The sequence below is a fragment of the Dactylosporangium sp. NPDC048998 genome, assembly GCF_043197855.1.
In the GTDB taxonomy this organism is placed as follows: Bacteria; Actinomycetota; Actinomycetes; order Mycobacteriales; family Micromonosporaceae; genus Dactylosporangium.
In genome coordinates this window covers 341,223-396,321 of the sequence record NZ_JBICTV010000002.1, presented here as the reverse complement: position 1 = coordinate 396,321, position 55,099 = coordinate 341,223, and the positions used below count along the sequence as shown (strand labels likewise).

Here is a 55,099-nt window from a genome sequence, read left to right as displayed (position 1 = left end):
CTGCCCCCGGCGAAGCCCGCCTGGATTCGCTACGGCGGCGACGCGGGCAGCCCGCCGGAGTTCGGCGGCGGATCCGAGTCGCCGATGGCCGGCCCGGTCTACCACTACGACGCGAACAACCCGTCGACCACGAAGTTTCCGCAGGCGCTGGACGGCATGTTCTTCGCCGGCGAGTTCGGCCGCGGCTGGATCAAGCCGATCAAGATCAACGCGGACGGGTCGCCGGGCGCGATCGACAACTTCGCGTGGAACGGCAAGCAGGTCATGGACATGCAGTTCGGCCCCGACGGGTCGCTGTACGTCCTGGACTACGGCACCGGCTACTTCAACGGCGACGTCAACTCGGCGCTGTACCGCTACGACTACGTCGGCGCCGGCGGCAATCGCGCCCCGACCGCCGTGGCCGGCGCCAACGTGACCTCGGGCGTGGCGCCCCTGGCCGTGAACTTCTCCTCGGCCGGCTCGTCCGACCCGGAGGGCGGCCTGCTGACGTACTCGTGGACGTTCGGCGACGGCGGCACGTCGACCGCCGCCAACCCGTCGCACACGTTCACGACCAACGGCAACTACGCGGTGACCCTGACCGTGAAGGACAACCAGAACGCGATCGGCACCGCCAACGTGCTCATCAGCGTCGGCAACACCGCGCCGACGGTCACGATCCAGGGCCCGGCCCCGGGCCAGCTGGTGTCCTTCGGCGACTCGGTGCCGTGGAGCGTCACGGTGACCGACCCCGAGGACGGCCCGATCGACTGCGGCAAGGTCACGATGACCTACGTGCTCGGCCACGACCAGCACGCGCACCAGATCACCTCGCAGACCGGCTGCGCGGGCACGATCACGATCCCGGTCGACGGCGAGCACGACTCGGCGTCGAACATCTTCCCGATCTTCGACGCGCAGTACACCGACAAGGGCGGGCTGACAACCCACGCGCAGAGCATCATGGCGCCGCGGTACCGCCAGGCCGAGTTCTACAAGACCTCCTCCGGCGTCGACCCGATCGTCAAGCCGGCGGCCGAGGGCGGCAAGACCGTCGGCAACATCAACAACGGTGACTGGATCGGGTTCGAACCGTACAAGCTCAACAACGCCACCTCGTTCACCGCCCGGGTCTCCTCCGGCGGCGCGGGAGGCACGCTGCAGCTGCGCACCGGCTCGCCGACCGGCACGATCATCGGCTCGGCGACGGTCCCGGTGACCGGCTCGTGGGAGACGTTCACCACGGTCGGCGGGCCGATCAGCAACGCGCCGGCCGGCACCACCTCGCTGTACCTCACCTTCTCCGGCAACACGACGGCCGCGCTGTTCGACGTGGACAGCTTCACGTTCACCACCGGCCCGACCGGCAACGGTGTCGGCCCGGTCAAGGGCCTCGCGGGCAAGTGCCTGGACGTGCGCAACGCGGCCACCGCCGACGGCACGCAGATGCAGCTGTACACCTGCAACGGCACCGGGGCGCAGGTCTTCGTGGTTTCTGGCCCAATAGCCGGCCAGCAGCTCAAGGTGCTGGGCAAGTGCCTGGACATCTCCGGCGGCGGCACCGCGGACGGCACGAAGGTGCAGCTGTGGACGTGCAACGGCACCGGTGCGCAGAACTGGGTGGCGCAGGCCGACGGCTCGCTGCGCAACCCGCAGTCCGGCAAGTGCCTCGACGTGGCCGGCGCGAACACCGCCGACAGCACGCCGGTTCAGCTGTACACCTGCAACGGGACCAGCGCCCAGAAGTGGACTCTGCCGTGAGGACAGTCATGCGGATGCGCACCGCCCTCGCCGCGGCCGCCCTGGTCGCGGGCACCCTCGTCGCCACGCCGGCCCTCGCCGCCGACGCGCCGTACGACGTCCTGGTCTTCTCCAAGACCGCGGGCTTCCGGCACGACTCGATCCCGGCCGGGATTCAGGCGACCCGGGACCTGGGTGCGGCGAACAACTTCACCGTGACCGCCACCGAGGACGCCGCCGCGTTCACGACCGCCAACCTCGCGCAGTACGAGGCCGTCGTGTTCCTCAGCACCACCGGCGACGTGCTCAACGACGCCCAGCAGACCGCGTTCGAGTCCTACATCCGTGCCGGCGGCGGGTATGTCGGCGTCCACGCGGCCGCCGACACCGAGTACGGCTGGCCCTTCTACGGCCAGCTGGTCGGCGCCTGGTTCGCCAGCCATCCGGCGATCCAGCAGGTCAACTCGAAGACGGAGGACCGGGCCAACCCGGCGACGTCACACCTGCCGCAGACCTGGACCCGCACCGACGAGCTGTACAACTACCAGTCCAACCCGCGTGCCACCGCGCACGTGCTGGCCACCCTCGACGAGTCGTCGTACTCCGGCGGCACGATGGGCGCCGACCACCCGATCACCTGGTGCAAGACCATCGACGCCGGGCGCTCCTTCTACACCGGTTTCGGGCACACCCAGGAGTCGTACGCCGACGCCAACTTCCGCACCGAGCTGCTCGGCGGTATCCGGTACGCGGCCCGGCGGGCCCAGGCCGACTGCCGGCCCGAGACCGGCTACGCCGCGCTCTACAACGGCTCCACCGCCGGCTGGTCCCAGTCGGGCCCGGGCGGCTTCACCAACGCGGACGCCACGCTGAGCTCGACCGGCGGCATGGGGCTGTTCTGGTACAGCGCGAAGCAGTACACCGACTACTCGCTCAAGGCCGACTTCCGCATCACCGGCGACAGTAACTCCGGGGTGTACGTCGGCTTCCCGAACCCGGGCAACGACCCCAACGTCGCGGTCAACCAGGGGTACGAGATCCAGATCGACGCCACCGACACGCCCGACCGCACCACGGGCGCGATCTACGGCTTTCAGTCCGCCGACCTGGCGGCGCGCGACGCGGCGCTCAACCCGCCCGGCGCGTGGAACACCTACGAGATCCTGGTCGAGGGGCAGCGGATCCGGGTGTTCCTCAACGGGTCGCTGATCAACGACTTCACGAACAGCGATCCGAACCGCAATTTGGACGGGTATGTCGGCATCCAGAACCACGGTGCCGGCGACCAGGTCTCGTTCCGCAACATCCGGATCAAGGAGCTGACCGGTTTCACCGTCGAGGCTGAGTCCTACACCTCGGCCAGCGGCGTCCAGCCCTACACCAAGGCCGGGGCCAGCAACGGCCAGACGCTGGGCTTCATCGACCCGGGCGACTGGGCCGGCTATTCCGGCGTCGCCGTGGGCGGGGCCACGTCGTTGCGGGCGCGCGTCGTCTCCGGCGGTCCGGGCGGGCAGATCCAGGTCCGCACCGGCTCCGCGACCGGCCCGATCCTCGGCTCGGTCACCGTGCCCAACACCGGCGGCTGGGAGACCTTCGCCGACGTGACCACGCCGCTCACCGGCGTCCCAGCGGGCACCGCCAACGTGTTCCTGACCTTCACCGGCACGGGCTCCGGCCTGTTCGACGTCGACAACTTCACCTTCGTCAAGCCCCCGGCCGGACCCGTCAGCGGGCCGGTGAAGGGCCTCGCGGGCAAGTGCCTGGACGTGCGCAACGCGGGCACCGCCGACGGCACGCAGATCCAGCTGTACACCTGTAACGGCACCGGCGCCCAGAGCTGGACGGTCACCGGGCAGACGCTGCGGGCGCTGGGCAAGTGCCTGGACGTCTCCGGCGGCGGCTCCGCGGACGGCACGAAGATCCAGCTGTGGACGTGCAACGGCACCGGCGCGCAGAACTGGGCCGCCCAGGCCGACGGCTCGCTGCGCAACCCGCAGTCGGGCAAGTGCCTGGACGTGGCCGGGGGCAATTCGGCCGACAGTACGGTGGTCCAGCTGTACACCTGTAACGGCAGCGCCGCGCAGAAGTGGACCCTGCCGGCGTAGGCGCGCAAGATCCGGTGCGGCGGGGGCTCTACGAAGACGTAGGCCCCCGCCATCCGGTTGCCCGCCAGTGAGCAATGCCATCGGGGGCAGCGTCGGTTGCGACTTTCGTTTAGGCTCGGCCGAGTGCTGGGGACACGTGTGGGGAAGATGATCCTGGTCGGCGCGCTGCTGGCCAATCTGGTCGGCTGCGGCACACAACCGGAGTCGTCGTCGCCGGGGGGCGACGTGACGGTCGACGCGATGTCGAGCACCGACCCGTTCCCGACCGCCCAGCTCGAGGGCGACAGCGAGCTCGCCCCGGCGCCGTCCCCGTCGAAGAAGCCCAGCGCCAAGCCGTCGGCGTCGCTGAAGCGGGTCAACCCGGGCGGCGACACCGGCGGCGCCAAGCCGGTGAACTCCAACGACGGCGTGCCCAGCCTCGGCAGCGGCACGTTCACCGCGGCCGGCGGGAGCACCGACGTGGTCGGGTCGGCCGACGCGGCGACGCTGGTGAAGTACCGCGTCGAGATGGAGAACGGCATCCAGTGGGGCAACAACCAGGTCTGGACGACCTCGTCGCTCGCCGCCGAGGTCGACCGGGCGATCGCCTCGCCGCAGGGCTGGACGATGTCCGGCGAGCACCCGGTCACCTACTCGCCCAACAAGATCAGCGGTGCGACCTGGAAGTTCCAGCGTGTCAGCGGCGACGACTACAACGTGGTGCTGCGCCTGGCCACCCCCGGGACCGTCGACAAGCTGTGCAAGTCGGTCGGGGTCAACACCCAGGGCATCTACTCCTGCCGGTACGGCAAGACGATCCTGCTCAACCTGCGCCGCTGGCTCAAGGGCATCGACGGCTTCCCCGCCGGCATCGACTTCCACTCGATGACCGTCCTGCACGAGATGGGCCACTTCCTCGGCTTCGACCACATGAAGTGCCCCGGCTCGGGCCGGGTCGCGCCGCTCATGCAGACGCAGACGATCGCCCTGAACGGCTGCAAGCCCAACGCCTACGCGTTCACGTCCGACGGCACGTTCGTGCAGGGCCCCTGGGCGCCGAGCTGACGCTCAGCCCTTCAGGCGGCGCAGGAGGTCGATCACGTCGGCCTCGTATTCGCGCCACTCGCGGTCGGGCTTGAACCCCAGCTCCGCGTTGACCTGCAGCAGCGGCTCGTTCTCCAGCGCGTTCCAGGTCTGCACGTCCAGCAGGTCCGGCTCGGCGGCGCGCAGCTCGAACAGCATCCGCGCCTTGATCGCCCGGCTGATGCCGTAGCCGCGGTGGCTGGGCACCTCGATCGTGTCGTACTGGTCGGCGCGGGTCGGCCGCTGCGCGGGCACGACGACCTCGGTGAGCCCGGCGATCGTCTCCGACTGCTCGTGCACGGCGAGCACGATGTAGGGCTTGAGGCCGCGCGCGTGCAGCGTGCGCAGGCTCGCCGCGAGTCGCTCGGAGTCGTAGGAGCTCGGCCGCAGCTCGAGGTCCTCGACCACGGCGGCGCGGGCGGCCTCCTTCGCCGCCGCGTAGCCCGCGTAGAGCTCGGGCGGCGGGCCGCCCGGGTAGTACTCGATGCGGTATCCGGCGCTGATGCCGGCGGCCATCTCGCCCAGCCGCAGCCAGTCCACGCCGGCCAGGTCGAGCCGGTTGCGCATCTCGATGAACGCGCACTCGAAGCCGTGCGTCTCGAAGAACTTCACGCTCGGGGTGCCGCCGATGACCTCGACCCCGACGGACTCGAAGCCCTCCTCGGCGGCCCGGCGGGCGACGGCGGCCAGCAGCGCGGTGCCGACGCGGCCGTGCCGGGCGCCCGGGACGACCGACAGCTCGAGCACGCCGATCTCCTCCAGCGCCAGCAGGCTGGCGTGGCCGAGGATCTCACCCGACTCGGAGGTTGCCAGCCACGACGTGCGCTGCTCGCCCGGCATGGTGACGGCGAGGTACTCCCGGAACATGTTCTCGCGCCACGGCGGGTCCTCGGGCACATCGACAACGACGATGTCGTTGAGCGCCCGCAGCACCGCCTCGATCTCGGCCGCGGGCGCGGTCCCCGGGTCCCACTCGCGCACCTTCACGCCCTAAGCCTGCCCCTGTTTGTGGCTGAGCGGAAGTACCAGGGCGCAGAGCGTGGCATTGATCTACTCGCGGGTGGTTTGCGCTCAGCCCTGGCGGTCCCGGCGGCCGTACTCGTTGGTGGCGTTGAACACGGCGGCGCGGTACTCCTCGGGCACGTTGTAGGCGTGGATGGCCGCGTTCCAGCCGTCCAACGTGGACAGGTCGCGGTTGTTGGCGCACAGGAACGCGGCGGCGGTCAGGGCGGCGTCGTTGATGTTGTTGATGTCGATCACGCCGTCGTTGTCGGCATCCAGGCCATACGCCCGCCAGGTGGACGGCAGGAACTGCATCGGCCCGACGGCGCGGTCCCAGGTGCGGTCGTTGTCCAGCGCGCCCTGGTCGGTGTCGGCGATCGCCTGGCGGCCGTTCTGCCCGTCCAGCGGCGGGCCGATGATCGGCGGCACGGAGCGGCCGTCGTCCTGCAGGACCGAGCCGTTGGCGCGCCCGTGGTCCGACTCGACCTTGGCGATGCCGGCCAGGGTGGTCCACGTCAGGTGGCACTTCGGGTAGCTGCGGACGGTGACCGCCTCGGCGTACGCATACGCCTGCAGCGCCACCACCGGGATGTCCAGCCGGACCGAGCGGGAGCCGGCCCACGCCCCGTACACGTCGGCGGGGCGCTCGTGGGTGCCGGGCGGCGGGCTGAAGGTGGACGAGCCCGACGGCGTCTCCGGCTGTGGCGCCTCGCCGGTGGCGGGTGCGCCGGTGAGCCCCGGCGCACCGTTGGTGCCCGCGGGCGCCTGGACGGACCGCGAGGGGTCGGCCTGAGTCTTGGACGCGCCGGGGATCACGACGGCGCCGGCCACGCCGACCACGCCGGCCGCGGCCAGCACGACCGCGACGAGCACGCCGGGCAGCAGGAACCGGATCCCCGGGCGGGCGCGCATGTGCGCGAACCGCTCCCGTCGCGCGTCCAGCGGCCGCTGCCGTGACTCGATCACGTCCCCGAGCGGCGGTCGCGGCGGCCCGGACGCGTCGCCGACCGGCGGCCGTCCGACCGTGCCGCCGACTGCCGGCCGTGGCCCGAACGCGTTGCTCGGCTCCGGCGCGGCGTGGCGCGGCTTGTGCGGCGATTTTGGTCCTTTGTCCGGCTCCGGCGCAGTGATCTCCACCGGGATCCAGCGGTCGGCGGCCTGCCCGGGGACCGGGGGCCGGACGGCGGGTGCCGGCGGAGTGTCCACTGTGGTCGCTCGCTCCGCCTCCGGCGACTCGTCGTTGCTTGCCACGGGTCGAGTATTCCTGAATTCCCGGGCGCGTGTCACCGTGGCATAGCCTGTGAGAATGCCACGCTACGAGTACCGCTGCCGCGCCTGCGGTGACACCTTCGAGATGCAACGCCCGATGAGTGAAGCCAATGTGAAGACCGCCTGTCCGGCGGGCCACGACGACACCGTCAAACTGCTGTCCACGATCGCCGTCGGCGGCTCCGCGCTGAATGCCCCGCGGGGTGATGCCCCGGGTGGTGCCGGGGGTGGTTGCTGCGGCGGCGCGTGCGGCTGCTGAAACATTGTTACCGATCGGTTTCAAGTTACATTGGCAAAACGGCTTTGATGTTGTGGCTTGTTGTGCCACAACCGCTACCGGAGTGTTGTCGTTACGTCACGCGAAACCCACTCAAGCTTCGCCCTCCATCGTTGCTGACCAGCACGGATCGCCCCGGACGACGGTCCGGGGTCGACCTTGAGGGTTGCCGGTGGGGACCGTTTCTACGATGTGCGCGCCACCGGGGTGGGGAAATATGGGGCACGCCTGAAAAAGGAGGCGGAGGTTTCACGTGTCGGGGCGGACGCACCTGCCCAGCGGGCTGGTGACTTTCCTCTTCACTGACATCGAGGGCTCGACCCGCTTGGCCCAGATGCTCGGTGCGGGATACCGGCCGGTGCTCCACGAGCACCGGGAGGTGATTCGCCGCGCACTGTCCAAAGCGGACGGTGTAGAGCTTTTCACCGAGGGTGATTCGCTCTTCGTGGCCTTCGCCGACGCGGCCGCCGCCCTCAACGCGTGTGCCGAGGCCCAGCGCGAGCTCGCCGCCCACAACTGGCCCAGCCCCGAGGCGCGCCCCAGGGTCCGGATGGGCCTGCACACCGGCTTCGCCGAGCCCTACGGGGGCGAGTACACCTCACCCGAGGTGCACCGCGCCGCCCGCGTCGCCGCCGCCGCCCACGGCGGGCAGGTGCTCTGCTCCGCCGCCACCGCCGCCCGCGCCGGCGTGGCGGGGGCGCCGCTCGACGACGACGCGTGGCTGCTCGACCTCGGCCTGCACCGGCTGCGCGGGTTCGACGGCTTCGAGCGGATCTTCCAGCTCGTCGCCCCCGGGCTCGACCGGCAGTTCCCGCGCCCGCGCACGATCGACGCGCCGGCCCACAACCTGCCCGTGCAGACGACCCGCTTCATCGGCCGCGCCGCGGAGCGCGCCGCCGTGCGCGACCTGATCGGCCGGCACCGCCTGGTCACCGTCGTCGGCGCGGGCGGCGCCGGGAAGACCCGGGTCGCCGTCGAGGCCGCCGGCGAGATCGTCGAGCAGTTCCGCGACGGCGTCTGGTTCGCCGACCTCAGCGCCGTCGCGACCGGTGACCTCGTCGACGTCAGCGTCGCCGCCGCCCTCGGCCTGCGCCCCGAGCCGGGCCGCCCGGTCGGGCAGACCATCGCCGACCACGTCCGCGACCGCCGCCTGCTCGTCCTGCTCGACACCTCCGACGCCCAGCTGCCCGCGGCGCGCCGGCTCGTCGCCCGGCTGCTCGCCGCCGGCCCCGAGGTCGCCGTGCTCGCCACCAGCCGCGAGCCGCTCGGCCTCGCCGGCGAGGTCGTCTGGCGCATCCCGCCGCTGTCGGTCGAGGCGGCCAGCGGCGGCGGCTTCAGCGACGCCGTGGCCCTGCTCGTCGACCGCGCCTCCGCCGCCCGCGGCGGCCGCCCCGCCGAGCCCGGCGACATCGCCCACCTCACCCGGGTCGCCTCGGCGCTCGAGGGCCTGCCGCTGGCCCTGGAGCTGGCCGCGGCCCGCCTGCGCCTGCTGTCCGCCGCGCAGCTGGCCGACCGCATCGGCGACGTCCTGGGCACGCTGGACGCCGGCTCGCCGGTCGTCTCACCGGACCTGAAGGACCTGTCCGACTCCTCGGACCGGCACCGCACGATGCAGGCCGCGGTCGGCTGGTCGTATCGCACCCTCGACCCGCGCTCCGCCCGCCTCCTTCGCTGGCTGTCGGTCTTCGCCAGCCCGGTCGACCTGCCCGCGATCGAGTGGCTGCACGACGGCGACCCCCTCGACCCGCTGGCCACCCTGGTCGACAAGTCCCTGCTGCAGGCCGAGGCCGGCGCCACCAGCGCCACCTACCGCATGCTCGACCCGATCCGCGCCTACGCCGCCCGCCTGCTGCTCGAGGCCGGCGAGGAGGAGTCGGCCCGCGAGCGGCACGTCGCCTGGTGCCTGCAGGCCGCCCACGACGCCTACCTCGACCCCGAGGGCCGCCCGGTCACGCTGTCCCTCTACACCCTCGACCCGCTCGCCGACGAGCTGCGCGCCGCCCTGCACTGGACGGTGACCCGGGGCAGCGCCCGCCAGGGCCTGGCGCTGGCCGGCTCCCTGGACCAGTGGTGGCGCGAGCGCGGCCTGGTGCGGGAGGGCCGGATGTGGCTTTTCCGCCTGTACGAGCGGATCAGCGCCACGGGCGAGCCGGTCCCCGACGCCGAGCTGGCCGCGGCGTACCACATGCACTCCCTGCACGCCGGCGCGGACGGCGAGACGGTCGAGGAGCTCCGTTTCTCCCAGCGCGCCGAGTCCGCTGCCCGCCGCGCGGGCGACCCGGGCCTCATCGCGCGCATCCTCTCCGCCCGTGGCGCCCCCCTCCTCGAGATGGGCCGCACCGAGGAGGCCGAACGCCTCTGCCGCGACGTCATCGCCTGGTCCGAGGACCAGGGCGTCGCCGGCGAGGCCGTCTTCGCCGTCTACGCGCTGGCCCAGCTCCTCTGGCGCCGCGGCGCCCTGGACGAGGCCGCCGGCCTGCTGGCCAGCGCCCGCCCCCTGGAGAACAGCCGCCCGATGGACCGCGGCCGCCGCACCGTGGACATGCTGCTGGGCATGGTCGCCCTCTCGAGGGGCGACCTGGTGGCCGCGCACGACCACCTCATCGTGGCCCTGCGCTCCCGCATGACCCACGGCTTCCACCTGCGCGTGTGCGAGTCCCTCAACGCCATGGCCGTGCGCTGCGCGCTGGCCGAGGACGCGGAGACGGCCGCCCGCCTGTTCGGCGCCGCCCAGGCCACGAGGATCCGCCTGCGCTGCTCGACGGGCGCCTTCGGCGCGTACTGGACGGAGCAGCAGGCAACCCTGCGCACCGCGATGGGCGACGCCGCCTTCGACACCGCCTACGCCGCGGGCGGCACCCTGAGCCTGGAGGAGTCGGTGGCTCTGGCCCTGACGATCGAGCACCCGGACCTCATCGCCGGCTCGATCCGCTTCTCAACGGTCGAGTAGCCCAGCCGCCGGCCCCGTCAGTCCTCCTCCGGGTCCTGATTGGCCTCGGCCCCCAGCACGTACGCCTGCATGGCCAGTTCGTCCCCCGCCGGCCACACGAAGGCGGGCAGTTCGGCCGGCCCGAGCTCCCGCACGTAGCTCCAGAACGCCCGGACCGCCTCCCCGGGCGAGGCGGCCTCGATGGGCATGTCGACGCTGACCAGCCACGTCCGCTTCGCGCCGCCCCGCGGCGAGTCGGCGGAGGCCCTCCGCGCGACGTCGAGGAAGGCATCCTCATCGAGCCGCCGGGCCCCGACCTCACCCGAAAGACCACCCGCGGGCAGCGGCCGGTCGAGCAGGTTCACCGTGTACTGCAGCCGGCCCTCGGCATCGACCCGGCCCAGCCCGAAGACAACGGGCGATTCGCCGGCGGCAACGAGCAGCGCTTCATCCCCGACGGTGAGCCCATCCTCCGGAACCGAAATCCCCCCGGCCCCGTACAGCCGCTCAGCTTCGTACTGCTTCTCGGAGACAACCACCACCCACTTCGCCATGCCTTCATTGCATCACGCAGCCAGAAGGGGATTTGTCGACGTGTCGCTCAGATGTCCACGAAGCACCCCACAACATGGTCATTGACCATGCCGGTCGCCTGCATCAACGCATAAGCCGTGGTAGGCCCGACGAACCGAAACCCGCGCCGCTTCAGGTCCTTCGCCATCGCCTTCGACTCCGCCGTCACCGCCGGCACCACCGAGAAGTCCACCGGCCGGGGCCGCACCTCCGGCGCGAACGACCACAGCAGCGCCGCGATCCCGCCGGGCAACTCCGCCGCCGCCCGGGCATTCGCGATCGCCGCCTCGATCTTCGCCCGATTGCGGACAATCCCGGCATCCCCGAGTAACCGCTCGATGTCGGCCTCCCCGAAGGCCGCCACCTTCTCGATCTCGAACCCGGCGAACGCGGCGCGGAAGGAAGGACGCTTGCGCAGGATCGTGATCCAGGACAATCCGGACTGGAACGCCTCCAGCGTCATGCGCTCATACAGCCCGTTGTCGTCGCGGACCGGCCGGCCCCACTCGTTGTCGTGATACTCCAGGTAATCGGGTGTCGACGCGGCCCACCCGCACCGGGCCAGCCCGTCTTCTCCCACCACCACGTCGACCATGCCTCGGAACCTACTCCGGGGGTACGACAAAAATCGCTACGCCAGCCGCCCCGACTCCACCAGCCGGGCGAACCGCCGCAACGCCCCGGTCAGGCCGGCCTTCGAGCCCGGCCAGAGCAGCGGCCACGCGAGCCGGCCCGCGGGGCCGGCCGGCAGGTGGAACCACTCGTGCCACACGACCTGGGTGCGGTCGGTGCCCAGCTGGGTGCAGCGCATCACACCCGGGCCCCGCAGGACCTTGCCGTAGTGCACGACCCGCACCTCGAAGGGCGGGTCGACCTTCACCACCCGCATGAGGTCGCGCAGCATCGCCGGGCCCATCTGGGTCACCGCCTCGATCTGGCTGCCCTCGCCGCCGTCGCCGTCGAGCACCCGGACCTTCGTGAACGGGATCCACTCGCCCTGCCGCTCCCAGTCGGTGAGCGCCGCGAACACCCGTGCGGCCGGGGCGGCCACGATCGTCGTTGCCGTGACCTCGCCCGGACCGGGTCGTGCCGCCTCGGTGAAGTCCTCGGCGGTCACTTCACCACCGGAGAGGGGCGGCCCCATGAGTCATCGGCGGAGGCGTCCCAGTTGTTGTCGGAGTTGTTGTCGGAGGACGGCTTCTCGTCCAGGTCGACGTCCGGCTCCTCGGCGTCGTCCGAGGTCTCCGCGGCGGGCTCGGCCGGCGCGTCCGACGGCGTGCCGGTGGTCGTCGACGCCCCGGCCGCGGCGGCTTGGCGCGCGTCGCGCAGCGCGTCCGCGTCCTCCTGCCGTCCCTCGCGGAGAGCCTTGATCTCGGCCTCGAGGACCTGGATCAGCTCCTCCTTGTAGCCGATGTCGTAGCCGGCCCGCCGCAGCGCGGCGTCGACCTGGTTCATTCGGTAGCCCCGGAGGACTGTGTCGAACCGCAGCTGGTTCACGTCGCCCTCGACGAGCGGTCGCGACGACGGCAGCGGTACGGAGCGTCCGTCCGGTTCATGTCCTTCGATCCCCGGGTCGTCACCGGTGATCAACAGCGACACGCCGAACCCGATGGCCCCGACGACCACAGCGGCAATCAACACCAGGAGGAACTCAGCCATAGGGGGAATCGTGGCACGCTGAGTACGCCTGGGCGAGCCCGGCACACCCTTCTGAAGAAACATGGAGGTCATGCAATGTTCCGTCTGGGCGCCCGGCACTTCGCCGACGGCGAGTATGCGGTGATGGCGATCGTCAACCGGACTCCGGATTCCTTCTTCGACCGGGGTGCAACTTTCGCCGAGGATGCCGCGCTGCGGGCCGTCGAGGGCGCGGTGGCGGAGGGCGCCGACATCATCGACATCGGCGGCGTCAAGGCCGGTCCGGGCGAGACGGTCGACGCGGCCGAGGAGCTGCGCCGCACGCTGCCCACGATCGAGAAGATCCGGACGATGTTCCCCGAGGTCGTGATCTCGATCGACACCTGGCGGGCCGAGGTGGCCCGGGAGGTCGTCGCGGCCGGCGCCGACCTCATCAACGACACGTGGGCGGGCGCCGATCCCGGCCTGGCCGAGGTCGCCGCCGAAACGGGGGCCGGCCTGGTCTGCTCGCACGCCGGGGGCCTCACGCCGCGCACCCGGCCGCACCGGGCCGCGTTCCAGGATCCGGTGACCGATGTGGTACGCACGGTCACCGCACTGGCGGAGCGGGCCGTCGCGCTCGGCGTGCGCCGCGACGGCATCCTCATCGACCCGGCCCACGATTTCGGCAAGAACACCCGCCACTCCCTGGCCATCACCAACCGCCTCGGCGAGCTGGTCGGGACGGGCTGGCCGGTGCTGGTCGCGCTGTCGAACAAGGACTTCATCGGCGAGACGCTCGACCTGCCGGTGGGGGAGCGGCTGGAGGGCACGCTGGCGGCGACGGCGGTCTCGGCGTGGCTGGGGGCTCGGGTGTTCCGCGCCCACCAGGTGCGCGCCACCCGCCGCGTCCTTGACACCGTCGCGGCGATCCGGGGCGAGCGGCAGCCGACCGTGTCCCGCCGCGGCCTTGCCTAGCCCCCGGCGTCGCAGACATAGGCCGAACGGCTGTTGCACCGTGCATATACGAAATGTCGGATAAATCCGGCCATGGCGTGGCTGGATTTATCCGCCGGCAAATGCGAAAGGTCTCAGGTCCAGCGCAGAATGTTCTTCCGCCACGCGTAGAGGATGCCGAGGAACAGCACGGCCACGAAGATCGCCATCTCGACGATCACCGCCCCGCCGTACCCCGGCGTGTCGAACACGACCGCCCAGGGGAACAGGAACACGCTCTCCACGGCGAACAGTGTGTAGAGGTAGGCGTACACGTAGTAGCGGATCTGTGCCTGCGCCCAGTCGCCGCCGACCGGGTCCAGCCCGCATTCGTACGTCTCGTACTTCGAGTCACCAGCCGTCGTCCGGTCGGCCGAACGGCGCGGTCCGAGGAGCCGGTTGGCCGTGAACGCGGCGAGGAAGACCGCGGCTCCGACCAGGAGGAGGAGTCCGAGCGTTGCATATCCACCCAGATATCCGCTCATCGTACGCACCGTACCCGCATCATCACGATCTCCGATATGCCCAAAGCGCGAGTGTCGCCGCCGGCGGCCCGCTCAGACCAGACTAGAAGGACGGCGAACCGGGTGGCGGCTCCAGGCCGGCTCCGTCTCGATGAGTCGGATTTGCGACCCGCGCACAGCGACGCGCGCGGCGCAATGACGAAAGTCGCAGCTTCGGTGCTACGGAAGGGATATGCGCCGCAGGCGCGCCGTTCATGCCGACGTACCCTCAGGGTGTAGGACAACACGATCGCCGCAATAGGAGGTCAGCTCACGTGACCAAGCAGGTCCGCCAGCTGGATCGAGTGGTCATCAGGTTCGCTGGCGATTCCGGCGACGGTATGCAGCTCACCGGTGACCGCTTCACTTCCGAGACCGCACAGCTCGGAAACGACATATCCACGCTGCCGAACTTCCCCGCCGAGATCCGCGCCCCCGCCGGCACCCTCCCGGGCGTGTCGAGCTTCCAGGTGCACTTCGCCGACTTCGACATCCTCACGCCGGGTGACGCCCCCAACGTGCTTGTCGCCATGAATCCGGCGGCCCTGAAGGCCAACCTCGCCGACCTGCCCAAGGGTGCAGCGATCATCGTCAACACCGACGAGTTCACCAGCCGCAACCTGGCCAAGGTGGGGTATTCGTCCAACCCCCTCGACGACGGCTCGCTGGAGGGCTGGAACGTCGCCCCGGTCGGCCTGACCTCGATGACGGTCAAGGCGCTCGAGTCGTTCGAGATCTCCAAGAAGGACGCCGAGCGCGCGAAGAACATGTTCGCGCTCGGCCTGTTGTCGTGGATGTACTCCCGCCCGTACGAATCCACGATCTCCTTCCTCGAGCGCAAGTTCGCCTCCCGCCCGGAGCTCGTCGCCGCGAACATCGCCGCGTTCAAGGCCGGCTGGAACTTCGGCGAGACGACCGAGAACTTCGCCGTGCGCTACGAGGTCAAGCCGGCCCGCATGGACGCCGGCAACTACCGCAACATCACCGGCAACGCGGCGCTCGCGCTGGGCATCGTCGCCGCGGGCGTGCGCTCCGAGCTGCCCGTCTTCCTCGGCGCGTATCCGATCACCCCGGCCTCCGACATCCTGCACGAGCTGAGCAAGCACAAGAAGTTCGGCGTGACCACGGTGCAGGCCGAGGACGAGATCGCCGCGATCGGCGTGGCCCTAGGCGCCTCCTACGGCGGCGCGCTCGGCGTGACCACCACGTCCGGCCCCGGCGTCGCGCTCAAGGGCGAGACGATCTCGCTCGCGGTCGCCCTGGAGCTGCCGCTGGTGATCATCGACGTGCAGCGGGCCGGCCCGTCCACCGGCCTGCCGACCAAGACCGAGCAGGCCGACCTCAACATGGCGCTGTTCGGCCGGCACGGCGAGGCCCCGGTCGCCGTGCTCGCGCCCCGCTCGCCCGCGGACTGCTTCACCACCGCCCTGGAGGCGGCACGCATCGCGCTGACCTACCGCACGCCGGTGATCCTGCTCTCGGACGGGTACATCGCCAACGGCTCCGAGCCCTGGCGCCTGCCGGAGATCGCCGACCTGCCCGACCTGCGGGTGCGGTTCGCCACCGAGCCCAACGGCGAGGACGGCAAGACGTTCCTGCCGTACCTGCGCGACCCGCAGACCCTGGCCCGGCCCTGGGCCGTCCCGGGCACCCCCGGCCTGGAGCACCGAATCGGCGGCCTGGAGAAGGCCGACCGCACCGGCGACATCTCCTACGACCCGGCCAACCACGACTTCATGGTGCGGACCCGGGCCGCGCGCATCGAGGGCATCGACGTCCCCGACGTGGAGGTCGAGGACCCGGACGGCACCGCGCGCGTCCTGGTGCTCGGCTGGGGCTCGACGTACGGGCCGATCGGCGCCGCCGCCCGCGCCCTGCGCCAGCGCGGCCTGTCGATCGCCCAGGCGCACCTGCGCCACCTCTCGCCCATGCCGAAGAACCTGGGCGAGGTGCTCAAGAACTACGACAAGGTCGTCATCCCGGAGATGAACCTCGGCCAGCTCGCCGGGGTCATCCGGTCGCGCTACCTGGTCGACGCCATCGCCTACAACCAGGTCCGCGGCCTGCCGTTCACCGCGGCCGAGCTGGAGGGCGTGCTCGAGGAAGTGGTCAAGAATGCCTGAGCAGTTGAAGCTGACGACCAAGGACTTCAAGTCCGACCAGGAGGTGCGCTGGTGCCCCGGCTGCGGGGACTACGCGATCCTGGCCGCGGTCCAGTCTTTCATGCCCGAGCTCAACATTCCGCGCGAGCGGATCGTCTTCGTCTCCGGCATCGGCTGCTCCTCGCGGTTCCCGTATTACATGAACACCTACGGCATGCACTCGATCCACGGCCGTGCGCCGGCGATCGCGTCCGGCCTGTCGGTGTCCCGCCCCGACCTGTCGGTCTGGGTCGTCACGGGCGATGGTGACGCGCTGTCCATCGGCGGCAACCACCTGATCCACGCGCTGCGCCGCAACGTCAACCTCAAGATCCTGCTGTTCAACAACAAGATCTACGGGCTGACCAAGGGTCAGTACTCGCCGACGTCGGAGATTGGCAAGATCACGAAGTCGACGCCGGCCGGGTCCGCCGACTCGCCGTTCAACCCGATCTCGCTCGCGCTGGGCGCGGAGGCGAGCTTCGTCGCCCGCACCATCGACTCCGACCGCAAGCACCTGCAGTCGGTCCTGCGCGCGGCCGCCGAGCACCGCGGCTCCGCGTTCGTCGAGATCTACCAGAACTGCAACATCTTCAACGACGGCGCGTTCGACGCCCTCAAGGAGCCCGCCACCCGCGACGACTTCCTGATCCGGCTGGAGCACGGGCGGCCGATCACGTTCGGCAAGGACGGCGAGTGGGCGGTCACGCACCCGCCCGGCGGCTTCGGTCTCTCCGTCGTGCCGACCGCGTCGGTGGGCGCCGACGAGATCGTCGTGCACGACCAGACGGTCGCCGAGCCGGCGTACGCGTTCGCCCTGTCCCGGCTGCCGGGCCTCGACCTGCGCAACACCCCGATCGGCGTGTTCCGCTCGGTCGACCGGGCGGCCTACGACGACATCGTCCGCGACCAGCTGGCCACCGCGAAGGCCAAGGCGAAGGGCACCCCGGAGGAGGAGCTCGCCGCCCTGCTCAACAGCGGCGACACCTGGACGATCCTCTAGCCCCTCACGCGCATGTGCGGTGGCGGCCCCGGCGGGCCGTCACCGCATTCGCGTCTCAGGAGGCCGTTTCCAGCCAGCGGGTCAGGGTACGCACGCCCCAGCCGGTGGCGCCCTTCGCCAGCTCGCCGTCGTTGGAGTCCGACCAGGCGGGCGAGGACATGTCGAAGTGGGCCCACCGATCCCGTAGCGGGCCGGTGAACTCGCGCAGGTAGAGCGCCGCGAGCAGCGAGCCCGCGCCGATGTCCGTCGAGTTGACCAGGTCGGCGACGTCGCCGTCGAGCTCATCGGCGTAGTCGTCGCTCAGCGGCATGCGCCACACCGACTCGCCCGACGCGGCCGCCGCGGTGGCGAGGGCGCCCGCCAGGGTGTCGCTGTAGCTGTACATCGCGGCCGTGCGCTTGCCGAGGGCGACGCCCTGCGCGCCGGTGAGCGTGGCGAGGTCGATCATGACGTCGGGGCGCAGGCGGCGCACCGCGTACGCCATCGCGTCGCCGAGCACCAGCCGGCCCTCGGCGTCGGTGTTGAGGATCTCCGAGGTGAGCCCGCCGTAGTGGGTGACGACGTCGCCGGGGCGCATGGCGTCGGCGCCGAGCGCGTTCTCGGCCAGTGGGGCCAGCGCGGTCACCCGCACCGGCAGGCGCATCGCGGCGGCGGCCAGTGTCGCGCCGATCACCGCGGCGGCGCCGCCCATGTCCTTGCGCATCAGCCTCATGTTGCTCGTCGGCTTGATGCAGATGCCGCCGGTGTCGAACGTGATGCCCTTGCCGACCAGGACCACGTGCCGCTTCGCGCCGCGCGGGCGCCAGGACATCTCGACCAGGCGCGGGCCGCGCTCGGTGGCCGCGCCCCGCCCGACGGCCAGGATCGCGTTGAAGCCCTGCGCCGCGAGGTAGGAGGGCTCCCGCACCTCGACCGTCAGGCCGGGCACCCCGGCGGCCGCCTTGACCACCTGCCGGGCGAACCAGGCCGGCGTCTTGCGATCGCTGGGCATGTTGGTCAGGTCGCGCGCCAGCACCGTGGCGGTGACGACCGCCCGGGCCTGTTCGAGCGCGCCGGTCGTCTCGCCGGTGGCGGGCAGCGCCACCGTCACGCGCCGGAGCGGGTCGGGCTCGGTGTCGGCGAGGCTGAACCGGTATGACGCCAGCCACAGGCCCTCGGCCAGGCCGCGGACGGCCTCGGGGGGCGTGTCGTGCGCGGCCAGGACGCGCAGGGACGTCTCGGTGCGCGCCTTGCGGGCCAGGGCCGCGCCCGCGGACCGCCAGCCGGCCTCGTCCCCGTCGCCGATGCCGGCGAACAGCAGCCGCGACGGCTTGCGCCCCGGCCGGGGGAGGGTGTGCACGGTGCCGGCCGACCCCGAGTGCTCGACGTCCTCCAGGAACGCCGCACATTCCGCCAGGTCGGCCGGACCGAGCTTGAGCAGGTCGAGTGCGGCGTCGGGAGAGCCGGACGGCACGACGACAGCGACCGCACCGGAGGCGCTGCGGGCTGTGGCGAACCTGATGTCCAGCACTGGGACCCTCCATTCACCGGGCGATTCTCGCCCGGGGATTGCGCGCACACCGATGGGAGCGACCACCAGGGCCACCCAGTCAGAACCCCGAAAGCAGAGCCGTATGCAGGAAGACTCAGCCTGTGGCGGTCTTCAGCGCCTCGCTGAGCTCGTTGGCCTCGTCCTTGGTCATCTCGACGACGAGCCGCCCACCACCCTCGAGCGGGACGCGCATGACGATGCCCCGGCCCTCCTTGGTGACCTCCAGCGGACCGTCGCCTGTCCGCGGCTTCATGGCCGCCATGTTGTCTCCCTTCGCTCCCTGATGTCCCAGACACCAGGTGGCACAGCCGTCCCCGCATGCCCGGCACGCCTGCTCACGGGGCCGTGACCGGACCCGACGACTCCGTGATGTACGCGCCAACCGTTGATTTTCCCTGATGATGGCCCCAAGACCCAAACTGGGACGCGAACCCTGTGACAATCTGTGGCGGAAAATGCCGGTCAACTGTCACAATAAGCGGCCATGCAGGCCCGGTCCGCCCTCTTTGATCTCTATGGCGACCATCTTCGCCCGCGCGGTGGTCGGGCCGCGGTCGCGGCTCTCGTGCGCCTGCTCGCTCCCCTCGGCATCGCCGCCCCGGCCGTCCGTACCGCGGTGTCGCGGATGGTCCGACAGGGATGGCTCCATCCTCTACGGTTGCCGACCGGCCCGGGCTACTGCATCACCCCGAAGGCGGCACAACGCCTCGACGCCGCCGGCGCCCGTATCTACCGCACCCAGCGCCCGGGCGGCCCCGCGAGCGCGTGGACGGGCCGGTTTGATCTCATCACGCTCGAACCGCCCGCGCACCGCGGCGCGCGGGCGAGACTGGTGGCGAACCTCGGATTCCTCGGGTACGGATCGATCGACGGCTCGACGTGGGTCGCCCCGCGGCCGGGGGAGGGCGTCGACGCCCTGCTGACGGAGGCCGGTGTCCGCTATGACCGATTCACGGCGGAGCATTCCGGCGGTACCGAAGGAGCGATCAAGATGGTGGCGAGGGCCTGGGACCTCGACGGGATCGCCGCGGCGTACGGCGAGTTCGTCGAGCGCCTCACCCCGCTCGTGGCCGGCGTCGGCCCCACCACCCCCGACGAGCAGGCCTACGCGGTGCGGTTCACGCTGGTGCACGCCTGGCGCGCGTTCCTGTTCCGCGACCCGCAGCTGCCGCCCGAGCTGCTGCCCGAGCGCTGGGCCGGCACCGCGGCCGCCGCGTTCTTCGACCACCACGCCGTCCGGCTCCGCCCCGCCGCGGACCGTTTCGTGGACGCATGTCTGACCCTCTGATTAGGAGTACCGATGGAGCTGCTCGTCGAACGCACCGATAACGGCGTCGCGATCCTCACCCTCAACCGGCCCGATGCCCTCAACTCGCTGGACGTGGCGCTGAAGGTGGCCCTGCGGGACACGCTGGAAGAGCTTCAAGACGATGATTCGGTACGCGCACTGGTGCTCGCCGGCGCGGGGCGCGCCTTCTGCGGCGGCCAGGACCTGCGCGAGCACGTCGCCTCGCTCGAGGCCGGGACCGGTTCGTCGCTGTCGACCGTGACCGAGCACTACAACCCGATCGCCACGCTGCTCGGCGGCATGCCGAAGCCCGTCGTGGCGGCCGTGCGGGGCATGGCGGCCGGCGCCGGCGCGTCGCTCGCCCTGCTCGCCGACTTCCGCGTCGGCGGCCCGAAGACCGCGTTCCTCATGGCGTTCGCGAACGTCGGCTTGGCCGGCGACACCGGCATCTCCTGGGCCCTGCCCCGCATCGTCGGCCACGCCAAGGCCGTGGAGCTGCTCCTGCTCGCCGAGCCCGTGACCGCGCAGACCGCGTACGACCTGGGCATGCTCACCCGCCTCACCGACTCCGACGACGACGTGCTGCCGGCCGCCCTCGAGCTCGCCGACCGCCTCGCCGCCGGCCCGACGGTCGCCTACGGCCAGATCAAGCGCGAGCTCGCCACCGGCGGCTCCGGCTCGCTCGCCGACGCCCTCGCCGTCGAGGCCGAGGCCCAGGCGACCTGCGGCCACACCGCCGACCACCACAACGCGACCGCCGCGTTCGTGCAGAAGCAGCGGCCGGTCTTCAAGGGAGCCTGAGGTCTGCTTTACGAGGTTCGAACAATCGGCGCATAGGCTGAGTTCCATGGCCGATCGTGAGAAGGTCGCGCATCTGCTGCGCCGGGCGACGTTCGGGCCCACGGCCGAGGAGGTGGACGCCGCCGAGTCCAAGGGCCCGGCGGCGACCCTCGACGCGCTGTTCAGCCCCGCCGCCCCCGACGCCGGCGCGGCCCGCACTCCGTTGCCCAAGCTCGGCCCGGTCGTCAACGAGAAGACCGACCGCGTCGAGCAGATCCGCGTCATCGGCGCGTGGTGGCTGGACCGGATGGTGCAGGCCGACCATCAGGTGCACGAGAAGCTGACCTTCTTCTGGCACGGCCACTGGGCCACCTCCGCCGACAAGGTCAAGTCCGGCCCGCTCATGCTCGCCCAGCAGCAGACCCTGTTCCGCACCGCCCTGGGCGACTTCGCGACGCAGGTCCACGCGATGCTGCGCGACCCCGCCCTGATCGTCTGGCTGGACGGCCAGAAGAACACCGACAAGGCCCCGAACGAAAACCTCGCCCGCGAGCTCATGGAGCTGTTCACCCTCGGCGTGGGGCACTACACCGAGCAGGACGTCCGCGCCGGCGCCCGGGCCCTCACGGGCTGGGTCGTCGACACCAAGACCGGCAAGGCGACCCTCAACCCCAAGCGCCACGACGACCAGCCCAAGACCATCCTGGGCAAGACCGGCAACTTCGACGCCGACGGCTTCGCGGACATCCTGCTGTCCCAGCCCGCCGGCCCGGAGTTCATCGTCCAGAGGCTCTGGCTGCGGTACTGCAGCGACGCCCCCGTCCCGCAGCCCGTCCTCGACCGCGCCAAGACCCAGCCCACGACGGCCGCCATGCTGCGCGAGCTGCTGTCCGCCGACGGCCACACCGAGCTCGTCAAGCAGCCCGTCGAGTGGCTCGCCGGGGCCCTCCGCCAGCTGCAGATCCGCCCCGGCGAGCTCAACGACAACCAGCGCAAGCAGCTCGCCTCCGGCCTCACCCAGCTGGGCCAGGTCCCCCTGCGCCCCCCGAGCGTCGGCGGCTGGCCCGCGGGCGCCGCGTGGCTGACCACGTCGGCGACCCAGGCCCGCATCAAGCTCGCCCAGACCCTGGCCGCGAGGGCACCCCAGCCGGTCCTGGACCGCCTGAAGGCGGTGCCCCCACCCCAGCGCCCGGCGGCCCTGGCCCGACTGCTGGTGGTGGACAGGTTCACCGACCGGACCGTGGCCGCCCTGACCCCGGCCGCGAACGACACCCGCCGCCTGCTGACCCTCGGCCTGGCCAGCCCCGAGTACGCGGTCTGCTGATCCCATGCCCCGCCCACACCTCGGCCAGAGCCCCGGCCCGCCCGACCACGGCCCGCCTCGCGCCGGGCCAGCTCGTGTCCGCCCGCCTCGCGGTGGCCCGGCGCGCATCGGCTTGTTCGGTTTCACGTTGCTCGCACCGTTGAAGGAGGCGGCATGGACGCCCTCACCCGCAGGAAGTTCCTGATCGCCAGCGGCGTCGTCGGTGGCGCGGCGATCGCCGCCGGTAGCGCCTGGACGCTGCGCGACGTCTTCGACACCGCCGGCTGGGACGACCGGCCCGGCGACGCCAAGACGCTCGTCCTCGTCACCCTCTACGGCGGCAACGACGGGCTGGCCAACGTCATCCCGTACGCCGACAAGGCCTACGCCCCGGCCCGCAACAAGCTCGCCTACAAGCCCGAAGAGGTCCTCAAGCTCGACGACACCCTGGGTCTCAACCCGGGCCTCGCCGGCCTCAAGCGCATGTTCGACGCCAAGAAGCTGGCCATCGTCCGCGGCGTCGGCTACCCGAAGCCTGACCACAGTCACTTCCGTTCGATGGACATCTGGCAGACCGCCCAGCCCGACCGGCCCGGCCACACCGGCTGGCTCGGCCGGTGGCTGGACGCCTTCGGCGGCGACCCGCGCCACGCCGTCTCCTTCGAACCCGTTCTCCCTCCGCTCCTGGCCGGCGCGACCACGGCCGGCGCCGCGATCCCCGTCAGCGGCCTCACCTTGCCCGCCAGCGTCAAGCCCGACGTGCTGACCGCCTTCGGCAACCCCGCCGACGGCGAGCCCCCGCTGCAGGCCCGCGCCGCCCGCGCCTTCGCCGACCTCGTCGAGGTCGACGCCCTCATGCACAGCGTCGACGAGGCCGACACCGACGGGGACGCCTCCTCCTCGTCCGGCACCGCCACCGGCGGCCGCTCCGACCTCAAGACCCAGCTCGACCTCGTCGCCCGCTGTGTCGAGGCCCGCGTGGCGACCCGCGTCTTCTCCGTCTCGCTCGGCGGCTTCGACCTGCACGCCGAGGAGCGCAACTCCCAGGAGGTGCTGCTGACGCTCCTGGACGGCGCGCTCACCGCGTTCGCCGACCGCATGGCGAAGACCGACGCGGGCCGCAGGGTCATCGTGGCCGTCTACTCCGAGTTTGGCCGCCGCGTCGCCGCGAACGGCTCCGACGGCACCGACCACGGCACGGCGTCGAACATGTTCATCCTCGGCAGCCCCGTGAAGGGCGGCCTGTACGGCGAACAGCCCAGCCTCTCCGACCTCGACAACGGCGACCTGAAGTTCACCACCGACTTCCGCTCCGTATACGCCACCCTCCTGCGGGACGTCCTCGACGCCGACCCCGAGCAGGTCCTGGGCTACAAGACGCCGCTGGAAGGCATCCTGTAGCCCGGGACCGGACCGCGCCCGCCGGTCAGCCCTCGCCCACCGGATCGAGGGCCGGGCCGTCGGCGGCGAGGACCGCGCCTTCGGCCGCCCGACCCGGATCGGACGGGCTCCACGGCGCCGGATGACGGCCGCGCCCGGCGGCGACCCGCGGGCGGCTGCTGCCCGTCGGCGTCCGCGGCCGGCGGACCGCCGGGCCCCGCGACCGGCCGGCCCGCTCCCGGGCCTTCTTCTCCTCCTCCAGCCAGGTCAGCGCGGTGCGACAGGTATACGCCCACCAGCCGACCCCCGGGCCATACCGCTCCCGCAGCTCGGCCGGCGACGGGGGCGGGTCACCGTACACAACGGTGGCGGTGTTGACGAACTGCTCCATCTCCAGCGGCACCGCGTCGGGCCGGCCGAGGACCCGCAGGAGCAGGGCGTGCGCCGTGTAGGCCCCGATGCCCCGCACCGACAGCAGCGCCGCCCTCGCCTCCTCATACGGCCCGGTGCGCAGCAGCTCCTCGTCGAGCGCGGCCACGCCGCCGATCACCTCGGCCAGGCGCACGGCCTTGTGCCCGGCGCCGGCGTAGGGAAGCAGGTGCGTGGGCGTCAGCCGGGTCAGGAGAGCGAAGTCGGGGAAGGCGGTGTAGTCCTCGCCCGCCGCCGAGACGGTCGTGCCCAGGTGGACGGTCAGCCGGCGCTTGCGAAGGGACGCATACCACTGGGCCGAGTTCTGCACCAGCGTGAAATACACGACCCCCTCGGCCAGGCTCGAGAACCGCACCTGATGCAGGCCGGCCGCGATGGCGAGCAGCGGGCGGACGTGCTCGTCGCTCTCGGCGACGCGCAGGAATCCCGCGCGGTCGTCGTCGAGGCCGAGCCAGGCGGTCACCCGCGCGCCGACCGTGTCCAGCTCCGGCCCGGTGAGCGGCGCCGCGCTGAACACGGTGAGCGTGACGCCCGGCTCGCCGTCGTCGCGCTCGGTGACCTGGGTCACGATCGCGGACGACGGGTCGGTTGGGTGGGTGAAAGCCCGGCGGACGGTGCCCTCGCTGAGCCCGACGTCGCGGATGCAGGGCTGGAAGCCGGCGATCGCGCGCAGGGAGCACTCGAGGTCGAAGGGGGTGGTGGCTGGCAGGACGGTCTTGGTGATGATGCCGAGTTCGGTCATGGGGGAATCTTCGAACGCGGGTACGACAGTTTTTGGCGGGGGCCGCCGGGTTGCTACTGTGCGCGAGCTGCTAGTAGCAGACCGTCGCCGAGGGGGAGAAGGGCCGGGATCCAGGCGTCGCTGTCGCGGAGCGATTTGACCGCCTCGCGAAGAAGTACCGTCTCCGCGTCCCGCATCGTGGGATCGCTGACCCGTCCGCCGGCCAGGGCGTCCGCCAGCGCCAGCGTGCCGCCGGGCCGCAGGAGCCGCTCCGCGGCCGCCACCACCGGCCCGTACTCGCTCGGGTCGTGATCGACGAAGACCAGGTCGTACGCCCGGTCGGCCAGCCGCGGCAGCACGTCGAGCGCGCGGCCCGTGATGATCCGGGTGCGCGAGGGCGGGTTGCCGGCGGCCGAGAACACGCGGCGCGCGATGCGCTGGTGCTCCGCCTCGAAATCGATCGTGGTGAGTACCCCGTCGCGGCGCATCCCGCGCAGCAACCACCCGCCGCTCACCCCGGTGCCGGTGCCGACCTCGACCACCGCCTTGGCGTTGCTCACCGCGGCGATCACCCGCAGTGCCGCCCCGCAGCCCCGGCTCACCGCGCTGATGCCCAGCTCGAAGGCCTGCTCGCGAGCGGCCGTGAGCACCGGGTCCTCGGACACGTACCCGTCGATGAAGTCAGCGGTCCGAGCGGAAGCGGTAATGGGACACCCCTCAGATGAGTTGATTGACCGCAAGCCTAGGAGACCTCGCCCCCGCATGCGTGATGCCGGGGCGTGTAATGCTGGATGCGAAACGGACGGAGGAGCCGATCGTGACAGACGGTTCGGCCTGGCGTCAGCCGGGCCCCGGCGCGCCGGCCAGCGGTAGCGGCTGGGGGTCGCGCCCCGGTTGGGCTGCGCCCAACTCCCCTCAGGGGACAGGGCCGCAGCCGGCGCCCGACAGCTGGTGGTCCGACGCGCTGGCCGACCCGTGGCGCGATCCCGACGCGCCGGTCGTCGTGGTCAAGACCCCGCCGGACGAGGCCCCGGAGCTCGAGAAGCCGCCGCCGCCCTCGGCCGGGCCGCGGGTCGGCATCGGTCTTGTACTCGTCGTGTCGATCGTGACGGCGCTGCTGGCCGGTGCGCTCGGTGGCACGCTCGGGTACGTCTTCGCGGTCGGCGGCGGCGGCGCGACGCTCGGCGGCACCCAGCTCGGCAACCCGCCGCTGAACAACCGCGCCCCCGAGTCGATCGCCGCGCTGGTCAAGAAGGTGCTCCCCAGCGTCGTCACGATCAGTATCCGCGTGGGCAACGGTACGTCACTCGGCTCCGGGTTCGTCGTGTCCGCCGACGGCCACGTGATCACGAACAATCACGTCGTCGAAGGCGGCAGCGGCCCGGCGACGATCCGCTTCAGCGACGCCACGGTCGCCACGGCGAGCGTGGTCGGCAGCGACCCGGAGTCCGACATCGCCGTGCTCAAGATCGACTCCAAGGGCCTGCCGGACGGCAAGCTCGTCCCCGTCGAGTTCGGCAACTCCGACCAGGTGCAGGTCGGCGACCCGGTCGTCGCCGTCGGCGCGCCGCTGGGGCTGACCAGCACGGTGACGTACGGCGTGGTCAGCTACCTCGACCGCCCCATTCGCACGAGCGAGGGCGGCGCCGCCCGGTACTACTCGGCCATTCAGACCGACGCCGCCGTCAACCAGGGCAACTCGGGCGGCCCGCTCTTCGACGCCGCCGGCCGTGTGATCGGGATCAACTCCGTGATCGGGACCCTCTCCGAGGACCAGGCCAGCGCGGGCAACGTGGGCCTCGCCTTCGCCATCCCGATCAACCACGCCCGGCGCATCGCGACCGACATCATCAATACCGGCAAGGCCCGCCGCACGGTGATGGGCGTGCAGGTCGACGCCGCGTACCTGAACCCGCTCGGCGGCGCCCGGCTGTCCACGGTCGAGCCCGGCGGTCCGGCCGAGGCCGCCGGCCTGAAGGCCGGCGACGTGGTCATGACTGTGAACGGCAAGCCGGTCGAGGAGTCGTGGGACCTCACGGCGCTCGTGCGCAGATACGCGCCGGGAGACACGGTGGAAATGCAATATCTCCGCGGTGCGTCGAGAGCCAAGACATCCGTGACGCTCGTCGCCGACGCGAAGTGACCTGACGGCTCTCCCGGACCGCCCCGGGAGTGCGTACTCTTGCGCGTGAGAGCAGGGGAGGGCCGGCACATGGGCTTGGAGAACATCGGGGGCCCGGAGTTCATCGTGATCATCCTGGTCGGGCTGTTCATCTTCGGCCCCGACCGGCTGCCGAAGGCGATCAGCGATGGCGTGAAGATGGTGCGCCAGCTCCGCCAGATGGCCCGCAACGCGACCGGCGACCTGAGCAAGGAACTGGGCACCGACATCCAGCTCGAGGACCTGCACCCGAAGACCTTCCTGCGCAAGCACCTGCTGAGCGAGGAGGACGAGGCCGCGCTGCGCAAGCCGCTGCAGGGCATCTACGACGACGTGCGAGGCGTGGCCGACCAGGTCAGGCGCGATGCCGAGTCGGCCGCGAAGTCGGCCACCACCCCGGCGACCCCGGCACCGACACCCGCGCCCGCCCAGCAGCCCGCCATCCGCGCGTCCTGGGAAGACGTCACCTGAGCGGTCCGGCCGCAATCCGTCAGACGAGCCTGATCCGTCACGCGAGCCCACTGAGCGTCCCCGCCCAAACCCACCTCCGCGTCGAAGGTCTCATGCCGGAAATTTCACCCGCCGGGGGATATTTCGGGCAGATTCGCGCTCCGCAGTCGCCGGTCACCGCCACGAGTCAACGTAGAGCGGACCGTCAACTGGCTGGAAGCTTGCGCATTTCCGTGATCATGCCCTTGGCGCGCAGGGTATTGCATGGTCACGGAGTGAACGTGCTGCTCCTTGTACATGGGCACTCCGCGATCATGGCGAACCGGGCGTTCGGCCGGCGGCGGCTGCATGATCGCGGAAACGTTGTGTTGGCCGTCCATGGCGAGGTCGGTCGACAGAGAACCGGAGGCAGTCCGGCCCTCGCGTCACTCGCTCGGGTCGGCGACCAACGTGCCGTTCTCGCCACGCCGGCCGATGGCCCGCGGTCGCGACGATCCGACCCGCGGGCGAGCCGCCGGTCGGCGGTCGGGTGACCGCCGGTCGGCGTTGGACCGTTGGTCAGCGGCCGGCGGGCTTCAGGCCCAGCGGCTTGCCGACCAGGCTCTCACGGCGCAGGGCCAGCTTGTCGGCCACCGACGACAGGGCCGCGGCGGCCGGGGCGTCCGGGGTGGCCAGGACCAGCGGCAGGCCGACGTCGCCGGCCTCGCGGAGGCGGGTGTCGAGGGGGATCTGGCCGAGGAGCGGTACCTTCGCGCCGACCATGCGGGTCAGCGAGTCCGCGACCGTCTGGCCGCCGCCGGCGCCGAAGACCTCCATGCGCTGGCCGTCGGGCAGTTCGAGCCACGACATGTTCTCGACCACGCCGACGATGCGCTGGTGGGTCTGCAGGGCGATGGAGCCCGCGCGCTCGGCCACCTCGGCCGCGGCGGCCTGCGGGGTGGTCACGACCAGGATCTCGGCCGAGGGCAGGAGCTGGGCCAGGGAGATGGCCACGTCGCCGGTGCCCGGGGGGAGATCGAGGAGGAGCACGTCGAGGTCGCCCCAGTACACGTCGGCGAGGAACTGCTGCAGGGCGCGGTGCAGCATCGGGCCGCGCCAGACGACGGCGGTGTTGCCGGGGGTGAACATGCCGATCGAGATGACCTTCACGCCGTGCGCGGAGGGCGGCATGATCATGGACTCGACCTGGGTGGGGCGGCCGTCCGCGCCGAGCATGCGGGGGATTGAGTGGCCGTAGATGTCGGCGTCGACCACGCCCACGGACAGGCCGCGCGCGGCGAGGGCGGCGGCGAGGTTGACCGTGACGCTGGACTTGCCGACGCCGCCCTTGCCGCTGGCGACCGCGTAGACGCGGGTGCGCGAGCCGGGCTGCGAGAACGGGATGACCGGCTCCTGCGCGTCGCCGCGCAGGCTGGTCTGCAGGTTTTTGCGCTGCTCGGGCGTCATCACGCCGAAGTCGATCTCGACGCCGGCGACGCCCTGGACGGCGCCGACCGCGCGGGTGATGTCCGTGCGAAGCTTGTCTTTCAGGGGGCAGCCGGCCACCGTGAGCAGGATGCCGATCGCGGCGACCCCGTCGGGGCGGAGAATGACGTCGCGGACCATGCCCAGCTCGGTGATGGGCCGGCGGATCTCAGGGTCGTCGACGGTCGCGAGCGCGGCGGCGATCGCGTCCTCGACGGTGGTGGCCGGGGCTGACATGGGTGCCATGTTACGTCGGACGGCGCGTTCACCCTGCCGGGTAAGGACTGCGCGAGGAACGCATCACACGCCCGATTAGTGAATCATGTCGCCCTCGGGGGCTTGTCCGCGTGCCAAACCCGGTGCGACCATCGTTTACACGCCGCGCGCCTAGCCCCTTGAGGCGCGCGGCGTGTTGCGTCCTTGGGTTAGCGGCGGCGGCGTGGAGGGTCGTCCGAGCTGTCCGAGTCGACCGAATCGTCCGGTTCGTCCCCAGGGTTTAGAGGGTCGGACAGCGAGCCGAGGGCCTTGCGGACCTTCTTGCGCTCCGCCTTGGCCCGGCGGTCGGCGGCCTCGTCGAGTTCCTCCGCGACCCGGGCCAGCTCCGAGCGCAGGAAGTCGCGCGTCGCCACCTCGCCCAGTGCGATGCGCAGCGCGGCGATCTCGCGCGCCAAGTATTCCGTGTCCGCCTTCTGTGCCGCGGCCCGGCGGCGGTCCTCCTCGGAGGCCAGGCGGTCGCGGTCCGCCTGGCGGTTCTGGGCGAGCAGGATGAGGGGTGCCGCGTAGGAGGCCTGCAGCGACAGGATCAGCGTGAGGAAGGTGAACGTGTACGGGTCGAACTGCCAGCTCCGGGGAGTGAGCGTGTTCCACGCGATCCACGCCAGGATCACGATCGTCATGTAGACGAGGAACTTCGCCGTCCCCATGAAGCGGGCGATGCCTTCGGACCACTGGCCGAAGGCCTCCGGATCGAACCGCGGCAGCGTGATCCGGGACTCCCGCGGCTGGTCGAGCCGCCGGCGCTCAGCCATGGCCGCCGCTGGCGGTGCCGGACGCGCTCCCCGGAATGGCGATGCTCAACGGCTCGGCATGGTCGCGGTCGCGCCAGTCCTCGGGCAGCAGATGGTCGAGCACGTCGTCGACGGTGACGGCGCCGACCAGCTTGTCGTTGTCGTCGATCACGGGCATCACCACCAGGTTGTAGGTCGCCATCCGGCGAGTGATCTCGGCCAGCGTGGTGTCCGGGGCGAGCGGGTCGATGCCGTTGTCGACCACCCCGCCCAGCAGCGCCGACGGGGCCTCGCGCAGCAGCCGCTGGAAGTGCACGACGCCGAGGTACCGGCCGGTGGGCGTGGCCATCGGCGGGCGTGTGACGAAGACCCCGGCGGCGACGGCGGGGGACAGCTGCGGCTCGCGGATGCGCGCGAGGGCCTCGGCGACCGTCGCGTCGGGCGCCATGACGATCGGCTCAGAGGTCATGACGGCGCCGGCGGTGCCGGGCGCGTATTCCAGCAGGGCCCGCACGGGGGAGGCCTCGTCGGGCTCCATCAGGTCGAGCAGCACCTCCTGCTCCGGCTTGGGCATCTCGGCGAGCAGGTCGGCGGCGTCGTCGGGGTCCATCTCCTCGAGGATGTCGGCGGCGCGCTGCGGCTCCAGGGCCGTGATGATCTCCAGCTGGTCGTGCTCGGGCAGCTCCTCGAGCACATCGGCGAGGCGCTCGTCGTCGAGGGCGGCGGCGACCTCGACGCGGCGGGACTCGGAAAGGTCCTGCAGCACGTTGGCGAGGTCGGCTGGGCGCATGTTGTCCAGCACGGCGAGCAGCCCGGCGGTGCCCTGCGTCTGCGGCTCGCCGGCCAGCCCGGAGACCTCGCCCCACTCGAGCTGGTTGAGGTGGCCGCGGCGGGTGAGCCGGCCGGTGAATTCGCGCACGGCGACCCTCGACAGCGACCACCCGCCGGTGCGATCGGCGTCCATGGCCACATCGACGACGGCGCCGGTGCGGCCGGTCGCCGCCACGGTGACGTGCCGGTCCATGAAGTCCTCCAGCACCAGCAGCTCGCCCGGGCGCTTCTCGAAGCGGCGGAGATTGAGCGTGCCGGTGTTGAGCACCACGGCGTCGGGCTCGATGGCGGTGATCCGGCCGATCGGCAGGAAGATGCGCCGGCGCATCGGCATCTCGGCCACCAGCCCGACCACGCGGGGCGGCTGGTTGCCGGTGCGGGCCCGCGCGACGGCATCACGCACCCGCCCGACCTGGTCGCCGTTCGGATCGAACACGCTCAGGCCCGCGAGGCGCGCGATGTAGACCCGCGGCGCACTGCTCACGAGGCTCAAGCCTACTTAAGGAATCCACCGCGTTGCCGTTGGACCGATCGTGGCGGGCCGTCGCCACCTAGGCTGCCGATATGAGCATGGTGCGGTATTCCGTCGTCGACGTCTTCACCGATCGGCCCTTCACCGGCAACCCTCTGGCGATCGTCTACGACGCCGAAACCCTGGCCGGTGAGCAGATGCAGGCGATCGCGCGCGAGTTCAACCTCAGCGAGACGATCTTCGTGCTGCCGCCGACGAGCGCGGAGGCGACGTACCGTGTGCGGATCTTCACACCGAGCACCGAACTGCCCTTCGCCGGGCACCCGAGCGTCGGCTGCGCGGTGACGCTGCTGCGCAACGGGGCGATCAAGGGCCCCGAAGTGGTGCAGGAGTGCGGGGCGGGGCTGCTGCCGATCCACATCGACGAGGTGCACGGCACGGCGACGGTCACCGGGGGCGTGCCGACCGTCGGCCCGGCGCTCGACCCGCTGCCGCTGCTGGAGTCGATCGGGCTGACCGAGGCGGACTACGTGGGCCCGGCGCCGCGGCTCGCCGGCTGCGGGCTGGAGTTCGTGTTCCTGTCGGTGACGGACGACGCGGTCGGGCGGGTGCGCCTGTGGCGGCCCGTCGACAACCTCAGCGTCTTCCACTGGAACGCCGAGCAGAACCTCGCGCACGTGCGCGTGCTCGTGCCCGAGGTGGGCGTGGCCGAGGACCCGGCCACGGGATCGGCGGCGATGGGGCTCGGCGTCTGGCTGGTGAGCAGCGGTCTGCTGCCGGGCGACGGCCTCTCGCGGTACGAGATCGCCCAGGGTTTGGAGATGCACCGCCCCTCGGCCCTGCACTGCACGGTGACCGCGAGCGGCGGGAAGGCCGTGTCCGCGTCCGTGGGCGGTCACGTCGTGCCGATCGCCTCCGGCGAGATGATCGTGCCGCCGTTCGTGGGCTGACGCCGCCGGCCGTCGAGCACGACCACCGCCACGCCGGCGAGCAGCACGGCGATGCCGGGCAGCGTGCGCGCCGCCGGCAGCTGCCCGAGCAGCAGCCAGGCGATGACGAGCGCGCCCGGCACCTCCAGCAGCAGGAGCACGGCGATCGTCGTGGCGCTGACCCGGTGCAGCGCGTAGTTGACCAGTGTGTGACCGAGCAGCTGAGGCCCCAGCGTCATGGCCGCGATCGCCAGCACGGTCCGGCCGTCGTACCCCCACAGCCCCGCCCCCGTCACGACGCACGCGACCAGCAGCAGGGCCGCGCAGACCGAGTAGCAGACCGAGGCGTACACGGTCGTCGCGAGGCTGGCCCGGGCGCGCTCGCCGAGCAGCGTATACGCGGCCGAGGCGATCCCGCCGATCAGCGCCAGCGCGTCGCCGAGCAGCGCGCGGCCGGACAGGTCCGGGTCGGCGCCGGTGGCCAGCGCCACGCCGGCGACCGCGATCCCGATCCCGGCCCAGGTGCCGGCCGAGACCCGGATCCCGCGGGCCGCCGCGATCAGCGCGGTCCAGACGGGGGCCGTGCTGACCAGCGCCACCGACATCGCCACGCTGGTCAGCTTCGCGCTGGGCACCCACGTGCCGAAGTGCACCGCCAGGCACACCCCGGACAGCACCGTCACCGCCAGCGTCCGCGACCCGTCGCCGGGCCGCAGCAGGTCGCGCAGCTGCACGCGGCGCCGCGTGAGCGCGGCCGGGGCCAGCGCGGCGGCGCCGATCGCGTTGCGCCAGAAGGCGATCGCGAGGGCGGGGGCGGCGGCGAACGCGATGAGCGGCGCCGAGGCGGAGACCGCGACGATCGCGATCGCCAGCGCGGCGATGGTGGAGAGCCCGACCTGGCGCATGGTGCGAATTGTCGTTGATCCGACACTGAGCCCTTCCGGCGCCAGGCAGACCGTTCGGATGATTTGAGGGAGGCCGAACGGTGATCGAAGCCGTCTGTTTTAACTACTTCAACACGTGTACCCGTGCCGTTCACCGTGGTGGCGGCCATCGCCGCACCGCCGAGGTGCTCGGCGTCGACCCGGCCGAATGGCTCGCGCTGCTGGACCGGACCTACGACGAGCGCATCCGCGGCGCATACGGCGGCCACTTCGCGGGCTTACGCCGGCTCGGCGCCGAGCTCGGCGTCGAGCCGACCACCGCCCAGCTGCGCGAGGCCGTCGGGCTCACCGCCGTCCAGCTGCGCGCCCCCGACCTGGGCGGTCACCTGACCTTCCACGCCGAGCCGGACTGGCGGGGCGCGTCGATCGAATCGCTCGAGCGGGTACCGGAGCTGGTCGGGGCGCCTATCCTGGTGGCGTGACCGTGACGGCGACGCTGTCGCTGACGGATGGCCGCTTGCTCGCCCGCCTGGCGGCGGACGCGGTCCACGCACGGCTCACCTGTGGACGTCTCGCCGCGCGGATCCCGCCCGGCAGCCCGCTGCACGACGACGGCGCCTCGTTCGTGACCCTCGAGTGCGGCGGCGCGCTGCGCGGCTGCGTCGGCAGCCTGGAGCCGGTCCGGGCGCTGCACCACGACGTGGTCCACAACGCGCTGCGCGCGATGAACGACCCGCGGCTGCCCCCGGTCACCATCGCCGACTGGCCGGCGTTGGACGTGAAGGTGTCGGTGCTCGGTGCGCCGGAGCCGATCCCGGCGGCGAGCCGCGAGGAACTGCTGGCCGCGTTACGCCCGGGCGTCGACGGGCTCATCATCACCGACGACGGGCGGCGGGCGACGTTCCTGCCGTCGGTCTGGGTCAAGCTGCCCGACCCCGAGCAGTTCCTCGCCGCGCTGCTGCGCAAGGGCGGCTGGGCGGCGCCGGAGTGGCCCGCCGGGCTGATCGCGCAGCGGTACGGCTCGACCGAGTTCCACGACCACGCGCCCCGCGCGGCCCTGCCGCCGTGATCGGAGGCGTGATTGGATGGTGGTATGGACGCGCTGGTCGAGGAGGCGGCGAAGAAGGCCGCCGTCGCCTGGGTCGCCGCCGGCGGGCGCCCGGCGACCCTGGTGTGGTGCGCGTGGCTCGGCGGCGCGCTGCTGGTCGTCAGCGGCGAGGGGGAGCAGGCCGTCCCCGGACTGGCCGAGGCGGCCGCCGTCGAGGTGAGCCTGCGCGGCGACCACGGCGGGCGGATCGTCACCTTCCCCGCCGACGTGAGCCGGATCACCCCGGCGGACGAGGCGTGGGCCGAGCTCGTGCCGCAGCTGGCCGGCAAGCGGCTCAACGGCGCCGGCGGGGCCGAGGACCTGGCCCGGGCGTGGGCCGAGCGGTGCGTGGTGAGCCGGCTGACCCCGGCCGGCGGCGGCGCCGAGCTGCCCGACGACGCCCAGGCCGCGCCGCCGCGGCCGACCCCGGCGACGCGCATCCCGCGCCGCCCGTTCCGGCTGCACAAGGTCCGTGGCGCTACGCGAGACCCACGGCGCTGAGGCTCTCGTCCCACAGCCGGGCGGCCAGGGCCGGATCCGCGGTCTCCTTCGTTGGCCGCGCGAGCTTGCGGTCGATGTAGTACCCGCCCGAGGTGAGCTGCACCCGTGGCGTCGCCGCCAGCCAGACCAGCGTGTCGGCGCCGCGCTCGGGGGAGCGCGCGAACGGCGCGAGCCGGGCCATCACGTTGATGCCGATCGTCGAGCCGAAGCGGCTGCGGACGAACCCCGGGTGGTACGACGCCGACATGATGTCCGGCCAGCGGCGCGCCGCCTCCGCCGCGAACAGGATGTTTGCCTGCTTGGCCGAGCCGTACTGCCGCCACATCCCGCGCCTGCGGGCGCCGCGCAGGTCGCCGGGGTCGAGCGCGCCCATCGCGTGCGCGCCGGAGGCGGTGTTGATGATGCGGCCGCCCCGCAGCTGCTCGCGCAGGAGGTTGCTGAGCAGGAACGCGGCCAGGTGGTTGGTCTGCAGGGTCGCCTCGAACCCGTCGGCGGTCACGACGTGGCCGCGCACCACCCCGCCGGCGTTGTTGGCCAGCACGTCGATGCGCTCGTACCGCTGGCGCAGGTGATCGACCAGCACGTGCACGTCGTCGAGCTTCGCGAAGTCGCTGCGGTACGCCGGGACCGTGCGCCCGCCCGCCTCCCGCACAGCCGCGGCGGCGGTCTCTAGGCGGGCCGGATCGCGGCCCACGAGGACCGTGTTGGCGCCGCGGCGGGCCATGTCAATGGCGGCGGCGAGGCCGATTCCGGAACTCGCCCCGGTGATCACCACCGTACGGCCGGTGAGATCTCCCACAGGGGCATTCTGCGTACTCACGCGACGAGGTTACCGTGAGGTAGCCGCCTGAACCTTCGCTAAGGAGCCCCGCCATGGCCGCCCTCGGACGACCGCGCCGCTCGTGCCTCGCCGTTCCCGGGTCGAGCGTGAAGATGCTCGGCAAGGCTCAGGGCCTGCCCGCCGACCAGGTCTTCCTCGATCTGGAGGACGCGGTCGCGCCGCTGGCCAAGCCGGACGCCCGCAAGAACATCGTGGCCGCGCTCAACGACGGCGGCTGGGCCGGCAAGACCCGCGTCGTGCGGGTCAACGACCTGACGACGCCGTGGACGTACCGCGACGTCATCGAGGTCGTCGAGGGCGCCGGCGACAACCTCGACTGCATCATGCTGCCCAAGGTGCAGGGCGCCGGCCAGATCGAGTGGCTGGACCTGACGCTGACCCAGATCGAGAAGACCATCGGCCTGCCGGTCGGGAAGATCGGCATCGAGGCGCAGATCGAGAACGCAGCCGGCCTGGTCAACGTCGACGCGATCGCCGCCGCCAGCAAGCGGATCGAGACGATCATCTTCGGCCCGGCCGACTTCATGGCCTCCATCAACATGAAGTCGCTGGTCGTCGGCGCGCTGATCCCCGACTACCCGGGCGACCCCTACCACTACATCCTCATGCGCATCCTCATGGCCGCCCGCATGCATGACCTGCAGGCGATCGACGGACCGTTCCTGCAGATCCGCGACGTCGACGCGTTCCGCGAGGTCGCCCGGCGCAGCGCCGCGCTCGGCTTCGACGGCAAGTGGGTGCTGCACCCGGGCCAGATCGACGCGGCCAACGAGGTGTATTCACCCGGGCAGGAGGACTACGACCACGCCGAGCTCATCCTCGACGCGTACGACTACGCCACCTCCGAGGCCGGCGGCAAGCTCGGCGCGGTCATGCTCGGCGACGAGATGATCGACGAGGCGTCCCGCAAGATGGCGCTGGTCATCTCGGCGAAGGGCCGGGCCGCAGGGATGAAACGCACCACCGCGTTCACCCCGGCGAACTGAGAAAACGCGCGTCGCATTGCCCGCCGGTGGATCCGGAAGGCAGGATTTGCCCTATGGCACCCGACCTACGTTCCAGCGGCCCCGCGGGTAAGAGCGGCCGGCGCGATGCGAGCCGGCCCACCTCCGCGCGGCGCACCTTGCGGGCCGTACCCTCCAGCGGTCCCGAGCTCGCCGGCGACCCCGCCGGCGAGGAGGCCCCGACCGCCGTCGACCGGCTCGACGGGCGGGTCGCCCTGGTCACCGGCGCGGGCAGCCCCGACGGCATCGGCTATGCGTCCGCCCGCCGGCTCAAGCAGATGGGTGCCGCGGTCGCGATCGTCTCGACCACCCGGCGCATCCACGACCGGGCCAGCGAGCTCGGCGTCATCGGGTTCGTCGCCGACCTCACCGTCGAGGCCGAGGTCGGCGCCCTGGCCGACGCGATCAACGACCAGCTCGGCGCGGTGGACATCCTGGTCAACAACGCCGGCCTGGCCAGCAAGGCGAGCCCCGAGGTGCTGCGCCCGGTGGCGCAGCTGACCTACGACGAGTGGCGCGCCGAGATCGACCGCAACCTCACCACGGCGTTCCTGGTCAGCCGGGCCTTCGTGGGCGGCATGGCCGAGCACGGCTGGGGCCGGATCGTCAACCTCGCCGCCACCGCCGGCCCGGTCAACGCGCTGCCCGCCGAGGCCGGTTACGCGGCCGCGAAGGCCGGCGTGGTCGGGCTCACCCGGGCGCTGGCGATGGAGCTCGTCGCCGACGGCATCACGGTCAACGCGGTCGCGCCCGGCATCATCCACACCGGCGCGTCGACGCTCGTGGAGCTCAAGCAGGGCTTCGGCACGCCGATGGGGCGCCCCGGCACGCCGGAGGAGGTCGCGGCCACCATCGCGTTCCTTTGCTCGCCCGGCGCCTCGTACATCACCGGCCAGATGCTTGTCGTCGACGGCGGCAACAGCGTGCGGGAGGCCCAGTACCGTTAGCGCCGAGGTAATCCACAGCAGCTCCGACGGCACAGTCAGCCAATCATCAGGTTGGCTGGCTAGGCTCGGCGGTATGGGGCGAACCGGTGACTATGCGGTCCTACTCGGGCCGCCGGTCGTCGTCGGGTCGGCCGTCGGCTTCGTGCTGCTCGCCGACGAGCCCGAGGCGTTCCTGCCGCTGCTGCTGGTCCTGCAGCCGCTGACCACCCTGGGCATCGTCGTCGGGCTCGTCCAGCTCACCCGGTCCACGCGCGGGCCCTCGACGTTCCGGCTGGTGGTCTTCGACGGGCACGCGGCCTTCGCGGCCCGGCCCACGTTTCGCCGGCAGTGCGTCTTCAACGGGCTGCTCAGCGCCGCGCTGCTGCTCATGGCGATCAACGGCCTGCGGGTGCCGGGCCGGATCGTGCCGACGCTGGCCTGGGCGATCCTGGTGCTCAACGCCTTCGCCGTGGCCCTGCTGCTGTTCCGCATGATCCGCAGCGGGCCGCTGGTGATCACACCGGCCGGGGTCGCGATCGACGGCGGGCGCACGTTCGTGCCGTGGGCCGCGCTCGAGGGCGGGCCGGAGAGTCCCCAGTGGACGCTCGCCCACCCGGAGCTGGTGCGCGGGCGGCCGATCAGGCGCTTTCAGCCGGGCCAGGTGGTCCCGCTCGACGTGTCGCTGTGGTTCCTCTTCCGCTCGATCCACTCGTACCTCGACCACCCGGAGCGCCGGCCCGCGATCGGCACGCCCGAGGAGCTCGACCGGCTGCGCGGCGCCCTGGCCCGCCAGCCCACCTGATCGCCCGACGCGACGGGTGGCGCGCCTCCCGTAACATCGGACCATGCGCTGGCACTGGGTCGTCGTGCCGTCGCTGATCGTCCTCGGCGCCGTCACGCTGGCGCAGGCGCTCAGCCCCGGCGGCTACTTCTACGGCGGCGCGGCCGCGCTCGCCCTCTCCGGCGCATACCGGGTGCTCGCCTACCGGCGTCGGCGCGGGGAGCCGCCGGCCCGGCCCGGCTGGGAGTTCCACCCGTGGCCCGGGCTCGCCCCGGCGCGCGCCGGGCAGGCCTTCGCCTTCACGACGCTGATCATCCTCATAGTGCTGTTCGGTACGGCCACGCCCGACCCGTTCATGATCGGCGCCACCGCCGTCGTCGCGCTCATACCGCTCGGCGTCGGCGTGCGGTTGGTCACACGGCTGGTCCGGCGCACGCCCGCGCTGCGGCTGAGCGCGACCGGGATCGAGGTGCACGGCAAGCGGTACGCCTGGGAGCGGATCGGCGGCGTCGAGCTCAACGGCGAGCCGGCGAATCCGCGGCTGGACGTGCTGATCGCGGGCCGTCGCCGCCCGGTGACACTGCGCCCGGCCGACGTCGACGCGAACCTGCTCTTCCTCATGGATCTGCTCGGGTACTGCCAGTCGCACCCGGAGCATCGCGCCGCGATCGGCCAGGCCGAGGAGGCCCAGCGCGTGCACGGGCTGCTGCTGAGCGCCCGGCTCGCGGCCGGGCTGCGCGGTGGCCCGCGACCCATCGTCGTGGGGCCGCAGCGCCTCGCGGCCGGCTGACATCGCCGCGCGCTAACGTCGACACATGCGCACCGCTGAACAGATCCTGCGCGAGGCCCGGACCATCGCCGTCGTGGGCGCCTCCCGGGACCGCATGAAGACCGCACATTCGGTACCGCTGCAGATCCAGCGGCACGGATGGCGCATCGTGCCCGTCAACCCGTTCGCCGACGAGATCTTCGGCGAGCGCTGCTACCGGACGCTCGCCGACATCCCGTTCCCGGTCGACCTGGTCAACGTGTTCCGGCCGTCCGAGGACGCCACCGGAGTGGTCAAGGAGGCGCTCGCCATCGGGGCGCCGGCGGTCTGGCTGCAGCAGGACATCTCTTCGCCGGAGGGCCGCGCGCTGGCCGAGGCCGCGGGCGTGGACTTCGTGGAGAACAGCTGCATCGCGGTCGTCCGCGCGGTGCACGCGATCACGCTCGTCTAGCGGATCCCGTATTCCCGCAGCAGACCCCGGCTGATGATGGTCTTCTGGATCTCCGAGGTGCCCTCGCCGATGAGCAGGAACGGCGCCTCGCGCATCAGCCGCTCGATCTCGTACTCCTTCGAGTAGCCGTAGCCGCCGTGGATGCGGAACGCCTCCTGGACGACCTCGGCGCAGTACTCGCTCGCCAGCAGCTTCGCCATGCCGGCCTCGACGTCGTTGCGGTGCCCGGCGTCCTTCAGCCGCGCGGCGCTGACCATCAGCCCGTGCGCCGCCTCGATCTTCGTGGCCATCTCGGCCAGCTTGAAGGCGATCGCCTGGTGCTTGACCAGCGGTGCGCCGAAGGTCTGGCGCTGCTGGGCGTACGCGATGGCCAGCTCGAACGCGCGGATCGAGATCCCGCAGGCCCGCGCGGCCACGTTGACCCGCCCGACCTCGATGCCGTCCATCATCTGATAGAAGCCGCGCCCCACCTTCTCGGCGCCGCCCAACACGGCCGAGCCGGGCACCCGGACCCCGTCGAGCACCATCTCGGTGGTCTCGACGCCCTTGTACCCCATCTTCTCGATCTTCCCGGGGATGTTCAGCCCCGGTAGCCGCTCGTTGAGCCCGAACCCGGGGTCCTTCTCGAGCAGGAACGTGGTCATGTTGCCGTACACCGACTCGGCGCCGAGGTCGGTCTTGACCAGGGTGGCCACGACGGACGAGTACGCGCCGTTGGTCAGCCACATCTTCTGCCCGTCGAGCACCCAGTCGTCGCCGTCCGGGACGGCCTTGGTGCGGATCGCGGCGACGTCGGACCCGGTGCCGGGCTCGGACATCGAGAATGCGCCGCGCACCTCGCCGGTCGCCATCCGGGGCAGCAGCCGCCGCTGCTGCTCCTCGGAGCCGTGCTGGGAGACGAGGTAGGCCACGATGAAGTGCGTGTTGACGATGCCGGACACGGACATCCAGCCGCGCGAGAGCTCCTCGACGACCAGCGCGTAGGTCAGCAGGGACTCGCCGAGCCCGCCGAACTCCTCGGCGATCGTGAGCCCGAACAGCCCCATCTCCCGCATGCCCGCCACGATGTCGGCCGGGTAGACGTCCTCGTGTTCGAGCCGCTGCGCGTGCGGAATGATCTCCTTGTCGACGAACTCACGGACGGTCTCGAGCATCGACTGCTGTACATCGGTAAGCCCGGGTGTCCGAGCAAGACGAGCCATGTCGGAAAGACCTCCGTTGGTCAGCCAAGTTACCGGCGGGTATCCCCGAAGTATCGGAGTTTTCCGCCCCCAGGCCAATGTGACCGGTCCACATCACCCTGTGAAATGGTTCTCAGGTGCGCGTGAACGGCATGTCGGTGGCAGCGTTGGCCTGCGCCGTATTGTTACCCCCTTTCGGCATCCTCATGGGCCACATCGCGTGGTCTCAGTGCCGCCGAGAACGCCGCCCCGGCGCCGGCCTGGCCCTGGCGGCGATGGTCATCGGCTATACGGAGCTGCTGATCCTCTGCGGCGTCCCGATCGTCATGGCTGGCTTCTGACGTCCGGCGGGCCGGCCGAGACCCGCGCGAGGAGCTCGTCGTAGGTCATCCGCCGCCCGTGGACGTGCTCGAGCCATCAGGTGACGCCGGCCTCTTCGTAGGCCGCGAACACGCTGTCATCCGGCCCGCGCGAAGCCCCGACCAGGGCCACCGCGAACGCTCCGCCATCGCCGCCACGGTGCCGCGAGAGCTGCCCGACGGACTCACGCACGGCCTCGGGCGACATGGTCATCGCCCCGCTCTCGTCGTCCCCGGCCGCGATCCAACCGTCGTAACGCGCCGCCCGTCGCAACGCCGCCCGGCTGTGCCCCCCGACCCAGATGGGCACCCGAGGCCGCTGCACGGGCGGCGGCGCGAGCACCACCCCGTCGACGGTGTAGTGCACCCCGGCGTGCGTGACCCGGTCCCCGCTGAGCAGCCCCGCCACGACGGAGAGCCCTTCATCGAGCCGCTCGGCGCGGGAGCGCTCGCCGGCGTCCTCCCCGAAGGCCGCATACTCGACGGCCACGCCCCCGATCCCCACCCCGAGCACAACGCGGCCGTTGCTGAGCCGGTCAAGCGTGGCCACGGCGCTGGCCACGACGGCGGGCCGCCGGCGAGGCAGGGGAGTGACCGCGGTGCCGAGCAGCAGCCGATCGGTAGCCTGCGCGACGGCCGCGAGCACCACCCAGGGATCGGCGGAGGGAACGCCCCAGGCAAAGGCGAGATGGTCCCAGACGAACAACGCCTCCCACCCGGCCGCCTCGGCCGCACGCGCGACCTCGACGACCCGCCGGGGCTCGGCAAACTCCCCGAGCGTGCAGACGTCAATCCCGTAACGCACGCGGACCTTCTTTCAAACGGCCGCCCAGGGCTCCTTGGGCGCCGCGGACGCCCCGTCCGGACAAACCTTCCGATAGTCGCACCAGGAGCAGCGCGGGCCGGCGAGGGCGGGAAACGCGTCGTCCGGAGCCGCTCCTCCCGAGGCCAACGCCGACTCCGCGGCCACGATGTCCGCCGCGGTCTCCTCGGCCCGCCGCAGGTGCCGCGCCAGCGACTCGGCCGTGTGCTCGTGCGCCGCCACCGTCCCGCTGGGCAGATGGTGCAGCTCCACCCGATGGCACTCCCGCCGGAACACCCGCGCCGTCGCGATCGCATACAGCGCCAGCGCCCGCGACCCCCGGGCGTCGTCGGGCGTCGCCCCGGCCCGCCCCGTCTTGTAGTCAACGATCACCAGCTCGTCACCGCGCTGGTCGATGCGGTCCACCCGCCCCGACAGCGCCAGCGTCTCGGTGCGGGCCGCCACCGTGCGCTCCACGCCCACCGGATCGTCGGCCGGATCGAGATCCTCCACATAGGACTCCAGCCAGTCGAGGGCGCGCCGGTAGACCTCCCGCTCCTGTTCCTCGTCGCGGTAGCCCTCGCGGACCCAGGTGGCCTTGAGCAGGGTGGGCAGCGCGTTCGGGGTGCGGCGCTCGGCGGGCAGGGCATACCAGTTTTTCAGCGCCGTGTGCACCGACGCGCCCAGCGAGTTGTGCGCCCAGGGCGGGCCCTTCTGCGGGGCCGGGCGGTCGACGTAGGAATACCGATAGCGGCGCGGACAGTCCTCGTAGCTGCCGAGCTTGCTGGGCGTGCAGGTGAACAGTCTCCGAGGTGCCGCGAATAGACCCAACTGCTCCACGCCCAGCATCCTGCCACCCGGGTACGACAAAAAGAAAAGCGTCGATGCTAATGGGGCGAGTGCAGGTACGTCGTCACGAAGGCACCGATCGCGTCGGCGAGCAGCTGCACCGCGATCGCCGCGACCAGCAGGCCGGCGATCCGGGTGAGCACCTCGATGCCGCTCGGCCGCAGGACGCGCACCAGCAGACCGGAGAAGCGGAGCACGAGGTACACGATGATCATGACGGCGACGATGCCCACCGCGATCGCCGAGTACCCGGTGAAGTCGTGGGCGCGCCGCACGAACAGCATGGTCGCCACGATCGCGCCCGGCCCGGCCAGCAGCGGCGTGCCGAGCGGCACCAGCGCGACGTTCGAGGTGACCTCGTTGCGCGAGTCGTCGGTCTTGCCGGTCAGCAGCTCGAGGGCGACCAGCAACAGCAGCAGGCCGCCCGCGCCCTGCAGCGCCGGCAGCTCGATGTGCAGATAGCCGAGGATCTGTCGGCCCAGCACCGCAAACGCCACAATCACGCCGAAGGCCAGCGCCACCGCCTGCAGCGCCGCCCGGTGGCGGGTGCGGCGCTCCATCTGGCCGGTGAGCGCGAGGAAGATCGGCACCGCCCCGGGCGGGTCCAGAATGACCAGGAGCGTCACGAACACTTCCCCGAACAGCTTCAAATCCACGACCGGATTGTCGTGGGCGCCCCGTATCGAGCGGAAACCAGGGTCTTGACGCGGTCGAACGGCACCCCTACGTTGCCTGAATAACAGCAAACTTTCCTTACAGATGGAGGGTTTATGGGCAAACGCAGAGTCCTGACGGGGCTGTCTGCGGGGCTCGCGGCCACGCTGGCGGCGACGTCGCTGGCCCTCGTTCCCGGGACCGCGGCGGGCGCCCACGGCGCCGCGCACCAGGACCAGTTCAAGCGCGTCGGGTACTTCATCCAGTGGGGCATCTACGGCCGCCAGTACTACGTCAAGAACCTCGAGACGAGCGGGCAGGCCGCGCGGCTGACCCACATCAACTACGCCTTCGGCAACGTCGACGCCTCCGGCAAGTGCGCCTCCGCCGACCCCTGGGCGGACTACCAGCGCCCGGTCTCCGCCGAGGAGAGCGTGGACGGCGTCGCCGACGCGCCGGGCCAGGCGCTCAACGGCAACTTCAACCAGCTCCGCAAGCTCAAGCAGAAGCACCCGGGCCTCAAGGTCCTGCTGTCGCTCGGCGGCTGGACGCTGTCGGCGAACTTCTCCGACGCCGCGCTGACCGACGAGTCGCGCAAGGCGCTGGTCAAGTCGTGCATCGACACGTTCATGTCCACCGGGGTCTTCGACGGCTTCGACTTCGACTGGGAGTGGCCGGGCTCGGAGGGCAACCCGGGCAACGTGATCCGGCCCGAGGACAAGAAGAACTTCACGCTGCTCGTCGCCGAGTTCCGCAAGCAGCTGGGCAAGAACGCGACGCTGACGGCGTTCCTGCCGGCCGCGCCCGCCAAGATCGACGCCGGCTTCGAGGCGAACAAGATTTTCAAGTACCTCGACTTCGGCTCCGTCCAGGGCTACGACTTCCACGGCACCTGGGAGACCACGACCAACCAGCAGTCCGCGCTGTTCGTGCCGCGGGGCGCTCCGACCACGCCGGACTTCAGCGGGGCCAGCGCGCTCAAGGCGTGGACCCAACGCGGCGCGCCGAAGCAGCAGCTCGTGCTGGGCGTGCCGTACTACGGCCAGGGCTGGACCGGCGTGACCAACGCCAACCGCGGCCTGTTCCAGCCGGCGACCGGCCCGGCGCCGGCCACGTGGGCGGCCGGCAACGAGGACTACAAGACCCTCGCGACGCTGCCGCAGCAGGGCTACAAGGTGTACCACGATCTGCAGTCCGGCCATGCGTGGCTGTTCAACGGCAGCACGTTCTGGACCTTCGACGACCCGGTCGTTGTGGCCCAGAAGGGCCTGTTCATCCGCGCGTCCGGCTACGGCGGCGCGATGGTCTGGTCGCTCGACGGTGACGACGCCAACGGCACGCTCACCAAGACGATCTACACGACGCTGCACTGATCCTGTGTGGGCCGCCCCGGCGACTATTCGGGGCGGCCCACGAACAGCGCGATCCCGTCGAGCACCCGCCGGAGCCCGAAGTCGAAGGCGCGCCCGGGGTCGCCCGCACCGTACTCCTCGCCGGCCGCCTGCCCGATCCGCGCCGCGGTGGGGAAGCGGGCCGGGTCGAGCACCTCGCCGAGCAGCGGCGCGTAGGCGGCCCACCACTCGGCCTCGCTGCGGCCGGTGCGCTGCTCGGCCTGATCGGCCAGCACGGCGGCGCGCACCGCGCCGGTGACGTAGTCCAGCACCAGGCTCAGCAGCTGGTCGGTCTCGACGTCGGACACCCCGGTGCCCTCGAAGGCTCGCAGCTCGAAGTCGTACTTCGCGATGCTGTTCGGCCCGAGCACCGGCCGGCTGGTGGCGACCTGCAGCAGCCACGGATGCCGGCGGTACAGCTCCCAGTTGCCCCGCGCGACCTCGGCCAGCCGCTCGCGCCATCCGGTGCCGGCGTAGGCGTCCCGGACGGCCTCCCCGCTCACCGCGTCGACCATGACGTCCAGCAGCTCGGCCTTGCTCGGCACGTACGTGTACAGCGACATCGCCGTGACGCCGAGCCGCTCCGCGACCCGGCGCATCGACACGGCGGCCAGCCCCTCGGCGTCGGCCAGCGCGACCGCGACCGCGACGATCCCCGGCACGGTGAACTTCGGCCGCGGGCCGCGGCGCGCCGCGGCGGCCGGCACCTGTCCCCATAGCAGGTCGATGCTCCGGCGCGGGTCGCCGGCGCCGCTGTACTCGGTGGTCACCCCACCACGCTGCTTCCCCGGCCGGCCGCGGCGATGCGCTCGAGGACCTCCGGGGCCGTGGTCCGCGCGCCGAGCCGCACCGTCTTGTTGGTGCCGTGGTAGTCGCTGCTGCCCGTGGTGACCAGGCCGAGCATGCCGGCGAGCGCACGCACGTGCTCGCGCTCCGCCGGGCTGTGGTCGGTGTGGTCGGCCTCCAGGCCGAACAGCCCGGCGCCGGCCATCTCGACGATGAGCTCGTCCGGGACGATCGGACCGCGGACGCTGGCCCGCGGGTGGGCGAAGACCGGCACCCCGCCGGCGTCCAGGACCAGGCGGAGCGCCACGAAGACGTCGAGGTCCTCCTTCGGCACCCGGTACCGGTGCCCGAGCCACTGCGGTTCGAACGCCTCGGAGACCGTGCCGACCAGGCCCCGCCGGATGAGCGCCTGGGCCAGGTGCGGGCGGCCGACGGTGCCGCCGGCCGCGTCCTGCAGCACCTCGTCCCAGGTGACGTCGATGCCGTCGGCGTGCATCAGCTCGACCATCCGCTCGGCCCGGGTCTCCCGCGACAGGCGGATCCGCGCCAGCTCCGTGGCCAGCGCGACCTCGCTCGGATCGAACAGGTACGCCAGCAGGTGCAGCGAGATCGGCCAGGCGCCCCCGCGCCACCGGCAGGACAGCTCTGCCCCCGGCACGAGCGCCAGGCCGGGCGGGCGGGCGGCGATCGCGGCCGGCCAGCCCGCCGTGGTGTCGTGGTCGGTCAGCGCGACGACGTCGAGCCCGGCCGCGGCCGCCTCGGCGACCAGCTCCGCCGGCGTCGAGGTGCCGTCGCTCGCGGTGGAGTGGGCGTGAAGATCGATCCGCACGCTCCCAGCCTATAGAGGCGCTACTGGTCGGCGAGGGGCTCGATGAGCACGGCCCCGTCGCTCTCCTGGTCCAGCTCCTGGTACTCGCTCGTCTTGGCGCCCGGGTTGAGCTTGAGGAACTTCTTGCCGTTGTCGACCACGAACGTCGTCGGGTTGAGCCAGACGTTCTTCGGGGTGACCGAGAGGTTCCACACCTTCGCCTTGCCGCCCGTGAAGACCGTGGTCAGGTCGAGGATCGCCACCTGTTTGAGGCCCTCGACGGGGTAGGCGAGCCAGCGCCCGTCGGGGGAGATCCGTCCGCCGCCCTTGGCCGCCATCGGCAGCCCGCAGACCCTGTACTTGGTCTTGAACGGCTGGTCGAACTCCAGCAGCGCCAGGCACATCGGCGCGTCCGGGGCCGCGGCGAGCTCCGCGTAGACGCCCTTGTTGTCCGTGGTGCCGCCGAACACGCGGACCACGGTGCTGTCCCAGGTCTGGTCATACGTGCGCTCGGTGTGCCAGACGTCGTAGCCCTTGACGTCGTTGCTGATCACCAAGTTGGTGCCGACGAACGTGACCGGCTCGGTGTCCGCCGGGACGGGGACCGAGTTCTTGGCGGTCACCTTGTCGCTGTCGTCGCCGCTACGGGAGCCGACGTTCATCCGGCCCTGCGACGCCCACGCCACCGTCTTGCCGTCCTTGGCCACGGTGATGTTGCTCGCGTCGTCGACCAGGACCTGCTGCTGGTCCTTGTCGTCCTGCAGGACGAGCTGCTTGTCGCCGTCGGGCTGGCTGTTGACCACCAGGTAGCCGTCCTTGGCCTGGTAGGCCGCGGTGACCGTGCTTCTGGCCGGCAGCTGCAGCCGGACCCGGGTGGCCGCCTGCGCGCTCGGCCCGACCGCCTCCACCTCGCGCATCTCGGCCGGCCCCGCCGGCAGGCTCCGGGATTTCCCGGGCGACGGGCGATGCTCGGTGGTGGGCTGGCCGACGGGGCCCTGCGCGTACGGGACGCCGCCCGGGGTGCCCGCCGCCATCGTGTGCACGAAGGCGGTCGAGGCCACCGCTACGGCGACGAAACCGGACAGGCCGGTCACCGCGGTGCGCCGCCGCCGACGGACCCGCGCGGCGCCGTGGATGGCGGCGTCGGCGGCCCCGGTCAGCGACGCGAGCGACCCGGGCGGGGGACTGCCCGCCTTGGCCGCGAACGTCTCGCGGAGTTCGTCTTCCAGCATGATCGTCACGTCCCCAGTCAGACTTCCACCGGCTCTTCGACGGCGGTCTCCGTGGGCAGCACCACGGTCTCCGCGGTTAGAAGCGCCTCAGCCTCGATGAAAGGTTGTTCCGGCCCTTCGAGAGCCGGAACACTCGCCGGAACCTTGGCCGGTTTGGGGACGGTCGGCGGACGGGCGGGCTGGGATTGGGTGGCGGGACGGACACCCTCGGCGCTGAGTCGCTCGCGCAGCGTTGCGAGGGCGCGGGAGGTCTGGCTCTTCACGGTGCCGACCGACACGCCGAGCAGGCGCGCTGTCTCGGCCTCGGACTGATCCTCGTAGTACCGCAGCACGAGCACGGCCCGCTGCCGGTTCGGCAGGGCGCGCACGTGCCGCCACATGGCGTCGCGCTCCAGGCTCTCCTCGAGCTGGTCGGCGGCCGCGCTTTCGGGGAGCACCTCGGTCGGGCGCTCGCCGTGCCAGCGGCGCCGCCACCAGCTGGTCGAGGTGTTGACGAGCACGCGGCGGGCGTACGGCTCGACGGCCTCGATGTGCCCGAGCCGCTTCCACGCCAGGAAGGTCTTCGTCAGCGCGATCTGCAGCAGATCTTCGGCGGTCGCCCAGTCACCGGCCAGCAGATAGGCGGTGCGCAGCAGCGCCTTGGAGCGGAGCGTGACGAACTCACGAAAGTCTTCTTCGCGGAACCCTGCTTCGTCCGGCACCGGCCGCCCCCTCCCCCTCCGCCCACGTACGTAGACGCAACAGGGGGTTGCCCCGGTTGCAACCCGGAGCGCATTTTCAGCGAACTCTCAGGTGCCGTCGTCTTCGGCGCCGGCCGCGCGGCCGAGGCGCGCCTCGACTGCCTCCGGCTCGTACATCTCTTCGACGATCCGCAGATACAGCTCATTCGGGTTGGGCAGGTTGCGGATATTGCGCAATGCCTGATCCTGACCCGCGGACTCCAGCTCGAAATGACCGTATCCGAACATGCGGCCCGTCAACGACTGCACGTATTTCATGTCGGTGACCCGCTGGAGCGGCATCATGGCAACGTTGCGGGTGAAGATGCCTGAAACGACCATGACCCGCTTGTTGGTGAGGATGAAGCGGTCGTACCACCAGTCGACGACCTGCCACGCGCACCAGAGGATCGCGAGCGCCCAGATGATCAGCACCGCGGTGCGCAGCTGGGTCTGGTTGTGCTTGGTCAGCCAGCCGGCGATGTAGCCCATCGCGATCGTCGCGAAAGCCGCGATCAGGCCTTCCTTGGCCAGCTGGATCCAGTGCCGCTTCCACTCGCCGCGGAACTTCTCGGTGGGGAAGAGGTAGCGGGCCGCGTGCCGGCTCGCCTCGTCCTCCAGTGGCGCCATGCGGCTGCCGGGCGGCACCGACGGGCCGGCGTCGCCGCCCTGGAGCCGGGCGAACTCGGCCTGCGAGAACGTGGGCGGGGAGCCGGAATACTGCCGGCCGCCTCCGCCGCGCGCGTAGTCGCCGTCGGTGAGCGGGTCGGCGTAGGCGGCGGAGACGAAGTCGTCACCGTCGGTGGTGTAGTCGGCGTGCGCGGCGTAGCCGACCGGCTCACCGGCGTACGGCTGGCCGGAGAGGGGCTCAGGCGGGGACTCCGGCCGGGCACGCGGAATCGGCTCCGTGTCCCGGTCCTGGTTGCGACGGACGTTCGGGTCGTCCTCGGGAGGCTCAGCGCCGGCGGACATCGACGTCAGGCAACCAGGCTAGAGAAGAAGTCGCCAAATCCGGTGGCGATGTCCATGATGCCCCCGCCGATGGACTTGAACACCTCGGCGGCCGATTGTGGCCGATATGCCACGAAGAAGATGAGGAAGGCAATGCTTCCCCAGGTGAGGACCTTCTTGACCATTGCCGTCAATCCCCTCCCCGCGGCGCTACGCACCAACGCCCCGGTGAACTCAGCGTATCAGCTACGCGGCTCAGGGTGCAGTTACGCCGCGTGCCGAGCATCGACTCGGAGCTTGATCCTAGTCGCGGGTGTCTACGCCTTGCCGTGAAGATAGGGCGACGGCGCGCCGTAGACGAGATGGGTTGGCACGTCACCGGTCAGATCGTGCAGCTCGAGCTCCTCCTCCAGGAGATACCCGGCCGCGGCGGGCCAGGTGACGATGTAGAGCCACATGCCGGCGGCCTCGCCGATGTACGCGCACCGGTCCTCCGGGGACTTCGCCATCCACAGCGGGGTGGGCCAGCCGGCGGCCCGAACCTTCGCGTGCGCGGTGGTGGTGGCGAGGTCGCCGTCGAGGAAGGACCCGGGGTCGGTGCCCGGAATGCCGGCGAACCGGGTGCCGAGCCCGACGCCGGGCTCCTCGGCGATGATCAGGCAGTCGGCCGGCCCGTGCTCGACCGGCCCTGGTCCGCTGCAGGCCAGCGCGGTGGCGTGGACCCCGGAACGCTCGTCGCCGACCCAGCCCACCCCGGTCACCGTCCAGCCGCTCGGCAGCGGCCAGGGGCACCACAGCGGGGTCGGGCGTCTGTCCCCGGCCCGCTGCGCCGCGGCGAGCAGCTTCGCTCTGACCGCGTCGACGATCTCGGCCCCGATGTGCTGCGCGACGTGCAGGGGCAGTACCGCCCCGTCGACATCGCATCGCCACTCGGAGTGCATGAGGTCCGGCGGTCGCACCGGACCACCACAGCGGGGACAGCTGACTGCGACGCCCATATACCCACGGTAAGGCCGGTCAGGGGTTTGCGACCCCGTACTGCCGGATCCAGGCATGCATGGCGATGCCGCTGGCCACTCCGGCGTTGATCGACCGGGTCGAGCCGTACTGCGCGATCGAGTACACCGCGCCGCACGCCAGACGGGCGGGTTCCGAGAGGCCAGGGCCCTCCTGACCGAAGAGCAGCACGCATCGCTGCGGCAGCACGGCCCGCTCCAGCGGCCGCGCGCCGGGCAGGTTGTCGATGCCGATCAGCGGCAGGTCGTGCCGCCGGGTCCACTCCAGGAACTCGGTCACGTCGGGGTGGTGGCGCACGTGTTGGTAGCGGTCCGTAACCATGGCCCCGCGCCGGTTCCACCGACGCCGCCCGACGATGTGCACCTCGGCGGCCAGGAACGCGTTGGCGTTGCGCACGACGGTGCCGATGTTCAGGTCGTGCTGCCAGTTCTCGACGGCGACGTGGAACGGGTGCCGGCGGGTGTCGAGGTCGGCCACGATCGCCTCGAGGCGCCAGTAGCGGTAGCGGTCCACCACGTTGCGGCGGTCGCCGTCCGCGAGCAGTTGCGGGTCGTAGTGTGGCGCGGCGGGCCAGGGACCTGCCCAGGGCCCGACCCCGACCGCAAGCTCCGTCTCGGGTTCCATTTGCGGCGACGGTACCGCATGTGCCCATTGCTTCGGCACGACGTTCCCGGCAGCGTGGATGCCGCCCGGCCGTGTTTCGGCCCTGGTGGCCGACCGAGTGCGAAGGTTATCCAGCCCACCCGGCCGGCGCTCGTGGGCGCGCCGGCCCCGCTCAGCGGTGCAGGGCGCGCGCCAGCTCCAGGGCGATCCCGTTGACGAAGCGCCGCTCCGCCAGCTGGATCTCCACCCCGCCGAGCCGGATCCGCCCGGGCGCCCAGGCGGTCCGCCCGACGCTCGCCGCGATATCCATCAGCCACTCGCCGTAGGCGAGCGCGACGTCCGCGCCGAGCCGCTCGGCCAGCAGCCGCACGGCGTGCCCACAGTCGGCGAGCACCGTGGCCGGCTCGGCGGCCGTGGCGTCGATGTCGCTGTCGGTCAGCTGCTCGGCGAAGATGGCCGCGACCACCCCGCGCACGAGCAGCGCACGGGACCGCTGACCGGCGGCGATGGCCTCGACCCCGGCGACGGCGTCCACGCGCTCGTCACCGGCGCAGGCCGCGACGAGCACGGTACGGGGCAGCCGGACGAGCAGATCCCACTCCTGCCGCCGCAGCGGCAGGTCGACACCGACGGCCGGACGGCCGGGCGGGCCGGGTGCGGGCTGGCTCGACATGACAACCTCCCACAACCGAGCGTATGCCGAAAAATCCGCCAATAACGCCTCTTTCCGCCACCAGCCACCGGCAGCAATCCACCTGGCCAACCGCAGTGAAGCGCCAGCAGACAACAGCGACGGGACGCAGGCGCGCGAAGCACAGCCACCTGGCCAACCACAGCGAAGCGCCAGCAGACAACAGCGAGGGGACACAGGGGCGTGAAGCACAGCCACCTGGCCAACCGCAGTGAAGCGCAGCAGGAAACGCGACGGGACGCAGGGGCGCGAAGCGCAGCCAAAAGTGCCGCGAAGCGGCATGGGGGGTGTGGGGTGGGAACCCCCCACCGATGCTCGAGCGAAGCAAGAGCCAGGCTAGCTTTCAGCCTTGGCTAGCTTTCAGCCTTGGCTAGCTTTCAGCCTTGGACCATGCAGCCCCAGCCGTCGTAGATGCCGTCGTGGCTCTCGACGATGCCGCGTACCTTCCAGGTGGCCTCGTGCAGGGCGGGCGGCTCGACGGCGTCGCGGCGGATGGCCTGCAGCACGAAGTCGCCCTCGTCGCCGCGCTCGACGGTCACCGCGAAACCGTCCTCGCGCAGCTCCTGCGCCGAGGCCTCGGCGCGCTCGGGATCGGGGAAGTAGGCCAGGAACTCCACCGCCCGCGGCAGGCTGAGCCGGTCGCCGTGCGCCTCGAGTTCCTGTACCACCTGGTTGTCGTCCATGATGTTGCGCTGCCAGGCGTCGGGCGTGAGCTCCTCGCGGACCCGGGTCCAGCCCGGGTCGCTGGACACCTCCGCGGTCGGGGCGAGGCCGTCGATCGGGGGGAGCGGCGGCGGGTTGGTGTTCGCGGGCAGGTACCCGGTGATCCGCCCGGCGTTGTCGGAGAGCACCCGGCCGACGAGGGCGCCGCCGGCGGAGCGCAGCACCTGGCGTACCGCCGCGTCCAGGGTGTGGATGGAGTTCAGCTCCGCGGCCGCGGGCATGCCGCTCGCGCCGTCGCCGGTGTAGGCGAACTCGACGTCGTACCGCTGCGGGAACCGGGTGACCGGCGCGGCCTCGACCGCGCCGAGATCGATGTTGTACATCGCGAGCCGGCCGCCGACCTCGCCTGGGTAGACCGCCCAGCGCTCGACCCATGCCTGTTCCCGCCCCAGCAGCCTGCGGAGCAAACCCACGCCGTCCTCCTTGACGCTCCTACGACTTGGGCTCCGGGAAGCTGGGCGCCTCCGGGCCCGCGTGCGACTTCTTGGGCACCATCACCCGCCGCTTGAAGACGCAGACGAGGGTGCCGTCCTGCTTGTAACCCTTGGTCTCCACGGTCACCACGCCGCGGTCTTCCTTCGACTCCGACTCGCGCTTGTCCAGCACGACAGTCTCGCCGTAGATGGTGTCGCCATGGAAGGTCGGCGCGGTGTGACGCAGCGATTCGACCTCGAGGTTGGCGATGGCCTTGCCGGACACGTCGGGCACCGACATGCCCAGCAGGATCGAGTAGATGTAGTTGCCGACCACCACGTTGCGCTTGAAGTGCGTCGACGTCTCGGCGTAGTGCGCGTCGAGGTGCAGCGGGTGGTGGTTCATGGTCAGCAGGCAGAACAGATGGTCGTCGTACTCGGTGACCGTCTTGCCCGGCCAGTGCCGGTAGACGGCACCGATTTCGAACTCCTCGAAGTACCGGCCGAACTGCATCTCGCACTCCTCTGGAACAGCTCTGACAGCTCTGTCATGACTTTCGCGCAGCATGCAGGTCGGGGCCGGGAAATCGATAGAGGAGGCGGTCAAGTGTGACAAAACGCAGCGAGCGGCGGGGCCCTCCCTGGCGCCCGCCGCCCACGCTCTGTGGTGAGTATCTTGGTACCGCCGCCCGCCCCATCGCAACGCTCCGTATAGAGACGCGCGTCACATCTTCGGCGTTTTGAGCGCGGCCATCACGCACTGTGATAGGTCTCTCACTACTGAGAGTGACAAGGTTGCCGTACGGTAAAGTCTGGCGCCGATGGAACGGTTGAGCACTCGGGGGCGCGTGCTGCGGGTCGCGGCGACGGTCGTTTTCGGCGCCCTGACATTGGCGGGCACCTTCTGGGGCGACGACACGGTGTTCCCGTTCGCGCCGTTTCGCATGTTCTCCACCGCCGACAAGCCCAACGAGCCGGTGCTGGTCCTGCGCACCGACGGCGTCGACACCACGGGCCGGCGCATCGAGCTCGACGAGCGCAACGCCGGGGTGCGCCGGGCGGAGATCGAGGCGCAGATCGAGCGCTTCAAGGCCGACCCGTCGCTGCTGCGCTCGGTGCGGGAGTCCTACGCGGCGCGCAATCCCGGCAAGCCGCCGCTGGTCGAGGTGGACATCGTCGAGGTGCAGCACCACCTGCGCCACGCACAGCCGACGGGGGAGATCACCGAAGTGGTTCTGGCGAGGTACCGGCCATGACGCGCTGGCTGTTCGCACCCGTCCCGAAGGCGCGCATCGCCGCGTTCCGGACGCTCGTGTACCTGTTCATCCCGCTCGACCTGGTGTTCTTCAGCGCCTGGATCAAGAGCCACGGCAACCTGCCCGGCAACCTCTACCAGCCCCTGGTCGTCGGCCGCCTGCTGCATCTGCCCACGCCGACCCACCTGATCGTCAACACGATCTACTACGCCCTCATCCCGCTCTCGCTGCTGGCCGCCACCGGCCGCGCCCATCGCCTGCTCGGCTGGACGGTGTTCGCCCTCTACTTCGAGTGGATGATCATCGCGATGAGCTACGGCAAGATCGACCACGACCGCTACGCCCTGCTGGTCGCCCTGGCCGTCCTGCCCACCGCCGGCCGCGCCCGCCACGGCGACGAGACCCCGACCGAGGCCGGCGGCTTCGCGCTGCGCGCCACCCAGATCGCCGTGATCTGCACCTACTTCCTGGCCTCCATCGCCAAGCTCCGCTACGGCGGCCTGGCCTGGCTGACCGGCGCCACCCTGACGAGGTCCTTCATCCGCCGCGGCACCCTGCTGGCCCAGTGGCTGCTGAAGATCCCCGGCTTCACGACGGTCTCGCAGTTCGGCATCGTGGGATTCGAGCTCTTCAGCCCGATCGTCTTCTTCGTGAAACCGAGAACGCGCTACCTCATCATCGCCGGCTTCTACCTGTTCCACGTGCTGACGTTCAGCCTGATCACGATCTCGTTCATCCCGCACCAGATAGCCATGGCCGGCTTCCTCCCCTTGGAGAAGGTGACCCCGATAACCTGGCTGCGCCGCCGGCGCGCCGGTCGAAACGGCCAGACGGCACCCACGGAGGCGGCGATGGCGGACCCGGCAGCAACGGCGGAAGCCTGACCCGGCACATCCTCGCTGCTGGCCCGCGTCCCGCTCAGAGCAGCGTCAACTGCTCGCCCGCCGCCGACGTCCGCTTCGGTGCGTCCTGCAGCGCGTCCTTCGGTGCGTTCACGCCCCGCGTCGTGCCCGTGCCGCCCGTGCGCAGCCCGTGCCGGCGCGCCGCCAGCCGGACCCGCGCGGCGACCTCGCGCTGGTAGGACTGCGGCGCATACGACCCGTCCCCGTACAGCTCCCGATATCGCGGCCCCAGCTCCGGATGCTCCCGCAGCAGCCACGCGCGATACCACTCCCGCGCCCCCGGCCGCAGGTGCAGCACCAGCGGCACGATGCTCACCGCGCCCGCCGCGGCCAGGGCGCCGACCGTGGCGTCGATGGACTCGGGGGTGTCGGTCAGGCCGGGCAGGATCGGGGCCATCAGCACGCCGACCCGGAAGCCGCCGTCGCTCAGCCGGCGGATCGCGTCGAGGCGGCGCAGGGGGCTCGGGGTGCCGGGCTCGACCGAGCGCCAGAGGGCCTCGTCGACGAACCCGACCGACATCGACAGGCTCACCGACGTGACCTCGGCGGCCTGGCGCAGCAGGTCGAGGTCGC

General features: G+C 71.5%; 59 protein-coding genes (2 of these 59 only partly in view). 27 read left to right on the top strand and 32 right to left on the bottom strand.

Going from position 1 to position 55,099, the window contains the following annotated elements:
• The 3 genes from ACGFI8_RS05845 to ACGFI8_RS05835 form a co-directional block, all read left to right on the top strand.
• Positions 1-1,743 carry the 3' portion of a PQQ-dependent sugar dehydrogenase gene (locus tag ACGFI8_RS05845; RefSeq protein ID WP_392800521.1) on the top strand. It extends 1,125 nt beyond the left edge of the window, so 1,743 of the gene's 2,868 nt are visible here — the last part of the coding sequence; the start codon falls outside the window, past its left edge; it ends in the stop codon at positions 1,741-1,743.
• 14 nt (positions 1,744-1,757) lie between these two features.
• Complete coding sequence (locus tag ACGFI8_RS05840) at positions 1,758-3,827, top strand: ThuA domain-containing protein (protein WP_392800519.1); 2,070 nt, start codon at positions 1,758-1,760, stop codon at positions 3,825-3,827.
• 123 nt (positions 3,828-3,950) lie between these two features.
• Positions 3,951-4,871: a DUF3152 domain-containing protein gene (locus ACGFI8_RS05835; protein WP_392800516.1), complete on the top strand. Its 921-nt coding sequence runs from the start codon at positions 3,951-3,953 to the stop codon at positions 4,869-4,871.
• Between the two features lie 3 nt (positions 4,872-4,874).
• Here ACGFI8_RS05835 and ACGFI8_RS05830 read toward each other — a convergent pair whose 3' ends face one another.
• Together ACGFI8_RS05830 and ACGFI8_RS05825 are read right to left on the bottom strand one after the other, a co-directional pair.
• Positions 4,875-5,876 (bottom strand): GNAT family N-acetyltransferase, encoded by a 1,002-nt coding sequence (locus tag ACGFI8_RS05830; RefSeq protein ID WP_392800513.1) that lies wholly within the window; start codon positions 5,874-5,876, stop codon positions 4,875-4,877.
• A gap of 84 nt (positions 5,877-5,960) precedes the next feature.
• Positions 5,961-7,142, bottom strand: a complete 1,182-nt coding sequence (locus tag ACGFI8_RS05825) for a lytic murein transglycosylase (RefSeq protein ID WP_392800510.1) — start codon at positions 7,140-7,142, stop codon at positions 5,961-5,963.
• A 55-nt stretch (positions 7,143-7,197) separates the two neighbouring features.
• On the opposite strand from ACGFI8_RS05825, the gene ACGFI8_RS05820 reads away from it, so the two are divergent.
• Positions 7,198-7,419, top strand: coding sequence for a zinc ribbon domain-containing protein (locus ACGFI8_RS05820; protein WP_392800507.1), 222 nt, complete (start codon positions 7,198-7,200; stop codon positions 7,417-7,419).
• 271 nt (positions 7,420-7,690) lie between these two features.
• Positions 7,691-10,387 carry an adenylate/guanylate cyclase domain-containing protein gene (locus ACGFI8_RS05815; RefSeq protein WP_392800505.1) on the top strand — a complete coding sequence of 899 codons (2,697 nt, stop codon included), beginning with the start codon at positions 7,691-7,693 and terminating at the stop codon, positions 10,385-10,387.
• A gap of 17 nt (positions 10,388-10,404) precedes the next feature.
• Here the strand turns inward: ACGFI8_RS05815 and ACGFI8_RS05810 are convergent, their stop codons facing one another.
• Genes ACGFI8_RS05810 through ACGFI8_RS05795 form a run of 4 tightly spaced genes read right to left on the bottom strand, consistent with a single transcriptional unit; the run spans position 10,405 to position 12,598 of the window.
• Positions 10,405-10,920, bottom strand: coding sequence for a hypothetical protein (locus ACGFI8_RS05810; protein ID WP_392800504.1), 516 nt, complete (start codon positions 10,918-10,920; stop codon positions 10,405-10,407).
• 47 nt (positions 10,921-10,967) lie between these two features.
• A complete protein-coding gene (locus tag ACGFI8_RS05805; protein WP_392800501.1) occupies positions 10,968-11,534 on the bottom strand; it encodes a DNA-3-methyladenine glycosylase I in 567 nt (188 codons plus the stop codon).
• A 36-nt stretch (positions 11,535-11,570) separates the two neighbouring features.
• Positions 11,571-12,056, bottom strand: a complete 486-nt coding sequence (locus ACGFI8_RS05800) for an SRPBCC family protein (RefSeq protein ID WP_392800498.1) — start codon at positions 12,054-12,056, stop codon at positions 11,571-11,573.
• Positions 12,053-12,598: a DivIVA domain-containing protein gene (locus tag ACGFI8_RS05795; protein WP_392800496.1), complete on the bottom strand. Its 546-nt coding sequence runs from the start codon at positions 12,596-12,598 to the stop codon at positions 12,053-12,055. Before ACGFI8_RS05795 ends, ACGFI8_RS05800 begins: the two co-directional genes overlap by 4 nt.
• A gap of 75 nt (positions 12,599-12,673) precedes the next feature.
• Between ACGFI8_RS05795 and folP the strand changes: the two genes are divergently transcribed.
• Positions 12,674-13,534, top strand: coding sequence for a dihydropteroate synthase (gene folP, locus ACGFI8_RS05790; protein WP_392800493.1), 861 nt, complete (start codon positions 12,674-12,676; stop codon positions 13,532-13,534).
• 113 nt (positions 13,535-13,647) lie between these two features.
• On the opposite strand, the gene ACGFI8_RS05785 is transcribed toward folP, so the two are convergent.
• Positions 13,648-14,037 (bottom strand): NADH-quinone oxidoreductase subunit A, encoded by a 390-nt coding sequence (locus ACGFI8_RS05785; RefSeq protein WP_392800490.1) that lies wholly within the window; start codon positions 14,035-14,037, stop codon positions 13,648-13,650.
• A gap of 293 nt (positions 14,038-14,330) precedes the next feature.
• On the opposite strand from ACGFI8_RS05785, the gene ACGFI8_RS05780 reads away from it, so the two are divergent.
• A complete protein-coding gene (locus ACGFI8_RS05780) occupies positions 14,331-16,178 on the top strand; it encodes a 2-oxoacid:acceptor oxidoreductase subunit alpha (RefSeq protein WP_392800487.1) in 1,848 nt (615 codons plus the stop codon).
• On the top strand, positions 16,171-17,199 hold the full coding sequence (locus tag ACGFI8_RS05775) for a 2-oxoacid:ferredoxin oxidoreductase subunit beta (RefSeq protein ID WP_392800485.1): 1,029 nt from the start codon (positions 16,171-16,173) through the stop codon (positions 17,197-17,199). Before ACGFI8_RS05780 ends, ACGFI8_RS05775 begins: the two co-directional genes overlap by 8 nt.
• A gap of 55 nt (positions 17,200-17,254) precedes the next feature.
• Here the strand turns inward: ACGFI8_RS05775 and ACGFI8_RS05770 are convergent, their stop codons facing one another.
• Both ACGFI8_RS05770 and ACGFI8_RS05765 read right to left on the bottom strand, forming a co-directional pair.
• A complete protein-coding gene (locus ACGFI8_RS05770) occupies positions 17,255-18,757 on the bottom strand; it encodes a leucyl aminopeptidase family protein (protein WP_392801209.1) in 1,503 nt (500 codons plus the stop codon).
• A 67-nt stretch (positions 18,758-18,824) separates the two neighbouring features.
• Positions 18,825-18,992: a DUF3117 domain-containing protein gene (locus ACGFI8_RS05765; protein WP_081971220.1), complete on the bottom strand. Its 168-nt coding sequence runs from the start codon at positions 18,990-18,992 to the stop codon at positions 18,825-18,827.
• Positions 18,993-19,214: 222 nt separating this feature from the next.
• Here ACGFI8_RS05765 and ACGFI8_RS05760 point away from each other — a divergent pair, with 222 nt between their 5' ends.
• The 4 genes from ACGFI8_RS05760 (at position 19,215) to ACGFI8_RS05745 (ending at position 23,502) form a co-directional block, all read left to right on the top strand.
• Positions 19,215-20,018: a PaaX family transcriptional regulator C-terminal domain-containing protein gene (locus ACGFI8_RS05760; protein ID WP_392800482.1), complete on the top strand. Its 804-nt coding sequence runs from the start codon at positions 19,215-19,217 to the stop codon at positions 20,016-20,018.
• A gap of 12 nt (positions 20,019-20,030) precedes the next feature.
• Positions 20,031-20,819, top strand: coding sequence for an enoyl-CoA hydratase-related protein (locus tag ACGFI8_RS05755; protein WP_392800480.1), 789 nt, complete (start codon positions 20,031-20,033; stop codon positions 20,817-20,819).
• Positions 20,820-20,865: 46 nt separating this feature from the next.
• On the top strand, positions 20,866-22,122 hold the full coding sequence (locus tag ACGFI8_RS05750; RefSeq protein ID WP_392800478.1) for a DUF1800 family protein: 1,257 nt from the start codon (positions 20,866-20,868) through the stop codon (positions 22,120-22,122).
• A gap of 153 nt (positions 22,123-22,275) precedes the next feature.
• A complete protein-coding gene (locus ACGFI8_RS05745) occupies positions 22,276-23,502 on the top strand; it encodes a DUF1501 domain-containing protein (RefSeq protein WP_392800476.1) in 1,227 nt (408 codons plus the stop codon).
• A 25-nt stretch (positions 23,503-23,527) separates the two neighbouring features.
• On the opposite strand, the gene ACGFI8_RS05740 is transcribed toward ACGFI8_RS05745, so the two are convergent.
• Together ACGFI8_RS05740 and ACGFI8_RS05735 are read right to left on the bottom strand one after the other, a co-directional pair.
• On the bottom strand, positions 23,528-24,652 hold the full coding sequence (locus tag ACGFI8_RS05740; RefSeq protein ID WP_392800473.1) for a hypothetical protein: 1,125 nt from the start codon (positions 24,650-24,652) through the stop codon (positions 23,528-23,530).
• 53 nt (positions 24,653-24,705) lie between these two features.
• Complete coding sequence (locus ACGFI8_RS05735) at positions 24,706-25,296, bottom strand: O-methyltransferase (protein WP_392800471.1); 591 nt, start codon at positions 25,294-25,296, stop codon at positions 24,706-24,708.
• Between the two features lie 152 nt (positions 25,297-25,448).
• On the opposite strand from ACGFI8_RS05735, the gene ACGFI8_RS05730 reads away from it, so the two are divergent.
• Complete coding sequence (locus ACGFI8_RS05730) at positions 25,449-26,774, top strand: S1C family serine protease (RefSeq protein WP_392800468.1); 1,326 nt, start codon at positions 25,449-25,451, stop codon at positions 26,772-26,774.
• Between the two features lie 69 nt (positions 26,775-26,843).
• Complete coding sequence (locus tag ACGFI8_RS05725; protein WP_392800465.1) at positions 26,844-27,263, top strand: Sec-independent protein translocase subunit TatB; 420 nt, start codon at positions 26,844-26,846, stop codon at positions 27,261-27,263.
• Positions 27,264-27,800: 537 nt separating this feature from the next.
• On the opposite strand, the gene ACGFI8_RS05720 is transcribed toward ACGFI8_RS05725, so the two are convergent.
• The 3 genes from ACGFI8_RS05720 to ACGFI8_RS05710 form a co-directional block, all read right to left on the bottom strand.
• On the bottom strand, positions 27,801-28,943 hold the full coding sequence (locus ACGFI8_RS05720; RefSeq protein WP_392800462.1) for a P-loop NTPase: 1,143 nt from the start codon (positions 28,941-28,943) through the stop codon (positions 27,801-27,803).
• Positions 28,944-29,131: 188 nt separating this feature from the next.
• Complete coding sequence (locus ACGFI8_RS05715; protein WP_392800461.1) at positions 29,132-29,734, bottom strand: DUF1003 domain-containing protein; 603 nt, start codon at positions 29,732-29,734, stop codon at positions 29,132-29,134.
• Entirely contained in the window at positions 29,727-31,028 is a 1,302-nt protein-coding gene (locus ACGFI8_RS05710; RefSeq protein ID WP_392800459.1) for a magnesium transporter MgtE N-terminal domain-containing protein, read from the bottom strand. Before ACGFI8_RS05710 ends, ACGFI8_RS05715 begins: the two co-directional genes overlap by 8 nt.
• 80 nt (positions 31,029-31,108) lie before the next feature.
• Here ACGFI8_RS05710 and ACGFI8_RS05705 point away from each other — a divergent pair, with 80 nt between their 5' ends.
• Positions 31,109-31,966 carry a PhzF family phenazine biosynthesis protein gene (locus ACGFI8_RS05705; RefSeq protein WP_392800457.1) on the top strand — a complete coding sequence of 286 codons (858 nt, stop codon included), beginning with the start codon at positions 31,109-31,111 and terminating at the stop codon, positions 31,964-31,966.
• Here ACGFI8_RS05705 and ACGFI8_RS05700 read toward each other — a convergent pair.
• Positions 31,912-32,850 carry a DMT family transporter gene (locus ACGFI8_RS05700; protein ID WP_392800455.1) on the bottom strand — a complete coding sequence of 313 codons (939 nt, stop codon included), beginning with the start codon at positions 32,848-32,850 and terminating at the stop codon, positions 31,912-31,914. The two genes, ACGFI8_RS05705 and ACGFI8_RS05700, sit on opposite strands and share 55 nt — an antisense overlap.
• An 80-nt stretch (positions 32,851-32,930) precedes the next feature.
• Between ACGFI8_RS05700 and ACGFI8_RS05695 the strand changes: the two genes are divergently transcribed.
• Genes ACGFI8_RS05695 through ACGFI8_RS05685 form a run of 3 tightly spaced genes read left to right on the top strand, consistent with a single transcriptional unit; the run spans position 32,931 to position 34,417 of the window.
• Complete coding sequence (locus tag ACGFI8_RS05695) at positions 32,931-33,311, top strand: hypothetical protein (RefSeq protein ID WP_392800454.1); 381 nt, start codon at positions 32,931-32,933, stop codon at positions 33,309-33,311.
• Entirely contained in the window at positions 33,308-33,898 is a 591-nt protein-coding gene (gene amrA, locus ACGFI8_RS05690; RefSeq protein ID WP_392800452.1) for an AmmeMemoRadiSam system protein A, read from the top strand. The genes ACGFI8_RS05695 and amrA overlap by 4 nt, the downstream gene beginning before the upstream one ends.
• Positions 33,899-33,922: 24 nt before the next feature.
• Entirely contained in the window at positions 33,923-34,417 is a 495-nt protein-coding gene (locus ACGFI8_RS05685; protein WP_392800451.1) for a hypothetical protein, read from the top strand.
• Here the strand turns inward: ACGFI8_RS05685 and ACGFI8_RS05680 are convergent.
• Complete coding sequence (locus ACGFI8_RS05680) at positions 34,395-35,216, bottom strand: SDR family NAD(P)-dependent oxidoreductase (RefSeq protein ID WP_392801206.1); 822 nt, start codon at positions 35,214-35,216, stop codon at positions 34,395-34,397. The two genes, ACGFI8_RS05685 and ACGFI8_RS05680, sit on opposite strands and share 23 nt — an antisense overlap.
• A 74-nt stretch (positions 35,217-35,290) precedes the next feature.
• On the opposite strand from ACGFI8_RS05680, the gene ACGFI8_RS05675 reads away from it, so the two are divergent.
• The 5 genes from ACGFI8_RS05675 to ACGFI8_RS05655 all read left to right on the top strand — a co-directional run bounded on the left by ACGFI8_RS05675 (position 35,291) and on the right by ACGFI8_RS05655 (position 39,189).
• Entirely contained in the window at positions 35,291-36,244 is a 954-nt protein-coding gene (locus tag ACGFI8_RS05675) for an HpcH/HpaI aldolase/citrate lyase family protein (RefSeq protein WP_392800449.1), read from the top strand.
• Between the two features lie 53 nt (positions 36,245-36,297).
• On the top strand, positions 36,298-37,209 hold the full coding sequence (locus tag ACGFI8_RS05670) for an SDR family NAD(P)-dependent oxidoreductase (RefSeq protein ID WP_392800448.1): 912 nt from the start codon (positions 36,298-36,300) through the stop codon (positions 37,207-37,209).
• Positions 37,210-37,282: 73 nt separating this feature from the next.
• Positions 37,283-37,990: a hypothetical protein gene (locus ACGFI8_RS05665; RefSeq protein WP_392800447.1), complete on the top strand. Its 708-nt coding sequence runs from the start codon at positions 37,283-37,285 to the stop codon at positions 37,988-37,990.
• Positions 37,991-38,033: 43 nt separating this feature from the next.
• Entirely contained in the window at positions 38,034-38,759 is a 726-nt protein-coding gene (locus ACGFI8_RS05660; protein WP_392800445.1) for a hypothetical protein, read from the top strand.
• Between the two features lie 25 nt (positions 38,760-38,784).
• Positions 38,785-39,189 carry a CoA-binding protein gene (locus tag ACGFI8_RS05655; RefSeq protein WP_392800444.1) on the top strand — a complete coding sequence of 135 codons (405 nt, stop codon included), beginning with the start codon at positions 38,785-38,787 and terminating at the stop codon, positions 39,187-39,189.
• On the opposite strand, the gene ACGFI8_RS05650 is transcribed toward ACGFI8_RS05655, so the two are convergent.
• Positions 39,186-40,391, bottom strand: coding sequence for an acyl-CoA dehydrogenase family protein (locus ACGFI8_RS05650; RefSeq protein ID WP_392800442.1), 1,206 nt, complete (start codon positions 40,389-40,391; stop codon positions 39,186-39,188). The genes ACGFI8_RS05655 and ACGFI8_RS05650 overlap by 4 nt on opposite strands.
• A gap of 116 nt (positions 40,392-40,507) precedes the next feature.
• On the opposite strand from ACGFI8_RS05650, the gene ACGFI8_RS05645 reads away from it, so the two are divergent.
• Positions 40,508-40,711, top strand: coding sequence for a DUF4190 domain-containing protein (locus tag ACGFI8_RS05645; protein ID WP_392800441.1), 204 nt, complete (start codon positions 40,508-40,510; stop codon positions 40,709-40,711).
• 76 nt (positions 40,712-40,787) lie between these two features.
• On the opposite strand, the gene ACGFI8_RS05640 is transcribed toward ACGFI8_RS05645, so the two are convergent.
• Genes ACGFI8_RS05640 through ACGFI8_RS05630 form a run of 3 tightly spaced genes read right to left on the bottom strand, consistent with a single transcriptional unit; the run spans position 40,788 to position 43,036 of the window.
• The gene (locus tag ACGFI8_RS05640; RefSeq protein ID WP_392800439.1) at positions 40,788-41,534 is read right to left on the bottom strand and encodes an LLM class flavin-dependent oxidoreductase; all 747 of its coding nucleotides are present in this window, start codon (positions 41,532-41,534) and stop codon (positions 40,788-40,790) included.
• Positions 41,535-41,546: 12 nt separating this feature from the next.
• Entirely contained in the window at positions 41,547-42,380 is an 834-nt protein-coding gene (locus tag ACGFI8_RS05635) for a RecB family exonuclease (protein WP_392800437.1), read from the bottom strand.
• A 38-nt stretch (positions 42,381-42,418) separates the two neighbouring features.
• Positions 42,419-43,036, bottom strand: a complete 618-nt coding sequence (locus tag ACGFI8_RS05630; protein ID WP_392800435.1) for a MarC family protein — start codon at positions 43,034-43,036, stop codon at positions 42,419-42,421.
• Between the two features lie 114 nt (positions 43,037-43,150).
• Between ACGFI8_RS05630 and ACGFI8_RS05625 the strand changes: the two genes are divergently transcribed.
• Complete coding sequence (locus ACGFI8_RS05625) at positions 43,151-44,407, top strand: glycoside hydrolase family 18 protein (RefSeq protein WP_392800434.1); 1,257 nt, start codon at positions 43,151-43,153, stop codon at positions 44,405-44,407.
• A gap of 23 nt (positions 44,408-44,430) precedes the next feature.
• Here ACGFI8_RS05625 and ACGFI8_RS05620 read toward each other — a convergent pair whose 3' ends face one another.
• The 11 genes from ACGFI8_RS05620 to ACGFI8_RS05570 all read right to left on the bottom strand — a co-directional run bounded on the left by ACGFI8_RS05620 (position 44,431) and on the right by ACGFI8_RS05570 (position 52,882).
• Positions 44,431-45,195 carry a TetR/AcrR family transcriptional regulator gene (locus tag ACGFI8_RS05620; RefSeq protein WP_392800431.1) on the bottom strand — a complete coding sequence of 255 codons (765 nt, stop codon included), beginning with the start codon at positions 45,193-45,195 and terminating at the stop codon, positions 44,431-44,433.
• A complete protein-coding gene (locus ACGFI8_RS05615; protein WP_392800429.1) occupies positions 45,192-46,040 on the bottom strand; it encodes a PHP domain-containing protein in 849 nt (282 codons plus the stop codon). The genes ACGFI8_RS05620 and ACGFI8_RS05615 overlap by 4 nt, the downstream gene beginning before the upstream one ends.
• Positions 46,041-46,060: 20 nt before the next feature.
• Positions 46,061-47,251: a hypothetical protein gene (locus tag ACGFI8_RS05610; protein ID WP_392800426.1), complete on the bottom strand. Its 1,191-nt coding sequence runs from the start codon at positions 47,249-47,251 to the stop codon at positions 46,061-46,063.
• Positions 47,252-47,268: 17 nt separating this feature from the next.
• Entirely contained in the window at positions 47,269-47,952 is a 684-nt protein-coding gene (locus ACGFI8_RS05605) for a SigE family RNA polymerase sigma factor (protein WP_392800423.1), read from the bottom strand.
• A gap of 87 nt (positions 47,953-48,039) precedes the next feature.
• Complete coding sequence (locus ACGFI8_RS05600; protein ID WP_392800421.1) at positions 48,040-48,942, bottom strand: PH domain-containing protein; 903 nt, start codon at positions 48,940-48,942, stop codon at positions 48,040-48,042.
• 5 nt (positions 48,943-48,947) lie between these two features.
• Entirely contained in the window at positions 48,948-49,106 is a 159-nt protein-coding gene (locus tag ACGFI8_RS05595; protein ID WP_203853873.1) for a hypothetical protein, read from the bottom strand.
• Positions 49,107-49,238: 132 nt separating this feature from the next.
• Complete coding sequence (locus ACGFI8_RS05590; RefSeq protein ID WP_392800419.1) at positions 49,239-49,919, bottom strand: DUF6758 family protein; 681 nt, start codon at positions 49,917-49,919, stop codon at positions 49,239-49,241.
• Between the two features lie 19 nt (positions 49,920-49,938).
• Positions 49,939-50,562, bottom strand: a complete 624-nt coding sequence (locus tag ACGFI8_RS05585; protein WP_392800416.1) for a TrmH family RNA methyltransferase — start codon at positions 50,560-50,562, stop codon at positions 49,939-49,941.
• A 151-nt stretch (positions 50,563-50,713) separates the two neighbouring features.
• Complete coding sequence (locus ACGFI8_RS05580; protein ID WP_392800414.1) at positions 50,714-51,214, bottom strand: hypothetical protein; 501 nt, start codon at positions 51,212-51,214, stop codon at positions 50,714-50,716.
• A 395-nt stretch (positions 51,215-51,609) separates the two neighbouring features.
• Positions 51,610-52,368, bottom strand: coding sequence for a DUF695 domain-containing protein (locus ACGFI8_RS05575; RefSeq protein WP_392800412.1), 759 nt, complete (start codon positions 52,366-52,368; stop codon positions 51,610-51,612).
• Positions 52,369-52,387: 19 nt separating this feature from the next.
• Complete coding sequence (locus ACGFI8_RS05570; RefSeq protein ID WP_392800409.1) at positions 52,388-52,882, bottom strand: MaoC family dehydratase; 495 nt, start codon at positions 52,880-52,882, stop codon at positions 52,388-52,390.
• A gap of 316 nt (positions 52,883-53,198) precedes the next feature.
• On the opposite strand from ACGFI8_RS05570, the gene ACGFI8_RS05565 reads away from it, so the two are divergent.
• Both ACGFI8_RS05565 and ACGFI8_RS05560 read left to right on the top strand, forming a co-directional pair.
• Positions 53,199-53,624: a hypothetical protein gene (locus ACGFI8_RS05565; RefSeq protein ID WP_392800407.1), complete on the top strand. Its 426-nt coding sequence runs from the start codon at positions 53,199-53,201 to the stop codon at positions 53,622-53,624.
• Complete coding sequence (locus tag ACGFI8_RS05560; RefSeq protein ID WP_392800405.1) at positions 53,621-54,508, top strand: MFS transporter permease; 888 nt, start codon at positions 53,621-53,623, stop codon at positions 54,506-54,508. Before ACGFI8_RS05565 ends, ACGFI8_RS05560 begins: the two co-directional genes overlap by 4 nt.
• 34 nt (positions 54,509-54,542) lie before the next feature.
• On the opposite strand, the gene ACGFI8_RS05555 is transcribed toward ACGFI8_RS05560, so the two are convergent.
• Positions 54,543-55,099 carry the final stretch of an intein-containing Rv2578c family radical SAM protein gene (locus tag ACGFI8_RS05555; protein WP_392800402.1) on the bottom strand. Its footprint extends 1,453 nt past the window's final position, so the window shows 557 of its 2,010 coding nt (coding positions 1,454-2,010); the start codon falls outside the window, past its right edge; its stop codon occupies positions 54,543-54,545.

Excerpts from the sequence above, each read along its gene's own strand:
- ACGFI8_RS05840 (WP_392800519.1), top strand. The coding sequence starts at position 1,758 with ATGCGCACCGCCCTCGCCGCGGCCGCCCTGGTCGCGGGCACCCTCGTC.
- ACGFI8_RS05820 (WP_392800507.1), top strand. The coding sequence starts at position 7,198 with ATGCCACGCTACGAGTACCGCTGCCGCGCCTGCGGTGACACCTTCGAG.
- ACGFI8_RS05810 (WP_392800504.1), bottom strand. The coding sequence starts at position 10,920 with ATGGCGAAGTGGGTGGTGGTTGTCTCCGAGAAGCAGTACGAAGCTGAG.
- ACGFI8_RS05805 (WP_392800501.1), bottom strand. The coding sequence starts at position 11,534 with ATGGTCGACGTGGTGGTGGGAGAAGACGGGCTGGCCCGGTGCGGGTGG.
- ACGFI8_RS05795 (WP_392800496.1), bottom strand. The coding sequence starts at position 12,598 with ATGGCTGAGTTCCTCCTGGTGTTGATTGCCGCTGTGGTCGTCGGGGCC.
- folP (WP_392800493.1), top strand. The coding sequence starts at position 12,674 with ATGTTCCGTCTGGGCGCCCGGCACTTCGCCGACGGCGAGTATGCGGTG.
- ACGFI8_RS05785 (WP_392800490.1), bottom strand. The coding sequence starts at position 14,037 with ATGAGCGGATATCTGGGTGGATATGCAACGCTCGGACTCCTCCTCCTG.
- ACGFI8_RS05775 (WP_392800485.1), top strand. The coding sequence starts at position 16,171 with ATGCCTGAGCAGTTGAAGCTGACGACCAAGGACTTCAAGTCCGACCAG.
- ACGFI8_RS05765 (WP_081971220.1), bottom strand. The coding sequence starts at position 18,992 with ATGGCGGCCATGAAGCCGCGGACAGGCGACGGTCCGCTGGAGGTCACC.
- ACGFI8_RS05760 (WP_392800482.1), top strand. The coding sequence starts at position 19,215 with ATGCAGGCCCGGTCCGCCCTCTTTGATCTCTATGGCGACCATCTTCGC.
- ACGFI8_RS05755 (WP_392800480.1), top strand. The coding sequence starts at position 20,031 with ATGGAGCTGCTCGTCGAACGCACCGATAACGGCGTCGCGATCCTCACC.
- ACGFI8_RS05750 (WP_392800478.1), top strand. The coding sequence starts at position 20,866 with ATGGCCGATCGTGAGAAGGTCGCGCATCTGCTGCGCCGGGCGACGTTC.
- ACGFI8_RS05745 (WP_392800476.1), top strand. The coding sequence starts at position 22,276 with ATGGACGCCCTCACCCGCAGGAAGTTCCTGATCGCCAGCGGCGTCGTC.
- ACGFI8_RS05740 (WP_392800473.1), bottom strand. The coding sequence starts at position 24,652 with ATGACCGAACTCGGCATCATCACCAAGACCGTCCTGCCAGCCACCACC.
- ACGFI8_RS05725 (WP_392800465.1), top strand. The coding sequence starts at position 26,844 with ATGGGCTTGGAGAACATCGGGGGCCCGGAGTTCATCGTGATCATCCTG.
- ACGFI8_RS05720 (WP_392800462.1), bottom strand. The coding sequence starts at position 28,943 with ATGTCAGCCCCGGCCACCACCGTCGAGGACGCGATCGCCGCCGCGCTC.
- ACGFI8_RS05715 (WP_392800461.1), bottom strand. The coding sequence starts at position 29,734 with ATGGCTGAGCGCCGGCGGCTCGACCAGCCGCGGGAGTCCCGGATCACG.
- ACGFI8_RS05705 (WP_392800457.1), top strand. The coding sequence starts at position 31,109 with ATGAGCATGGTGCGGTATTCCGTCGTCGACGTCTTCACCGATCGGCCC.
- ACGFI8_RS05700 (WP_392800455.1), bottom strand. The coding sequence starts at position 32,850 with ATGCGCCAGGTCGGGCTCTCCACCATCGCCGCGCTGGCGATCGCGATC.
- ACGFI8_RS05685 (WP_392800451.1), top strand. The coding sequence starts at position 33,923 with ATGGACGCGCTGGTCGAGGAGGCGGCGAAGAAGGCCGCCGTCGCCTGG.
- ACGFI8_RS05675 (WP_392800449.1), top strand. The coding sequence starts at position 35,291 with ATGGCCGCCCTCGGACGACCGCGCCGCTCGTGCCTCGCCGTTCCCGGG.
- ACGFI8_RS05670 (WP_392800448.1), top strand. The coding sequence starts at position 36,298 with ATGGCACCCGACCTACGTTCCAGCGGCCCCGCGGGTAAGAGCGGCCGG.
- ACGFI8_RS05665 (WP_392800447.1), top strand. The coding sequence starts at position 37,283 with ATGGGGCGAACCGGTGACTATGCGGTCCTACTCGGGCCGCCGGTCGTC.
- ACGFI8_RS05660 (WP_392800445.1), top strand. The coding sequence starts at position 38,034 with ATGCGCTGGCACTGGGTCGTCGTGCCGTCGCTGATCGTCCTCGGCGCC.
- ACGFI8_RS05655 (WP_392800444.1), top strand. The coding sequence starts at position 38,785 with ATGCGCACCGCTGAACAGATCCTGCGCGAGGCCCGGACCATCGCCGTC.
- ACGFI8_RS05650 (WP_392800442.1), bottom strand. The coding sequence starts at position 40,391 with ATGGCTCGTCTTGCTCGGACACCCGGGCTTACCGATGTACAGCAGTCG.
- ACGFI8_RS05635 (WP_392800437.1), bottom strand. The coding sequence starts at position 42,380 with ATGCTGGGCGTGGAGCAGTTGGGTCTATTCGCGGCACCTCGGAGACTG.
- ACGFI8_RS05625 (WP_392800434.1), top strand. The coding sequence starts at position 43,151 with ATGGGCAAACGCAGAGTCCTGACGGGGCTGTCTGCGGGGCTCGCGGCC.
- ACGFI8_RS05610 (WP_392800426.1), bottom strand. The coding sequence starts at position 47,251 with ATGCTGGAAGACGAACTCCGCGAGACGTTCGCGGCCAAGGCGGGCAGT.
- ACGFI8_RS05600 (WP_392800421.1), bottom strand. The coding sequence starts at position 48,942 with ATGTCCGCCGGCGCTGAGCCTCCCGAGGACGACCCGAACGTCCGTCGC.
- ACGFI8_RS05595 (WP_203853873.1), bottom strand. The coding sequence starts at position 49,106 with ATGGTCAAGAAGGTCCTCACCTGGGGAAGCATTGCCTTCCTCATCTTC.
- ACGFI8_RS05590 (WP_392800419.1), bottom strand. The coding sequence starts at position 49,919 with ATGGGCGTCGCAGTCAGCTGTCCCCGCTGTGGTGGTCCGGTGCGACCG.
- ACGFI8_RS05585 (WP_392800416.1), bottom strand. The coding sequence starts at position 50,562 with ATGGAACCCGAGACGGAGCTTGCGGTCGGGGTCGGGCCCTGGGCAGGT.
- ACGFI8_RS05580 (WP_392800414.1), bottom strand. The coding sequence starts at position 51,214 with ATGTCGAGCCAGCCCGCACCCGGCCCGCCCGGCCGTCCGGCCGTCGGT.
- ACGFI8_RS05570 (WP_392800409.1), bottom strand. The coding sequence starts at position 52,882 with ATGCAGTTCGGCCGGTACTTCGAGGAGTTCGAAATCGGTGCCGTCTAC.
- ACGFI8_RS05560 (WP_392800405.1), top strand. The coding sequence starts at position 53,621 with ATGACGCGCTGGCTGTTCGCACCCGTCCCGAAGGCGCGCATCGCCGCG.